We start from the raw sequence: 57,671 nt of genomic DNA on the forward strand, positions 1-57,671 counted from the left end.
GTGGATTCTAGTCTTGATGTGACCGTTAGGGTACAGCGCCTCGAAACCACACTCTGGGCAACGTGCCAGCTGATAGGTTAATACTGCTTGAATCACGAGAAACTTTTTGCGTCCTGTACCTTTGCCATGATTTTCATGGCGATAACCATTAATATGAACGTGAGTATCTGTAATTCCGAGAACTTCTAGTGTAATATTAATATTGGACATTTAATTTCCCTGCCTTTACTTTTGGTTTGGTCGCTGTAAAGTATAACGCCTGGGAGACTAGGTGTCCTTTTTTTGCAAAAAAACAGGCCTAAGTTTCTCAGTGTTGAACTTAATCAACACTAAAAAGCTTAGACCCGCTTTTCTTTACAGTTTAAATAGTTAATGCCCTATATCATAACTGCTATATAACTTTTAAACCGGACTTTCACGCTAAGAAAACGGTTGTAGTAGGTTTATGCTATACTGCTTTTAGAAACAGATAATGAAAATGCAGGTGTTGATAATGACAATTGGCTTATTGATATTAAGTTTAGTGGCTCAACCGGTTTGGTGGGCTGGCCTAATTCGTGAATGGTGGACGGCTGATAAACGAATTAAGCGGGAACGATTAACCTTTGGCAGTGCCGTTTATTCTGATAAGTATGAAGTTCGGCATTTTGTGCTGTACAGTGTCTTCCTGGGACTGATTTTTTCAATCGTCTCGCTGGTTTTAGGCATGACTGTGCCTATCGGTTGGTGGGTCTGTTACACCGTTTTAGCGTTGGTGGCGATGATTATCGGTCTGGGGGCGCGACTTCCAATCACCCTTTTTGTCGGATCCGTGGTATTGTATGACTGGCTCAATAAACTTGATGTGAACCAGCATCTCATGTCTGGAATACGGCAGTTGGATTTTTCCAATAAATCAGTTAATCTGGCTAATTCAGTGATTTTATTTGCAGGAGTTTTGTGCTTACTGGGCCTTTGGCTGCGCAAAATCGGCGGTCGCTTTGCTTCCCCCAAAATCTTTGCGCAGAAGCGCGGCAAGCTCATTGCAGGTTATCCCTTTAACGAACTGCTAGTTGTCCCAATGCTAGTCTTAGTGCCCGGGAATTTTATCAGCACGCATTTAGCCTTCTGGCCAGTGTTGTCATTTGGGTCGACCAGTGTCACGCCGTTATTTTTACCAGTACTGATTGGTCTGCACCTGACGATTTTCAAACAAGCGCCGAAAATGGCTCTCAAAAAACTATCCAAAATGATTCTAATACTGAGCGTTCTGGTACTGATTGGCGGTGGCTTATCACTATTGAGCAAGTCCGTAGCTGCAATCGTGCTGGGATTAGCGTATGTCTGCTATGTCGGCTGCTTAATCAAAGCGCGCTGGCAGGACCGGCGGCAGTCGTTTTGGTTTTCTAAAGTCGACCATGGCGTTCGGGTGTTAGGCATCAAACCGGAAACGCCGGCTGCCAAGATGGATATTCAAGTTGGCGACATTATTACGACTTGCAACCAGCAGCCAGTCTCCTCAGAAACTAATTTTTACGAAGCTTTATTGTTAGATCCAACGTATTGTCACCTTAAGATTCAGACGCCAGAGGGTGATCTGAAAGTTACCGAAACCGCCATTTTTGACGGTGCCCCGCATGAGATTGGAATTGTGATGTTCAAAGATTAGGAGGACCTTATGCAAAGAGTCTTGGTTGTTGATGACGAACCGGCGATTGTAACGCTGTTAACTTATAATTTGGAAAAGGCTAATTTTGAAGTGGACACGGCGGTTAATGGTCCTGATGCAGCTTCGTTAGCGGTCAAGAAGCACTATGACGCGATTTTGTTAGATTTGATGCTTCCTGGTATGGATGGTGTGGAAGTCACAAAAAAACTGCGACAGGAAAAAATTGATACACCGATTTTGATGATTACAGCTAAGACGGATGAATTTGATAAGGTATTTGGACTGGAACTAGGGGCGGATGATTACATCACCAAACCCTTCAGTCCCAGAGAAGTATTAGCACGACTAAAAGCAGTTTTACGGCGAACACAAAGTAATTCCGGTGGTGAAAACGGGTTTGATGAAAATCAGCAGCTACACATTGGCAATATTTTGATCGATCAATCCACCGTGAGTGTAACGGTGGACGGCCGCAAAGTTAAATTAACCCCCAAGGAATTTGAACTCTTAGTTTACCTTGTAAAACGGCCTAATCAGGTCCTCAAGCGCGATCAGATGCTTGAAGGCGTCTGGGGATTCGATTATGCCGGTCAGACGCGAATGGTTGATATTCATATCTCGCATTTGCGGGATAAAATTGAGGCTGACCCCAAGCACCCGGTTTATTTAAAGACGGTCCGGGGCTTTGGCTATCGCTTTGAGGCACCTCAGCATGATTAAACGAATAAGTTTAGAGTATCTGATAACGACTGTTACTAATTTGGTGGTTTTTATCCTAGTTGCCCGGCTACTGGTCGGCTCAGGGCAAGTTTCAAGTGTGATGATGCGACTGATTATTCTGGATCTAGTCGTGTCGGCCATTGAAGTGGGTATTTTTAACTGGGCGTTTCGAAAACGGCAGCAGCCTATTACCGCCATGCAGCACAAGGTTGAAGGCATGCTCAAGGATGAAGAACCAGCCCACATTTTACTGCATAAGGATAACGATTATTACGAACTAGCCATGGCCATTGATCGGCTGCAGACGCATCAGCAAAAGGCCTTACGCAACCATGCGCAACAGAGTGAGGAATTAAAGCTGCTTTTGTCGTATTTGCCGATCGGTGTCATGGTGATCGATAACTATCGCAAAGTTGAAATGGCTAATTCCGCTATGGCGGAGTTTTTACAAACGGAGATCAGCCCCAGACGGCATCCCTATACACAGGATATTCATCAGTTCGAACTGGTTTCCTTAATTGGCCAAGTTTTTAGTACCAAAAAATCCAAACGTCAGGTGATTACTTTACCTGGGGTGCCAGCTGAAAAGCGAGTCGAAGTTTCGGTCATCTACACGTCAACTTCTGAAGATTTTTTTCAAATCTTGGTTTTACTGTATGATGTGACGGAGATCTACGCGGTTGAAAAGATGCAAATGGACTTTTTGTCCAATGCCTCTCATGAACTCAAAACGCCCGTGACGGCCATTGCCGGTTTTGCTGAGACGCTGCAAGACGGCGCCAAGGATGATCCAGAAACGTTGAATCAGTTTTTAGATATCATTCAAAAGGAAAGCAAACGGCTAACGGAATTGATTACAGACGTGTTATCGATCTCACGGATCGAATCACAGTCGATCTCACAGCAAAAAATGACGGACTTGGATATTTCTGAGATTGTTGATGAACAGATCAGTACGTTACAGCAGATTGCAGCGATGAAGCACGTGACGTTGCATAATCAGGTGCCGGCAGGACAGGCTCAGCAATCCGATGAAAAGAAGCTCGTGGAAGTTATCAAGAATTTACTGTCGAATGCGATCAAGTATAATCGTGAAGGCGGTTCAGTTACGGTCAGTTATGGGGCGACAGCACATGACTGGACCTTGAAAGTGGCCGATACCGGAATCGGCATTGCGCAAAATGAACAGGCCAGAATTTTTGAACGGTTCTACCGGGTGGACAGCTCGCGAACTAATCAGGTGGTTAGCGGTACTGGTTTAGGCTTGGCTATTGTGTTGGAATTGGTCCAGTCACTGCAGGGCCAAATATCAGTTGAAAGTCAACGGGGTGTGGGCAGTATCTTTACCGTTACATTCCCCATTAAATCGTCATAATCAGATTATTTTGTAGGATCCTAGATATTCAGATCATTGAATATGTGGGATCCTTTTTGTCTAAATTAAGATTGGTATAGGTAAAAGTAACGAATATTTACATAACCTTTACAAAGATATGTATATTACATTTACAATGTCTCGATATACTGATTTTGAAAGATGAAATGGGGGCTTGAACATGCAAAAGAAGCGGTGGATCGAATGCCTGCTGCTGGTTGGCTTGATTATTTTAGGTGGCTGGGCCTATCAGACTAGGCAAGTTAACAAAGCTAATATGACCATTACAGCGGTGGGTTCCACCGCTTTGCAGCCACTGGTAGAAGCGGCTGGGGAAGATTATTCTAATCATCACTTGGGCACGTTTATCAATGTTCAGGGTGGCGGTTCTGGTACGGGGCTAAGCCAAGTTCAGGAAGGCGCGGTTGATATTGGTAATGCTGACGTTTTTGCTGAGGAGCAAAAGGGCATTGTCGCTTCTCGGCTGCAGGATCATCGAGTAGCGGTTGTGGGCATTACACCCATTGTTAATCGCTCAGCAGGAATCAACCAGTTGACAACGGCTCAGCTGATTGCGGTGTTTACCGGGAAAGTCCGCAATTGGTCTCAGGTGGGTGGCAAAGATCAAAAAATTGTCATCTTAAACCGGGCTCAAGGTAGCGGTACGCGCACGACATTTGAACGCTTTGGGTTGAAAGGTCAGCGCAGTATCGCCGCGCAGGAACAGGACTCTTCTGGGATGGTTCGGCAAATTGTCGCGACTACTCCAGGTGCGATTAGTTATGTTGGGTTCTCCTACGTTAATAAGACGATTCAAGCGGTTAGCTTAAATGGCATTCAGCCGACTAATCAAAACGTGGCTGATAACCAGTGGTCGATCTGGTCTTACGAGCATATGTATACGGGTCATAATCCGCAGCCACTAGCTAAAAAATTTATTCAGTATGTGCAATCGAATGCAATTCAAAATACGCTGGTTCGGCGGTTAGGTTATATCAGTATGGCGGATATGAAGGTTACCCGTGATGGACAAGGAAAAGTGCACCAAGTGGAGGCCAATCATGAATAATAACTTACAAAAACAGCTTCTTAAACGGTCTAAAGCAGCCAAGCTGGAACGGCTGGGGAAAACGGTCAGCTTTCTAGCTTTAATGCTGATTACGCTCACCGTTTTTGCAATTATCATTTTTGTGGCCTCTAAGGGGTTATCCACCTTTTTTACCAATCACGTTAATTTGATGGATTTTTTAACGGGTAAGAATTGGAATCCCAGTGTAACGAATTCAAAGGGTCAGCCTGAAGTGGGCGCCTTACCCATGATCAGCGGGTCGTTTGTGGTGACGATCTTGTCAGCACTGTTGGCAACACCATTTGCTATTGGAACAGCCATCTTTATGAATGAAATTTCACCGCATCGGGGCGCCAAATTGTTACAGCCAGTGATCGAACTGCTGGTGGGAATTCCTTCAGTGGTCTATGGCTTTATTGGACTGACAGTCGTTGTACCAGCCGTCCGCAGTGTCTTTGGCGGCAGCGGGTTTGGTATTTTAGCGGGGACGTTTGTACTGTTTGTCATGATCTTACCAACGGTCACGTCTATGAGCGTTGACGCCTTACGTTCCGTACCGCGCTACTACCGCGAAGCTGCTTTGGCGTTGGGCGCTACCCAGTGGCAAACGATTTACAAGGTGGTTTTAAGAGCTGCAACGCCAGGAATGCTGACCGCCATCGTGTTTGGAATGGCTCGAGCCTTCGGTGAAGCGTTAGCGGTACAGATGGTGATTGGTAACGCGGCACTGATGCCAACGAGCCTAGTTTCACCGGCATCAACGCTGACGTCAGTACTGACTACCGGTATTGGCAATACGGTGATGGGATCACTGCAAAATAATGCACTGTGGTCACTAGCGTTAGTCCTGCTGGTCATGTCATTGATCTTTAACTTAGTGATCCGCATGATTGGCCGGAAGGGGGCAATGTCGAAATGAATCCGAAATTAAGTAATCGCGTAGCAATCACGGTACTTTACGTCATTGCCAGTACCATCGTGGTGATCTTAGCCGCGTTATTAGGGTACATCATTATTAGTGGGCTGCCGGCATTGAGCTGGCATTTTCTGACTTCGCCAGCCAGAGCGTTTACCAGTGGCGGTGGTATCGGAATTCAACTGTTTAATTCCTTTTATCTGCTGATTTTAACCATGCTGATTTCCTTTCCAATCGCGTTAGGGGCCGGTATTTATTTAAATGAATATGCTAAACAAAATTGGGTGACCTCACTGGTCAGAACTTCTATTGAAATCTTAAGCTCATTGCCTTCAGTAGTGGTCGGACTCTTCGGTTTCTTGATCTTCGTGGTCCAGTTTGGGTTTGGTTTTTCAATCTTGTCCGGGGCGTTTGCGCTGACGTTCTTTAACTTACCGTTACTGACACGCAGTATTGAAGAAGCGCTGGCGGCCGTTCCCGATGAACAGCGTGAAGGCGGCCTGGCACTGGGTCTTTCAAAATGGGAAACGGTGCTCCACGTTATTGTACCGGCCGCGTTGCCCACTATTTTAACCGGGGTAATTTTGAGTGCCGGCCGGATTTTTGGGGAAGCCGCTGCCTTGATCTTCACCGCTGGTCAAAGTGCACCAGCCCTGAACTTTACCGACTGGAATCCGTTTAACATCTCCAGTCCACTAAATCCAATGCGGCCTGCAGAAACCTTAGCCGTTCACATTTGGAAGATTAACTCGGAAGGTATCATGCCCGACGCGAAAGCCATTTCTTCTGGTGCTTCGGCCGTGCTGGTCATCTCGGTTCTGGGCTTTAATTTATTGGCCCGGTTCGTTGGCCACCGACTATTTAAACGGCTGACAGCGGGTTAGAATACTAATGAAAGCTATTATCAGGAGGTCTAAAAAATGCTGATCAATCCTTCAAGCCCGCATTCAGATGACGGGTGGCTGGCACGCAATATTGTGGATCCCAGTCTAAAAGATTCAGCGCCAATCGTGCTGGAAACCAAGCAGCTGCACGTTTACTATGGTGACAATGAGGCCATTCATGAAGGTGATCTCAAGTTTCCTGAACATCGAATTTCGGCACTGATCGGGCCATCCGGTTCTGGGAAATCAACCTATTTAAGGTCATTGAACCGGATGAATGACGGCGTTGCCCGGGTAACGGGGGAAATTCTCTATCGTGGTGTTGACGTGAACCGCCCAGAAATTGACGTTTACGAGATGCGCCGGCGAATCGGGATGGTTTTTCAACGGCCCAACCCGTTTTCCAAATCAATTTATGACAACATTACTTTCGCGTTAAAGCGTCGTGGGGTTACCGATAAGCAGACATTAGATGAGGCCGTAGAGACTAGCTTAAAACAGGCCGCACTCTGGGATGAAGTTAAGGATCAACTGAAAAAGAGTGCTTTAGCGCTATCGGGCGGTCAGCAGCAGCGATTATGCATTGCCCGAGCACTGGCCGTTAAACCGGATATTTTACTGTTAGATGAGCCGGCCAGCGCGTTGGATCCAGTTTCTACCAGTAAATTAGAAGAAACACTGCTGCAGTTAAAAAATGACTACACCATTATTATTGTGACCCATAATATGCAGCAGGCTGCTCGAATCAGCGACTATACCGCATTCTTTAATATGGGCCGGGTGCTTGAATATGATGAAACGTCACAAATCTTTACGAGCCCTCAAGTGCAATTGACGAATAATTACGTTGCTGGGGACTTTGGCTAGGAGGCTGCCATGACTAAACTATTAGAAACCCATGATCTGCACGTTTACTACGGTCAAAAAGAAGCCCTCAAAGGCATCAATCTCTCGTTTGACGAGGGTGGAATCACCGCTTTGATTGGGCCTTCTGGTTCCAGTAAATCAACGTACCTGAGAACCCTTAACCGCATGAACGACTTAATTCCCGATGTGACCATTACGGGAACCATCAAATTTCGTGGTCAGGATATCTACGTCCCCCAAACTGATCTGGTGACCTTGCGTAAAGAGATCGGGATGGTTTTTCAGCAGCCCAACCCGTTCCCCTTTTCAATTTACGATAACGTGATTTTCGGGCTTAAATTAGCTGGCGAGAAGGATCATGAACGGTTAGATCAAGTCGTCGAGACCAGTTTGAAGCAGGCAGCTGTTTGGGACGAAGTGAAGGATCACCTGCATGAAAGTGCGCTGTCGCTGTCAGGCGGTCAGCAGCAACGGGTCTGCATTGCCCGGGTACTGGCCGTTTCACCGCAGATTATCTTACTGGATGAACCGACTAGTGCGCTGGATCCAATTTCTAGTAGCCAAATTGAAGCGACTTTGTTAAAATTAAGAACCGATTACACCATCATCACCGTGACGCATAATCTACAGCAGGCTTCCAGAATTGCGGATCGGACAGCTTTTTTCATGAATGGTGAAGTGATCGAAGTTGATGATACTAAGAAGATCTTTATGAATCCTGCGCATAAACAGACGGAAGATTATATTAGCGGCCGGTTTGGCTAAAACCTGAGGAGGGTTTCAATGAGACGTTTATTCGATGAAGAACTAGATGAACTGGACAATGGGTTTACCGAAATGGGCATCTTGGTCAGCAACGTGGTGCAGCAGTCGGTGGCCGCATTTATTGATCATGATCGCGAGGCAGCGCAAAATATTATTGACCATGATCATGATATCAATGACCGCGAGATTCAGCTGGAAACGAAATCCTTTGAGATCATTGCCCTGTATCAACCCGTAACTTCTGACCTCAGAGAAGTCGTAACCATTCTAAAGGCCGTTTCGGACCTTGAACGGGCTGGTGATCACGCCCGCAATATTGCGCACGCCACCATTGAAGTTAAGGGCAATACGCGGGTAGCAGAGATTGAGACCCAGCTTGCCGAAATGGGGCATCTCACCACCGATATGGTGAAACAGGCGATTCAGGCCTACGTTGATAAGGATGAAGAGGCGGCTAAGGCGTTGGTGACGGTAAACAATCAGCTGGTTGATTATCGGAATCAGATCATGCGGGATAGTTACCATGAGATTACCACGGATGCCGATGTCGTAGTGGCCGCGATGAATTACAACAACGTTGCGGCGGACCTCGTACGAATTGCCGATTATTTAACTAACGTTGGTGAATGGATCGTTTATCTAAAAACGGGTCAAATTGTTGAATTAAAGTTAATGAAGTGATATATGTTAAAGCCAGTAGCCATTATAATGATGACGACTGGCTTTTATGGTTTTTACGCTGCTCATTAGGGCTTAGACAGTTGAATTTAATGAAGTAAAAAAGCGTGTTAAAGTAATGTTGAATTGTTCATATCCCAAGGAGCAGGTATAATGATTCTAGTAGTGACTATCCAGTTACTCGTTTATCATGATTAAAGGTTGCAGAGCAGTTCACTTATTTGATAAGTGGTAACTAGAAATGAGGTGATTTTTTGATGAATAGCAAACGACGGCTTACACGTTCGCCAAACCGAATATTAACTGGTGTCCTGGGCGGCTTAGCCGAGTACTTTGGTGTTAATAAAACCCTGGTGCGGGTCATTTATGTGGTTTTATCGATTTTTCTAGGGCGAATTTTATTTGGCATACTCGTTTATCTACTGCTCACCGTATTGATCCCAGAAGATTCTGGTACCAGCCATCACACGACTTTTTGGGGTTCAGGACAGCAGTCACGTTCGCGAAAAGAACTTCATGATGTTACTGAAGAAGACACTGATAAAAAGTGAGTTGTAGACTATGAAAGCTTGGGCTCGGATTTTAATCAACGCCGTGTTATTTATGGCACTAGCTGGTTTTTTAAGTACCAGTTTTTACGTGGCCAGTCCGTGGATCGCGTTATTAGCCAGTGTGGTTTTATCGGTGTTAAACGCATTAGTGAAACCAGTGCTGCAAATTCTATCACTGCCAATCACCGTGGTGACGCTGGGCTTATTCAGCATCGTGATCAACGGGGCAATGCTGCAGCTGACCTCAATGTTAATTGGTAATGACTTTCATTTCAGTTCATTTGGAACGGCGCTGTTAGTGGCCGTTTTGATGTCGCTGTGTAACGCCGTCATTTCCAATTACGTCGGTCACGGCCATAAGCAGAGTAAAGAGTGATAATCACCTCCGTATTTCTCATGAGGACCAGATTTGGAAAGAAGGGCGAGCCACTACTGGCTGGTGTTAGCTAAAATGGTTTCTGATGAGAATGATGTTTAAACGGAGTATAAAATCCCCGGTGGCTAACCGGGAAACTAAAGTGACAGCGCTTTAGTTCATGCACATCGTGTACCAGTAGTGGTCAATAATTTGGCAGAAAGTGTAACAGTTGCAGAATTAGTCAAAAATATTCGCCTAGACGTGCTTTACGGCGATGATTTCTTAGCTGACCGGAAGATCTCGACCAGTGATATTTCACGGCCAGGGCTTGAATTAACGGGTTACTTTAACTACTACCCAGCTAAACGGATTCAGCTATTGGGGATCACTGAGACCTCCTTTGCGAAGGGCATGAGTCATGATGATCTCTTAAAAGTCATGCGGCAGATGTGCCAGCCTGAAACGCCCGCGTTTGTAATCTCAACGCAGCTTGAACCGCCGGAAGAATTACTGCAGGCGGCTAAGGAAACCAACATTCCAATTCTGGGCACTAAAATGACGACTTCCAGAGTTTTGAGTAACATGACCAACTATCTGGAAGGTAAATTGGCTGAACGCCAGTCACTGCACGGTGTTTTAGTTGATATCTACGGTGTCGGGGTCTTGATTACCGGTGATTCCGGTGTCGGTAAGAGTGAAACCGCGTTGGAACTGGTTAAGCGTGGTCACCGGCTGATTGCTGATGACCGGGTGGAAGTCTATCAACAAGATGAACAGACCTTAATTGGTGAAGCACCCGCGATTTTGTCACATCTATTGGAAATTCGTGGTATTGGGATCATCGATGTGATGAATCTATTTGGTGCCGGTGCGGTTCGCAGTGAAACCGATATTGAACTGATCGTCCACCTAGAAGCGTGGACTCGGGATAAGAAGTTTGATCGTCTAGGAAATAATTCCGAAACCCAAAAGATTTTTGACGTTGAGATCCCTAAGATTTCGATTCCCGTTAAAACGGGTCGGAATTTAGCCATCATCATTGAAGCCGCGGCCATGAACTTCCGGGCCCGTTCAATGGGTTATGACGCAACCAAAGTGTTTGATCAGAACCTCAACCGACTGATCAAGAAAAATTCCAACGAGAAATAAACATTAATAATAAGTGAAAGTTAAGAGGTGGCATCCTTGCAGGGAATTCTCGCAGCACTAAATCCCATTGCGTTTCATCTGGGACCGATTCAAGTTCATTGGTATGGCGTCATTATTGCCAGTGCCGTGATTATTGCGGTGACATTGGCCGTTCGTGAAGGCGGTCGGCGAAACGTGTTAGCCGATGATATCTACGACATGATTTTATGGGCACTACCAGCGGCCATTATTGCAGCCCGGATCTACTACGTGGCGTTTGAATGGCCCTATTATTCCCAGCATCCGGCAGAGATCATTCGAATCTGGGATGGCGGAATTGCCGTGTATGGTTCTTTGATTGGAGCCGGCATCGTGGTCTTCTTCTTTTGCCGGTCGCGCTTTATTCCGGTTTGGCTAATGCTCGATATTGCTGCGCCAACGGTGATCATGGGACAAGGCATTGGCCGCTGGGGTAATTTTATGAACCAGGAAGCGTTTGGCCAGATTACCAGTCTGAGCTTTCTTCAGGGGTTACATCTACCGCATTTTATTATCTCCCAGATGCTGATCAACGGGGCATACCGTCAGCCGACTTTCTTGTATGAGTCGACTTGGGATATTCTGGGTTTTATTGTCCTGATGAGCTTACGGCATCGACCGGGGCTGTTTAAACAGGGTGAAGTGTTCCTGAGCTATGTCATCTGGTATTCGTTTGGCCGTTTCTTTATTGAAGGAATGAGAACGGATAGCTTAATGCTGTTTAACACGATTCGAATATCACAGCTGTTATCCGTAATATTGTTTATTGGTGCAATTGGACTCATGATTTACCGTCGCCGGCTTGGTACGCAGGTTCCTATGTATCTGGACGGTAATCCGTTTTCAAAAAAGGCCCAGCAGGCTAAAAACTAAGGAGTAATTACTATGTCTGAAAAAATTGCTGTATTAGGTGCAGGTTCTTGGGGCAGTATCTTAGCTAATCTATTGGATGAAAATGGCAATGAAGTGTCACTCTGGTCATACAATCCAAAACAAGTCAAAGAGCTTAACGAAAAGCACACTAATACGCATTATATGAAAGATTTTACGTATTCTGAAACCCTGATAGCCTATTCAGATTTAAAGCAGGCGTTAACGGGGGCAACCACCGTGTTGTTCGTTGTGCCAACCAAGGCCGTTCGTTCTGTGGCGGGTGACGTTAAACAGGTACTGGAAGAATTACAGACCAAGCCTCAGTTGATTCACGCCAGCAAAGGGATTGAGCAGGGGACTTACAAGCGGGTCTCTGAGATCCTAGCAGAGGAGATTCCAGCTGAACTTAGAAAATCGATCACAGTGCTATCAGGACCAAGTCATGCTGAAGACGTTGCTAAACGCGACATTACACTGGTGACTGCAGCCAGCACGGACGCGGACGCTGCTAAACACGTTCAGCAGCTGTTTATGAACCGTTATTTCCGGGTCTACACCAACAGCGATGTGATCGGTGTGGAAATTGCGGCTGCCCTGAAAAACATCATTGCGCTGGGCACTGGTGCTTTAAACGGGTTAGGCTACGGCGATAACGCCAAGGCGGCTTTAATGACCCGTGGACTAGCTGAAATTTCACGGCTAGGCGCTTCATTTGGGGCCAACCCACAGACCTTTACTGGGTTAGCGGGTGTCGGTGACATTATCGTGACTGGGACCAGTGAAAATTCCCGTAACTACCGGGCCGGTGATGAACTGGGTAAGGGCCAGAGCCTGCAAGAAGTGATTGATACCATGGGCATGGTCATTGAAGGGGTTGCCACGACTAAGGCTGCTTATGAATTAGCTAAACAGCGCGGCGTTGAGATGCCAATTACCGGTGCTATTTACCAAGTACTCTATGAAGGCAAAGACATTCGCACGGCCATTTCTGACTTAATGATGCGTGAAGGCCGTTCCGAATTTTAACAGGCTATTTTGCTGGCAGTCGGATTACTCGACAAACTTACAAAAAGATAGTAAACTGAATTTTGTCAAAAATTACAGTAAGCAATTAAATTAATGAGTGTCGCACGTGTTGCGCTGAAAGGGGAAGTCGTATGGCTAAACAGTATGATGTGATTGTAATTGGTGCAGGTCCCGGTGGAATGACCGCCGCGCTCTATGCATCCCGTGCCAACTTATCCGTACTCATGTTAGACCGCGGAATTTATGGCGGTCAGATGAATAACACCGCAGCAATTGAAAATTATCCCGGTTTTTCATCAGTGCTGGGTCCTGATTTAGCAGAGGATATGTATAAGGGGTCCACTCAGTTTGGTGCTGAGTATGCTTATGGCAGTGTGGAATCCGTTGAGGATCACGGTGCCACTAAGGTTGTGACCACTGATACGGAAACTTATGAAACCAAAGCCGTCGTGATTGCGACTGGCTCTGAATACCGTAAATTAGGGGTTCCTGGTGAAGAAGCCTATGGTGGCCGTGGGGTTTCGTACTGCGCGGTTTGTGACGGGGCCTTCTTTAAAGGTCGCGAAGTCATCGTGGTCGGCGGTGGTGATTCTGCCGTTGAAGAGGGGCTTTACCTCACGCAATTAGCTTCTAAGGTCACGGTGATTCATCGTCGCGATCAATTACGGGCACAAAAGGTCATTCAAGACCGGGCGTTTGCTAACGAGAAGATGAACTTTGTCTGGAACAGCAATGTTGAGGAAATCCTTGGTGACGACCAAAAAGTGACTGGCGTGAAAGTTAAGAACAACCAGACTGGTGAAGAAACAACGATTGATGCCAGCGGGGTCTTCATTTACGTTGGCATCTTACCTAAGACTGAGCAGTTCATGAATCTTGGGATTACCGATAAAACGGGCTGGATCGAAGCCAACGACCACATGGAAACTAAGGTTCCCGGTATTTTTGCAATTGGTGATGTCCGGGTCAAAGACCTGCGTCAAATTACGACGGCGGTCGGTGACGGCGGTATCGCTAGTCAACAAGTGTTTAAGTATATTGAATCATTAGCTGACAGTGGAGCAACTGTTAAGTAAATGCAGTCGGTTATAAAATGATAAAAAGATGGAATGGTTATCGGCCATTCCATCTTTTTGTTGCGTTAAACGATATAATAAAGTCAAACTGTAAACTAAAAAGGGGATACCATTATGCAGACACTTGCTAAACAACTCGCTAACCAGCTTTCGTACGACGTTCGGGAGCTGACACATGACGATGAGGATCAGATCTATCGGTTGCAAAAACAGCAGCGCGACTACTTTGATTTATTTTTGGACCATCAGCTGACTAAACAGGAAGCCATTGCTGATCTAGATGAGGTTGCCAGTGAAGCTACCGCTGATCAGAAACATTATTTAGGGTTATTTAAGGCTGATAAGCTAGTCGCAACGATTGATTTAACCATTGATTATCCAGCACCCCAACTAGTTTGGTTAGGGCAATTCTTTGTTGATGACACCAGCATCTCGGCTAGTGAACGTCATCAGATCCTTAACCAAGTTTTAGCGACGTTGAAAAAATTGACCGCCGTGCAGGTGCAATTACTGGTGCTTAAAGCAGACCAGGATAGTCAGCAATTTTACACTCAGGCGCAATTTGAACCCGTCAGCGAAACGCGAACGAAGGCTGGCTCAGTGTTCATGGATGCGGTGATTTATCAAAAGGCGCTATAGGTAATTTGAACGTCAAAAGGCTGTTATATCAAGCTTTATATGACTACGAGCAATACCTAATACTTTTGTTGGCGAAAATATGTTCGCTATGTTAGAATAGACGAACGCATGTGGGAAGGCAGCTGCTTTCCTGCTTTTAACGTGTACTGAAATTAAGGGGGTATTCCATTTATGATTGAACGGCAGGAAGATCGTCAGTTTGACCTAGTTTCAAAGTATCAGCCAACAGGTGACCAGCCTGAAGCTATCAAGGAATTGACGGCAGGTATCGACCAAGGTAAGCGGGCTCAGGTACTGTTAGGCGCGACTGGAACTGGGAAAACTTTTACTATTTCCAACGTGATCAAAAACGTGAATAAGCCAACGCTGATCTTGTCTCATAACAAGACGCTGGCTGGCCAACTTTATGGTGAATTTAAGGAATTTTTCCCCAATAACGCGGTTGAGTATTTTGTCAGTTACTATGACTATTACCAACCGGAAGCGTACGTGCCATCTAGTGATACGTACATTGAAAAGGATTCTTCAATTAATGATGAAATTGATAAGCTGCGGCACTCCGCAACCAGTTCGTTGTTGGAACGCAACGATGTGATCGTGGTGGCGTCGGTGTCATCGATCTTTGGTTTAGGGGATCCCACCGAATATAAGAACCACACAGTGTCCCTTCGCGTCGGTCAGCAAATTGAACGCAATGACCTGATGCGCAAGCTGGTGGATATTCAATTCGAACGTAATGATATCGATTTTCAGCGTGGCCGATTCCGGGTTCACGGCGATGTGGTGGAAATCTTCCCGGCTTCCCATGATGAAAAAGCTCTGCGAATCGAATTCTTCGGTGACGAGATCGACCGAATCCGTGAAGTGGATGCCTTAACGGGTGAAATTGTCGGTGATCGCGATCACGTAGCGATTTTCCCGGCGACTCACTTTATGACTAACGATGATATCATGGACCGTGCGATTACTGGGATTGAAGCTGAATTAAAGGATCGTCTAGCCCACTTTGAAAAAGAAGGTAAGCTACTAGAGGCTCAGCGGCTTAAGCAACGAACTACTTATGATATTGAAATGCTGCGGGAAATGGGCTACACCAACGGGATCGAAAACTATTCACGCTTCATGGATGGTCGTAAACCTGGGGAGCCACCGTACACCTTGCTAGATTTCTTCCCGAAAGATTTCCTGTTGGTAGTGGACGAATCCCATGTTACCATGCCGCAAGTTCGCGGAATGTATAATGGTGACCGCTCTCGGAAGCAGCAGTTGATCGACTATGGGTTCCGGCTGCCAAGTGCACTGGATAACCGGCCGTTAAAACTAGATGAATTTGAAAAACACATTAACCAGGTGGTTTATATGTCGGCCACACCCGGTGATTATGAGATGGACCAGACGAATACAGTGGTTCAGCAAATCATTCGACCAACTGGATTACTGGATCCAACGGTTGAAGTGCGGCCAATCATGGGGCAGATGGATGACTTGGTTGGTGAAATCAATAAGCGCGTCGATGCCAACGAACGGGTCTTTGTCACCACGTTAACTAAAAAGATGGCTGAGGATCTCAGTGATTATCTCAAGGATCTGGGCATTAAAGTGGCTTATCTGCACAGTGATATTAAAACGCTGGAACGGACCCAGATCATCCGTGATCTACGGTTGGGCAAGTACGATGTGCTGGTCGGCATCAACCTGTTACGTGAAGGAATTGATGTTCCTGAAGTTTCCTTAGTCGCTATTTTGGATGCCGATAAGGAAGGCTTCCTGCGTAACGAACGGTCCCTGATTCAAACCATGGGCCGGGCTGCGCGGAACGTTCATGGTGCGGTTATTATGTACGCTGATACGGTGACGGATTCCATGAAAAAAGCGATGGATGAAACCGCTCGGCGGCGAAAGATTCAAACGGCTTATAACAAGAAACATCACATTACACCGAAGACAATCAAGAAGGATATTCGTGATTTGATCAGTGTGACTAAGCCGGATAAGAATGCCGGCAAGAAGGATGACTTTGTTGAAACTGACTTTGAATCCATGACACTGGAGCAGCAAAAAGACATGATCAAACGACTGGAAGATGAAATGCGCAGTGCGGCTAAGAAACTCGATTTCGAACACGCCGCAACGCTGCGTGATACTGTACTGGAATTAAAAGCTGAATTAGATGGGTAACGAGGGAGCGATTGTTTTTGGCAAATGATTATATTGATATTCACGGGGCAAGAGCCCATAACTTAAAGAACATTAACGTCAAGATCCCCAAAAATAAATTGGTCGTGGTGACCGGTTTATCGGGCTCTGGTAAGAGTTCACTGGCCTTTGATACGCTTTATGCTGAGGGGCAGCGGCGCTATGTCCAAAGTCTATCTTCTTACGCTCGCCAATTTTTAGGTCAAATGGATAAGCCGGATGTGGACTCGATCGATGGGCTTTCACCCGCAATTTCAATTGATCAAAAAACGACCTCTAAAAACCCCCGTTCAACGGTGGGAACCGTGACTGAGATCAACGATTATTTACGGCTGCTGTGGGCTCGGGTTGGGACACCAATCTGTCCTAACGACGGGACTGAGATTACTAGTCAATCAGTTGAACAGATGGTGGATAGGGTGCTGTCTTTGCCTGAACGCACTAAGCTGCAGATTCTCTCACCAATTGTGCGTGGCAAAAAAGGCCAGCATAAAAAGGTTTTCGATAAAATTAAACGAGAAGGTTTTGTGCGGGTTCGTGTTGATGGCGAGGTCCACGACGTTGATGAAACGATTGATCTCAATAAGAACCAGTCGCATTCCATTGATATCGTGGTCGATCGAATCGTCGTTAAGAAAGGCATTCGTTCGCGACTGTTTGATTCTTTTGAAGCAGCGCTACGTTTAAGTGGCGGTTATGCCGTTGCTGATTTGATCGATGGCGAACCAATTATGTTTTCTGAACACTATGCCTGTCCCATCTGCGGTTTTACGGTGGGTGAACTGGAACCACGGCTATTTTCGTTTAACGCGCCATATGGTGCCTGTCCCGACTGTGATGGTCTGGGGATGAAGCTGGAAGTGGATCCTGATTTGATCGTGCCTGATAGGACTAAAACGTTGAATGAAGGGGCATTGGCACCTTGGAATTCCAGTTCTAAATACTATCCGGAAATGCTGCGTCAGGCTTGCAAACAAGCTGGTATCGACATGGATACCCCTTGGGAGAAGCTATCTGCCAAAGACCAGCAATTTGTTTTGTACGGGTCGAAGGGCAAGAATTACCACTTTTTTTTAGACAGTGATTTTGGTGGGGTCCGAGAAACGGATGCCCCATTTGAAGGAGTCGTTAACAACGTGGAACGGCGGTATCACAATGGTTCGGACTTTACTCAGGGCCAGATGCAGCAGTACTTCCGTGAATTGACCTGCCAGACCTGTCATGGTTACCGGCTGAACCGTAAAGCGCTGGCCGTTAAAGTCGGTGGTCAGCACATCGGTGAAGTTTCTGATTTGGCGATCAGTAAGGAATTACCATTCTTTGAAAAATTACAGTTTAGCGAACAAAACGCAACCATTGCTAAACCAATCTTAAAGGAAATTCGGGATCGGTTGACCTTTTTGGAAAACGTTGGGTTAGATTATTTGACGCTGAGTCGTTCAGCGCGAACCTTATCCGGTGGGGAAGCTCAACGAATTCGGCTGGCGACTCAAATTGGCTCGAACTTATCAGGCGTTCTCTATATTCTGGATGAACCCTCAATTGGGTTGCACCAACGAGATAACGACCGGCTGATTGCTTCATTAAAAAAGATGCGTGATTTAGGGAACACCCTGATCGTGGTGGAACATGATGAAGACACTATGTTAGCTTCAGATTATCTGATCGATATTGGACCAGGGGCTGGTGAACATGGTGGTGAAGTCATGGCTGCCGGAACGCCGAAACAGGTAACTCGGGTCAAGAAGTCGTTGACTGGTCAATACCTGTCGGGGAAGAAGTTTGTACCAGTACCAACCGAACGTGGTAAAGGTAACGGCAAGAAGATTCGGATTACCGGGGCGGCTGAAAATAACCTGAAGAACATCACCGTTGATTTTCCCCTGGGTGAATTTGTGGTGGTGACTGGGGTCTCTGGTTCTGGTAAGTCGACGCTGGTCAACACGATCTTAAAGCGGGTGCTGGCGCAGAAGCTTAATCACAACTCAGAAAAGCCTGGGAAGTATAAGTCAGTTAGCGGTATCAAGAACATTGAGAAAGTTATCAATATTGATCAAAGTCCCATTGGTCGGACACCGCGAAGCAATCCAGCCACCTACACGGGTGTCTTTGGTGACATTCGTGGGCTGTTCGCTCAGACCACCGAAGCTAAATTGCGGGGTTATCAAATGGGCCGGTTCAGCTTTAACACTAAGGGTGGCCGTTGCGAAGCTTGTCACGGTGATGGGATCTTAAAGATCGAAATGAACTTTTTGCCAGACGTCTATGTGCCTTGTGAAGTTTGTCATGGTTCCCGCTACAACTCTGAAACCTTGGAAGTTGAGTATAAGGGTAAGAATATTTCTGATGTTCTGAACATGACGGCAGATCAAGCACTGGACTTCTTCAGTGCCATTCCGAAGATCACCCGCAAGCTGCAAACGATTCACGATGTTGGCCTAGGTTATGTGACGTTAGGTCAAGCAGCAACCACGTTATCTGGTGGTGAAGCCCAGCGGATGAAGCTGGCTTCAGAACTGCAGAAGAAGGCCGATGGTAAGAACTTTTACATTCTTGATGAACCAACGACCGGACTGCACACGGATGACATCAAACGCCTGTTAGTGGTTTTGCATCGTCTAGTGGATAAGGGCAATACGGTCTTGATCATTGAACATAACTTGGATGTGATCAAGACGGCGGATTACTTGATCGATTTAGGGCCTGAAGGTGGCGACGGTGGCGGCCAAGTAGTTGCGACTGGGACACCAGAAGACATTGCTAAGGTCAAGGAAAGCTATACCGGTCAGTATTTAGGACCAGTCTTGAAGCGTGATAAACAACGGATGGCGGATCAAACTGCTAAAACAGTCAAGAGTAAATAACATTCAATTTAAATCAACTAAAATTAGTTCCAGTAAGAACCGGTGAATTTCCGGTTCTTACTGGAACTTTTTTGACTACCTGTGATAATTATAAAAATAAGCCATTATGATATTTTTGTTCTAATTATTTAGCCAAATGAGTGTTCTTTTTTGCTTACTTTTAGTATAATCGAAGTTAGTTATACATTATTGGAATAAAGCCTTAATATTATTAATAGTTATATTTAAAAGCAATTTATTTCTGGAAAGATTGTTGAGCTATGTAGGGGGGGTACATAGTATGTATTTTTTTGTGAATGAACGGGTTGCCGAGCAAGGCTCAGGAATTGAACATGCGCAAGTGCAACGGGGATTACTATTTCGGAAGAATCAAGTCTCATTTAAGATCGTCACTCGAACCTATACCCAAACCGGGCATCGGGATATTTTAGCATGGGGCGTTAATGACGCTGAGCTGATCAACCTATTTGATTATTACGCCCAGACAGAATACGTGCCGGAACATCCAGTTCACGCTAAAGATGTGGACTGGGGCGGACGCACACCCGCTGTGCTTGAAGCGGATAAAAATAAGCCAGACACGACTTTAGTCTGGGAAGATACCGATAAGCAAAAGTTTATGGGCCGGATTCATACGGATCCCAAACATGATAACATTGTGACTTTCACCGAAGTGTTCGAACATTTTGGTAATTTGTATAAGGTGGATTTTTACGATACCCGCGGTTTTGTCTCTAAAACCCAGTACGTTGATCCTGATGGAACACCGAATACCAACGTTTATTTAGACTTAGATGGGCGTCCGGTGATCGAAGAATTCTTACGTAAAAAGCCATTGCGGCCAAGCGAGATCAACTTGCGGAAACGGAAATTCTTTGAAGCAGAGGGGCAACGCAAAGCGAATGCTAAGTTAAACGGTGAGGACTTCAAAGCAGGCAAATTTGAGACCCCCAAGGATGAAGCCATTATTACTGGCTACCGCTTAGTCAAACCAAACGGGTTCACGTACGTATTGGATTCCTTTGATGAATTGACTAAGGAATTTTTAAATGATTTAAACAATGATTTCTTTAGTGAAAAGACGCCTAACGTCTTCATCTCTGATCGGAGCAGTGGTGCTAGCGATGGCATGATCAACATGGAACAGCCAGCCTATAAGGTCTTACATCTGCATAACCTGCACGCTTCGGATACCCGGGATGTGATGACTACCGATGCCAACAATAACTATGAATATGATTTAATGAACATTAATCGCTTTAACGCCGTAGTTTCGGCCACCAATAAGCAGCGTAGAGATGTCAATAAACGGTATAAATCAGCTGCTAAGGGCTTTACGATTCCCGTTGGTGTTGTGCCACAGGCTATTCGTGATTTAGACCGCGTGCCAATGGCTGACCGTGATCCGCACTCCGTTTTGATGATCGTCCGGCGGGCACCCGATAAGCGGATCAACGCGGTAACCGAGGCGCTGATGATTGCTAACCGCGAACATCCTGGGTTGAACGCCCATCTAGACGTTTATGGTTACTTTGATGGCAGCAATAATAATCAGACTAATCGCGACTTGTTGAAGTTATTTGAAGAGTTTAAATTAGCCAAGCCGACCATGTTAGATGATCATGATCAGCCAACCGACGATATTACCAAGGTTCGCCGAATCGAGTCCGATGTGGTGACGTTACACAACTATGTTACAGATCGTGACGAACTCTACCGCATTCATCGGCGCCACCAAGTTTATGCCTTAGCTTCGATCATGGAAGGCTTCAATATTTCCATGATGGAAGCCATGGCGAACGGTGAACCAGCCATTTCGACGGACGTTAATTATGGTCCCAACGATCTGGTGGTTCACGGTAAGAACGGTTACTTGACTCGCTGGGCACCACAGGGTGAGGAAAGTTTGTTCGTTAAAGAAATGGCGGATCGCTTTTACGAAGTTTTTAGCAGTGATAAAAAATTGCAGGAGCTTTCTGATCAAGCCTATGATCTGAGTTCCCGTTACTATGAGGAAACGGTTTGGGATGCTTGGAAGCAGTTAATTGCTGATGCCAACAAGCAATGGCCGGAGCTGTATCAGCAGCATTTTGACCTACCACGGTATGGGGTTGCTTATAAGGGTGAGATGGATACCCAATTCCAGCTTGGCCAACGGGCTAACGAAATTACCTGGCGTGGGCCAAAGTCCGTGAAGTACTTTAAGCGGATGAAACAATTGGAGGGACAGTTATGAAATTATACGTTGATAAATCAAATAATCCTAACTTGGACCCGACAGTTGCGGCGACTGTAAAAAAAGAAAAGGATGCCGGCAATCCAGCTAAAATCGTGGTTCGGGGCTATTTTCCTAACCAGCATGCCCACCTCAAAGATTACGGGTTAGATAGTGGTGATTTGCTGAATATGTACGACGTATTTTTAGGAACTGTGGATATGCCTGAAAAAATCGTTCACTACCGTTATAATCCGGAAATCGACAAAACCAGGTACCATTTGGAAGGTACCGATTTTGCATTGGCACGTGCCAAGCGTGATGGTGTAGACTATGGCCGAACAATGATCGATATTGACCTTTACGGTGAACAGCCGTTAGGTCAAGTGTCCATGTTAAACTATCTCGACCGGCGTGAAGAAAACGTGGTGTCAGATATTTGGGACTGGCGCGGTTTTCGGTCAGCTACCCGCTATTACACCACGTTTGGCGGCCTCTCACACATCACCTTTTACAATGGTGAAGGTAAGGTTGGTGCCCAATCATCATTTATGTGGCAACACTTGGATGGTAAGGGGCCTAACGAATGGCCAATCGTGCAGACCAGTTTTGAAATCATGGATTACGATGGTCAGCACAGGTGGTTCGACAGTGAGCAGACCGCTTTCGACTATTTCTTAAGTAATGAAGTTAAAAAATATGATGCAGATCTCATCATGAGTTAAGTGCAGTTTTTCTAAGGGGGAGTTAGAGATGAGCAGTAGGTTCAGAAATTTAAAGGACCAAGATGACGTGACGGAAAAGCGTCATTACAAGATGTTTAAGGCTGGCAAGAGATGGATGTACTCTGCCATTCTGCTGTTTTTTACTACTATCAGTGCCTACGTGATCGATGATGGCAATACCGCGCAAGCTGATGCGGTTACAACGACTAAGAATAATTCACCGGATACAACGGCGAAGGCTGATAGTGCGGGCCAGTCGCTTCAAGCTAACACATACACGCTTCAGCAAAGTGCCACGGCAGCAACCACCAACAGTATGGCTGCTGATACCAGCGTTGCCTCACCAAGCAGCGTTTCTTCAAGCGCGGCTTCTGATGACGCCAGTATCGCCGTTAAAGTTGCGGATGATGTCACTGATAAAGCAACTAATGAACTCGCTTCAGATGATGCCCAAAAGACAGCTGTTAAAACTGCCGAATCTGCAGGGATAACTGTGGCCAGTTCGACTGAAAGTAAAAATGCAAATGTTAGCGCTAACAGTGGTACACCAACAGCGGTTCAACCTGTTAAGAGTGACAGTACGGGAGCATTTTCCGCAAGCGCTGGTAGTACGTCAGCTTCTGACAAACAGACCAGTGCTAGTGCTGGGGCAAATTCTAGTAATGGTTTGACTAGTGCAGGTTCTACGAGCGGTGCTGCTTCTGCTGGGAGAGATTCAGTTGTTTTGAGGACGCCACCGGTTAAGGCGGGATCGTTGACGCCTGAACAGCAGGAAATGTCGAATTCGATAACTTCAGCAACCAATAATTTAACTTTGCTTACTAATGCCATTACTAATATAAACGCAGACTATTCTTTGGGAATGGCAGCAACTTACGCTGGTTCAAACGGATTTGCCAGTTCGAGTGCCTCTTTAATGAATATTTTCATTGCAATGACTGCTATCTATAATGCCTTTTATGGTACAGCTACACCCCAGGCACTCACCTCTTATTCTAATGCGGTTTTAAGTATGACCAAAAGCTTAACAGGTGTTTTGAATAGTCTTAATGCTGCAACGAATTCGACATCTGTTCAGAATTTAATGAAGCAGTTTAATGATCTATCGAACAGTATTACGTCTTATGCGTCAAATGCAACTAAGCAGAACTTGGCAGCGGATAATCAACTTAATTCTTTTGCCAATATCATCATGCCATATGCTTCGAGCGCCGCATCTTCTTTTACTGCTGAGGCTAAAGAAGTTAGTGGGATAGTTGCGGGATTAACGCAATATCCGAACTTAGTGGGTGCTACTGCCGTTACTTCTATGACATCTGTTTATAATAGCTTGTCTGCAGCAAACGCTTCGGCTATCGCTGTTTCTGAGGCTCTTGCGTCGATGTTCAATAAAACAATTATTATTTCAAATACTGCAATACTCCAGAATCAACTTGACTCTTTGAATGCTGCAAGTATTGCTGGAAGTTCAGCTGTTAGTCACCTAAATACGCTAGAGACTGCTGCTTACGCAACAGCTTCTACGGCTATTACAGCGCAAGCAACAACGTATTCAAATGCATTAGCTGGATATGAAAAGTCTATGACGGTGTGGCCTGCGTTAAGTGCAGCGTTACCCGTGATATCTGCTAGTTTGGCGGCCACTGGCGGGGCTAGTTTAGCCACTGTATCTAGTGCTCTTACTAAATTAAATAGCATTATGGCTGCTGTTAACACCGACACCGTTTCGATGGGCAAAGCTTACACTGAGGCGTCAACGGCTGTAAATACAGCGAGAGACAGCAAAGATCTTGGGGCCGCACTAGTTGCACTAACTGATATGAGTGCAGCAACAAGTAAAATGATTCAATATTACGCTTCAGCAGGATCAGGGACCAATTATGGTATGGGCGTCACTGGATTCTCGTCTCCCAAAACTTCCATAAGTGGTGTAATAAACTTCCCGTCACTTTCTACAAGTATGAGTGGCGCTAATGCTAAGTTCACGACGCAAGCTAAACAGATTACCACTAATAATTACACTTCAAATGCTAATTTTAATGCCACCGGGTCAGCTTTATTAAGTGGATTGGTTAATTCTATGAATGCCGCAAGCAATGCTGCGGGTACTTTGGTAACTTCTGGACAAGCTGTAAGTAACGCGGTTAATACCCAAATAGCTGCAGGTCTTACTCAAAACTTAGGAAGTATGGCTAACTTAGGAAGTATGGCCTCAGCGTTTATCGGTGCTTTAACAAGTGCTGGTTCATTCGACTCTCTTGCTGGGACGATGAGTGATACCTACACCAAATATTCCACAGCTTCTGCATCTGCCGCAGTTGTCAATGCAGCACTTCAAGCTGATCTATCAGCTAAGACTGCAATCGCAAATGTTAATACTACGATTGCTAGTTTAAGTAACGCTATTCAGTCAGTAAGTGCCGGTTTGAATGGAATTAGTGGTGGCGTAACAAGTTATGGTGGGTCTGATGCCCAATTAAGCACGGCTAACGGAACCGTTACAGATACATTAGCTGCCTTAAATGCGTCATTGACAGCCGTTCAGGCACAAAGGACCAATCTAAATAACATTTATAATTCACTTGAAAATGATATTAACGCTGGTTCATACGGAGCTGCTGCAACATACAATGATGCACAGACTCCTATTAGTAATGCGTTAACAGCTGCTAATACAGCATCAACGGCTGCAGGTACAGCAACGACGACGGCAAATAATAACCTTACAAGTGCTTCCAACCGAATCACCATTGACAATGCAGTTTCCGTAGCTAACTCAACGCTAGCATCGGCAACTCCAACATCAACGGGCATTGATAACACTGCTAAGGCAGGTGCCGATTTACTCACAAGTGCTCAGACAACGGCCAGTGGTTATTTGACCAGTGGTACCAGTTTGGCCTCACTCATGGGTAGCTTAACAACAGCTGTTAATAGTTTACAGACTGCAAACACTGGCGCCAATACCGCTTACAAGGCTGTAACGTCACTTTCTGATGCAATCAAGACCGCTGATACAGCTAATAACGCATCAGGTATGTCAGACTTACTTACTAGTTTGGCAACCGCAGCTGCTAAATTGAAAGATATTTCAGGTGTTGCAGCAACGTTAAGCGGACAAGCTGCCATACTTGCCGATCAAGTAGGCGTAGCAACCTCCGTAGCATCCGCAACTTCAACGCTTAATCATTTATCAGCTGCTTCAACAGCCGTTTCAAATGATTACCAGAATGCATTAAACAACTATAATGCTTTATCGACATCAGCCGAGACTAATAAGTCGGATGCTTCAGTTGCAGCGCTACTTAATAACGCTAAGACTAGTCTAGATAGTATTGGTGCAGTTTCAACTGCGGCCAGTGCTGCTTATAACGGGATGTCTAATGCGGTCAACAGCATGAGTACTGCAATTACTAATGGTAGTTATTCAGCTGTGAGCGATTTAGTGCAGAACTTTAATACAGGTTCGTCAGCATTTAACGCTAATAGTAATGTGACCGCTGGTAGTTCCGCAATTACGAGTGATTCTAACGCATTCACTGGCTTAACTTACACGAATACCTTAAACAGTGCTCTTGCTTCAGCACAAACGGATGTTACAACGGCTACTAGAGCTAGCGATGCGATTAAGACAGCATCTCAAAGCGTTTCGAAAGCCATTAATGATTACGCATCAGTTGCTGCATCGACTGGTGTAACGGACAACAATACGAGTTTAGCTGCTAATCAAACGGTTGCTAGTGGTGCTGTTACAGCCGCTAATTCGGCTGTTACGGCTATTCAAGCTGCTTCAACGGCATTGAGTTCAGCACTTGCCAATGGTGATTTAGCCACAGCAAGCAGCATTGTTAATTCAGTGACTACGAGCACTTTAGCTTCAGCTGCGAATGCTGCAAAGACTGCCACTGATCAGTCCACTTTAGCTTCGGGTACTGAAAGTACGGTTAATAACTGGCACATGGGTCAAGATGCTAGTGTAGTCGCATCAACAGCTGCATCAGCTTCAACAGCGGCAAACCAAACGACTAATTCGACTGCTGCTAGCACTGCTGTATCTTCCGTTACTAACCTATTAAATGATTATTCAAATGATGCTGATCTTATTTCAGCATCAACAGCGATCAATAGTATTAGTGCAGCTATTCAAGCTGCTTCAACAGCTGCCGCATCCGCTGCTAAATCAGCCCAGTCATTTGCGGATAATGCGTCAACAGCAGCAACTAATAATAATAGTGCAGCAGTTAGCTCTGCGTTAACTTCTGCATCAGTTCAATTAAACAGTGCAAACAATCAATCAAGCATTGCTTCCACAGAAGCAGGAAAACTTGCTAATGAGATTGCCAATGCTAACAGTGCACATGCAAGAAATGATGCTTCAGCGGCTGCGGTGAATGCCAGCGTTGCAAATAAAGCGTCTGGAGCAGTAGCTGGGGAATCCAATGCTGTTTCTACAGCTGCCGGTTCAATTGGTAGTATGATAGCGAACTATCCAAGTGATGGTTCATTAATCAGTGCAAAGAACGCAATCGACAGTGTCAATGTGGCAATCAACACCGCCACAACGTCAGCTGCCTCGGCCTCATCAGTCGCATCTAGCGCGGCCAAGGAAGCCAGTGAATTTGCACAGGCGGGCAATAGTGCGTCGGCAAGCTCTGCTTCAGCTGTTGCCTCCACGGCAGCTAGTGATGCCAAGACAGCTTCCACGACCGCTGCGAGTGAAGGTGCCAAGATCAATGATATTTTAAGTGGTGCCACAACAGCGCACATTAATGCTGATGCTTCGGCTGCCACTATAAATGCTGGGGTCGCAAATACAGCGTCTGGAGCAGTGGCTGGGGTATCCAATACTGCTTCTACAGCTGCTGATTCGATTGCCAGCATGGCAGCAAACTATCCAAGTGATGGTTCATTAGCCGGTGCGAAGACCGCAATCAACAGTGTCAGCGCGGCAATCAGCACCGCAGCAACGTCAGCTGCATCGGCCTCATCAGCCGCATCCAGTGCGGCCAGCGCAGCCAGTGAGTTTGCTAAAGCGGGTGAGAGTGCCTCCGCAAGTTCTGCTTCAGCTGTTGCCTCAACGGAAGCGACCAAAGCCAAGGTGGCCTCCGCAACCGCTGCGAACGAGGGCGCTAAGATCAATAACATTTTAAGTGGTGCCGCAACGGCGCACGTCAATGATGATGCCTCGGCTGCCACCGTGAATGCTGGAGTAGCTAGCGATGCCTCCGCGTCAGTAGCAATTCAGTCAGGGACTGCAAGTACCGCTGTAACGTCAATTGCCAGCATGGCTACAAACTATCCAAGCGATGGTTCATTAGTCAATGCGAAATCCGCAATTGATAGTGTCAGTGCGGCAATTAATACTGCGACAACATCAGTTGCATCAGCCTCAATCGCTGCTTCGAATGCGGCCAGCATGGCGAGTGATTTTGCAAAATCGGGCAATAGCGCGTCAGCAAGTTCTGCCTTAGTTGCCGCTTCCACGGCAGCTAGTGCAGCCAAGGATGCTTCCACAATTGCTGCTACCGAGGTTGCTAAGATCAATGACATTTTGAGTGATGCCACCAAGGCGCACGTCAATGATGATGCTTCAGGTGCTGCTGTGAATGCTGGGGTAACCAGTAATGCTTCTGCATCAGTAGCGATTCAATCAGGTGCTGCAAATACCGCAGCAACGTCAATCGCCAGCATGGCCGCGAACTATCCAAGCGATGGTTCATTAGTCAATGCGAAATCCGCAATTGATAGTGTCAGCGCGGCAATTAACACTGCTACAACAACGGCGACATCAGCCTCAACTGCTGCATCCAGTGCAGCCAGCGCGGCAAATGAATTTGCACAATCGGGCAACAGCGCATCCGCAAGCTCCGCATCAGTAGCTGCTTCCATGGCAGCTAGTGCAGCTAAATCGGCTTCCACAATTGCTGCGGATGAGGGTGCCAAGATCAATGGTATTTTAAGTAGTGCCACTACAACGCACATCAATGATGATGCTTCCGCTGCCGTTGTAAATGCTGGGACAGCTAACAATGCCTCCGCATCAGTAGCAATCCAGTCAGGTGCTGCAAATACTGCGACAACGTCAATCGCCAGCATGGCTGCAAATTATCCAAGTGATGGTTCGTTAACCAATGCGAAGACTGCAATTGACAGCGTTAGCGCAGCAATTAACACTGCCACAACAACGGCAACATCAGCCTCAACCGCCGCTTCGAATGCGGCCAGTGCAGCCAGTTACTTTGCACAATCGGGCAATAGCGCTTCAGCAAGTTCTGCCTTGGTTGCTGCTTCCACGGCAGCCAGTGCAGCTAAGTCGGCTTCCGCAATTGCTTCAACCGAGGGAGCTAAGATCAATGATATTTTAAGTGGTGCCACAACGGCGCACATCAATGATGATGCTTCAACTGCCACAACGAATGCTGGGACAGCTAGTGATGCCTCTGCGTCAGTAGCAATCCAGTCAGGTGCTGCAAGTACTGCCGCGACAACGATATCCAACATGTTATCAAATTATCCAAGTGGTGTTTTATTATCTGTTGCCAAGACCGCAATCGATAGTGTCAGTGCAGCAGTTAATACTGCAACAACGTCAGCTGCTTCAGCCTCAACCGCTGCATCCAGTGCGGCCAGCGCAGCCAATGAATTTGCAAAATTAGGTGAAAGTGCGTCTGCAAGCTCTGCATCAGTAGTTGCTTCCACGGCAGCTAGTGCAGCCAAGTCGGCCTCCACAACTGCTGCAAATGAGGGTGCCAAGATCAGTGGCATTTTGAGTGGTGCCACAACGGCGCACATTAATAACGATGCCTCGGCTGCTGCCTCAAATGCTAGGACAGCCAGTGAAGCCTCCGCATCGGTAGCAACTCAGTTAGGTGATGCAAGCACCGCTGTAACGTCAATTGCCAGCATGGCCGCAAACTATCCAAGCGATGGTTCATTAGCCAGTGCCAAGACTGCAATTGATAGTGTCAGTGCGGCAATTAATACTGCGACAACATCAGCTGCCTCAGCTTCAACCGCTGCATCCAGTGCGGCCAGCGCAGCCAGTGACTTTGCAAAATCGGGTGAAAGTGCATCCGCAAGCTCTGCTTCAACTGCCGCTTACACGGCAGCTAGTGCAGCCAAAGTGGCTTCTGAAACTGCGGCGAACGAGGGAGCCAAGATCAATAGCATTTTGAGTGATGCCACTAAGGCGCACATTAATGATGATGCAAGCAACGCAGCCAAAGATGCTTCCACAGCCGCTGATAGTGCTGCGGCAATTGATAAAATTGCTTCCAATGCTAGTTTAGTTGCCTCCAGTATTGCAAGTATGGCTAGCCAGTATCCGAGTGATACTGCGTTGAACAGTGCTAATTCAACCGCTAAAGATATAGCTTCGAATGCCTCAAGTGCTGCGCATACAGCCAGTGGTGCCGCAAGTAACGCTTCCAGCGCAGCGACAGTCGCTAGTTCCGCTGCCAGTGCTGGTGAGAGTAGTGCCACTAGTTCTGCTAGCGTGGTTGCTAGTGATGCTTCCACGGTTGCCAGCAATGCCACCCAATCGTTCAATGACATGAGTACTGCCGCCAGCACGGCCAACAGCTTGGCTAGTGATGCTAGTTCTGCAGCGAATATTGCCAATACTGCTTCAAGTGTTGCTTCCAGTGCTGCTTCAACTGCCAATTCTGCTGCCAGTGCCGGTAACTACAGTGCTGCTGGCGCTGCATCCAGCATGGCTAGTGCGGCTTCAAGTACAGCTGCTAGTGCTGCAGCTACTGTTACCAATATCTTAAATAGTCTGGTTAGCATCGCTACGAGTGCGCACATTAAGAATGATTTGAGTGTGATTGCGAGTGACTCAGTGGTTACGAATAGTTTGGCTGCGGGTTACCCAGACGATGGCACATTAAGCAAGCAAAATACCGATTTAGCAAATGTTAGCGGATCAGCTGCGTTACAATCGGCAGCTGCTTCTAACGCAACTGCTGCCGCTTCAGCTGCCTCAACAGCTTACAGTAATGCCATTGCCAAAGGTGATGATACTGCGGCAGCGACTGCTTCAACAGCGCTTAGTACTGCCAACACGAATTTAACTGCTGCATCTACTGCAATTATGAATTTGAAGAATTCAGCAGACAGTTTAAAGAACGCAGCTATGATTCAGTACGCAGGTGATGATGCCACTAGTGCTGCCACCAGTGCTGGAGTGGCCGCAAATCAGGTCAAGGGTGCCAGTTCCACGGTAGAAAATGTTGCTAGCTTAGCTAAGAACTATAGCAGTGATACGGCTTTAAGCAGTCTGACCATTGCCGCTGGTAGTTTTGCAACAATAGCTTCGAACCAAGCAAGTATGGCTAATGATCAAGCTAAAACGGCTTCAAGTGAAAACGCAAAAATGAGCGATCTGCTGTCCAACAAGGATTCAGCCGGATTCAGCGCCGTCTCCACGGCTGTATCCAGAGCTTCGTTAGCTGCTTCGACAGCTTCAGTAGCTGCCTCAACAGCCATGAATAGTCTAACCAGTGTGGTCAATGCTGCTAATACGCAGCATATGATTGATGACGCAAGTAACGCTGCTAGCGCTGCTTCGACAGCTGCCGGTAGTGCTGCCTTAACCAGCCAAGCCGTTTCTGGTACCAGCTCAACCGCCAACAGTATTGCAAGTATGGCCAGTCAGTATTCAGGTGATTCTGCTTTAAGCACTATCGCTTCAAACGCTAAAGATTTAGCCTCGACTGCATCCAGCGCTGCACAAGTAGCCAGTGATGCTGCAATTAGCGCTTCTAATGCGGCTTCAGTTGCTAGTTCCGCTGCCAATGCCGGTGATAGTGGCGCTGCTAGTGTCGCTAGCTTGGTCGCTAAGGACGCTTCAACGGCTGCCAACTCTGCTTCGATTGTTGCTGGTAATGCCATTAAATCGTTGAATGATTTGAGTACCTCAGCTGCCAACACCAACATGAACGACAATAGCAGTGCCGCCGCAAGCAATTCAGCAGCTGCCAGCTCAGCTGCTAGTTCGGCAACGACTGACTCGACTAATGCTGCAAGTGTTGCTAACTCGATTAAGAGTGCGGCTAGTGATTATCCAAGCGATGCCAATTTGAGTAGCACTGCCAGCACGGCTGGTAGTTTAGCTAGTGCTGCCGGTTCTGCAGTGAGCGTTGCTAATTCGGCTGCTAGTGCTGCTTCAACGGCTGCCAATACTGCCAGTTCTGCAGCCAATGTCGGTAACTCTAGTGCCGCCAGTACCGCCGCTTCAACCGCTAGCTCGGCTGCAACCATCGCTGCCAGTGCAGCATCCGCAGCCTCGACTGCTTTGAGTGCTTTAAACAGTTTAGGTAACATTGCTACAAGTGCCCACATCAAGAATGATATGAGTGTAATTGCGAGTGACTCAGCGGTTACGAATAGTTTGGCCAAGGATTATCCAAGTGATGCCACATTAAGTGGGCAAAACACTAGTTTAGCAACTATTAACAATTCGGCTATAGGCCAATCAGCCGCTGCCTCAACCGCGGCATCGGTCGCTTCATCTGCTTCAACGGCTTACAGTAATGCTGTTACCAAAGGCGATAGTGTTGCGGCATCATCTGCTTCAACAGCATTCAGTAATGCCAATACGGACTTAACCGCCGCAGCCAGTGCAATTACTAATTTGAAGAACTCAGCAGACAATTTAAAGAACGCAGCCATGATCCAGCACGCAAGCGATGATGCTAGTGGTGCTGCCGCTAGTGCATCAGCGGCCACTACCCAAGTTACAAGTGCTAGTGTCATGGCACAGGGAGCTTCTGACTTGGCTAATGACTATAGCAGTGATAAGGGATTAGGTAGTCTGGCCAGTGCCGCTGGTAGTTTTGCAACGGTAGCTATTAATCAGGCAAGTACAGCTAGTGACCAAGCCTCGACTGCTTCAAGCCTGAAGAACAGTTTAGCAGGGACAGATCCAGCTGATCTCAGTGCTGCTTCCACGGCTGTTTCTAGCGCATCAGTAGCTGCTTTGTCAGCATCAGTAGCCGCCTCAACAGCTATGAATAGTCTGACCAGTGTGATCAATGCCGCTAACACGCAGCATATGACCGATGATGCAAGTAACGCTTCTAACACAGCTTCCACAGCTGCTGGTAGTGCTGTGTCAACTAGCCAAGCCGTTTCTAATACTGGTTCAACTGCCAATAGCATTGCAAGTATGGCTAGTCAGTATCCTAATGATCCAGCTTTAAGCACTGCCACTTTAACCGCCTCAGGTTTAGCCTCGACTGCATCCAGTGCTGCGAAAGACGCCGGTGCCGCTGCAATTAAAGCTTCAACAGCAGCTTCAGTCGCTAGTTCCGCTGCCACTGCTGGTAAGAGTAATGTTGCTAGTTCTGCTAGTGTGGCTGCTAACGCTGCTTCAACGGTTGCTAACGCTGCTTCAATTGTCGCCAGCTCGGCTGTCAAATCGTTGAATGATTTGAGTGCCGTAGCCACCGGCATCAATATGAGCGATAACGCCAGTGCCGCTGCCAACGTTTCAACGACTGTCGGCTCGGCTGCTAAATCGGTAGCGACTGACTCGACCAGTGCTGAAAGTGTTGCTAACTCAATTAAGAGTGCGGCTAGTGATTACCCAAGCGATGTTGATTTGAGTATCGCCGCCAGCACGGCCGGCAGTTTGGCTAGTGATGCCAGTGCTGCAGTGGGTGTTGCCAATTCCGCTTCCAGTGTTGCTTCAGCTGCTGCGTCAACTGCCAGTTCTGCGGCCAGTGTCGGTAACTCTAGTGCTGCCAGCACCGCCGCTTCAACCGCCAGCTCGGCTGCAATCCAAGCTTCCAGCGCTGCGTCTACAGCCTCAAGTGCTTCGAGTGCCTTAAACAGTTTGGCTAGTGTTGCTATGAGTGCCCACGTCAAGAATGATTTAAGTATCATTGCCAGCGGTTCGAGTGCTATTTCCAGCATGGCAGCCAGTTATCCAAATGATGGCAGCTTGGCCTCTGACAATAACTCAACCGCAAGCCTTGCCGGTGTTGCGACAACTGAGTCATCTGCAGCTAGTTCCGCTTTGACTAACAGTGAAACTTCTGCCTTCAACAGTGCTTCAAGTGCCATTGCTAGTTTGAAGACATCAATGAACAATCTGGCTTCTGCAGCAACAGCGACGCACGAGAAGGATGATGCCAGTGCAGCATCGAGTTCCGCTAATGTTGCCAGTTCGGCAGCATCGGTAGGCTCAACAGGGGCTTCAACCGCCACGAATGATGGATCAGCGGCTGCTAGTCAAGCGGCTAGTCACCCATCAGATGCTAGTCTTCAGTCAGCTGCTTCTACTGCTTCTTCAGCAGCTAGTGTAGCCAGTTCCGCGGCATCGGTTGCTTCCAGCGCAGCTAGTGTAGCAAGTTCTGCTGCCTCGGTTGCCTCCAGTGCGGCCAGTGCTAATAGTTCCAGTGCTGTAAGTCTTGCTTCCAGCATCGCTTCCAGTGCCGCTAGTGTGGCAATTGAAAATGCCAGCTTAGCAAGCTCAGCTGCCTCAGTAGCTGCTAGTGCATCTAGCGCAGCCAGTTCGTTAGGCGCCATCGACAGTGCATATGAGTCTTCGGTTGTTGTAAGTGAAAGCGGAGTTAACACATCTAATAGCAGCAGTGCCAACCTTAGTGAGAGCGCTGCAAGTCCTCTCTCAGTATCCAATAGTGCTTCAAATGAGAGTAGTTCAGCCGGTGGACCACAAAGCATAGGAATCTCAGCACCAACTCAGTCTTCAAATGGTGCTTCAAATAAAAATAGTTCAGCGGGCAACAAGGGTTCAACTACTGGACCGAATAGTACAGGGATTCCAACGCCAACTCTGCCTTCAAACGGTGGTACCCAAAACGGTAGTCAGCATTTCGAGGGCAATGGACCAGCCGAGGGTAATGGACCAGCTAACCTGGCTAGCAAAGAAGCAATAATTATTGGTCACAAAGATTCAGTAGATCAGAATCAATCAGTAGATCAGAATCAAAATGGTGTAACACCTTCTGGTCAAGCAAATATCGCAGGCAACAAATTGCCACAAACTAATGACGAGAATAACAAGACCGGTGCTGTAATTGGCCTAGGTCTTGCAGGTTTGTTGATGTTGTTTGGATTGGCAGGTCGTAAGAAACGTAAACAAGACGATAAGTAATCGTTGTCGTTAACAAAAAGCGCGCAGAATTCGTAAATTCTGCGCGCTTTTGTAGTGTAAAAATTAAAGTAACACGGTAATTAAAATTAGAGCACTAGCAACCTGGATAATCATCAGGCCACCGCCGTATAAAACCAGTTTCTTACCCGCTTTAACGAAGGCTGCAAAGTTTAGTCGCAGCCCAATGGCAGCTAAGACGGTGACTTCACACCAGCTGGACAGGCCGTGAGCAAAGTCAGAAATAGTTGTGTCAAAATGGAGCCAAGAATTAAGCGCACATAACACCACAAAGCCAATCACGTACCAGGGTAAAGCCCGCCGCCAACTATTTTGTACTGTGGTTTCGACCCCCTTAGCCGACTGATTATGCTGGTGGATTCGGCTAAAAATGACGACCACCGCAACCAGCATGATGATTCGTAAAATTTTAAACAGCGTGGCGTAGGTCGTGGTGGGGTCGTTGACCATGGTGGCACTGGCAATGACTTGTCCCACTGACTGGACGGTGCCGCCAATGAGCGCACCCCGTAAAAAATTATTATGGTGAAAGGCCAATAAACTAATCACCGGCAGCGTCAGCATGAGGATCGTCCCCGAAAGGTTCACCAAGGTGACCGCCAACCGTTTATCTTCGTCCTTGGCTTCAATGGCGGGGGTGATTGCAGCAATTGCCGAAGAACCGCAGACGGCATTGCCACCAGCCATCAGTAACGTCATGCCCTCTGAAAAGTGCAGCCGTTTTCCTAATAGCAGGGCACCGCAAATAGTAATGGTCATCTGCAATAAGATGAAGATGATGCCGGTTAAATGTAAGTCACGAATCGTCTGGAAGGTGATAGTGGCGCCCAGCAAAAGCACGGAGTATTCCAACAGCCGTTTTTCTGACCAAGCGGTTCCGCTCTGCCACATGGGCTGGCGGATGATGGTATTGCCAAGCAAAATTCCGATCAATAAGGCAACGGTAGGTGCACCGATTCCCTTAATTAAATAGGAATTGATCAATTGACTAATAATGGCAATAATGAAGCTAAGAATAAGTCCTGGCAAAACTGCCCGTTCTGGTTTCACTAATATCGCGTCCTCTCTATGTACTTGTTGAAGTATACAGAAATTGGTATCATTAATAAAATATTAAAAATTAATAGATTCTATTAATAATCCTAATGAATGGGGGAAAAACAGTGAATAAGCTTTTGATCACCTTTATGGCCGTCTATGAAACCCGTAATTTTTCGTTAGCGGCTAAACAGCTCTTTATTTCTCAACCCAGTGTTTCGGTGCAGATCAATCAGTTGGAAAAACAGCTTGGCATCAGTTTATTTGACCGTAGCGGCCACCGCCAAGTGCAGCCCACACCCGCTGCAGTTCGACTGTATAGCACTGCTGAACAGCTGCGGCGGACCTGGGAGCAGGGCGTTGAGCAGCTTAAACAATCCGTTGAACAGCCTAAGATCAAAGTGACGTTGGGCTTTTCGCAAACTACTTCGGTTGAATTACTGCCGCGGGTGATTCAATCACTGTTGGCGGATGTTCGTTTTCAATTTGAAATTCAAACGATGAACTCTGAAAGCATTTTGCAGGCTGTAGTTGATCGGCGAGTCGCGTATGGCATCATTGAAAAACCAATTGTGGCCGATTACGTGTTGCAAACGGAGCTTCCAGGAGATCAGCTGGTTCTAGCTGGCCGTCCAGATGAAAAATTGTGGCTGTTACGTGAGCCCGGTTCCGGTGTACGCCACTATACGGAAGCCTACTTGCATGAGCAAGGCATCGTACCACAGCGGACACTAGTTGTGGACAGCAACCAGAGTATTATTGGCTTGCTGACTCACGGCATTGGAAAAACACTGATGTCTGAAGGGATACTGCCAAATAACGTTACCCATCAGTCGATTGGGGAACAGTATCATCGACATTTTTACCTGATTGGTCTGGATCAACAGCCCAACGCTCAGTTAGCTAGTTCAAGGGCGGTACTGAGTCGGGCCATGAAGCAATAACTGGCATCTAATGGGTTGCCCTTAGTCGCCACAATCGCTATGATTAACTTATATTATTGAATATACAGGATAAGGAGTGAGGGATATGTTTAGTATGCGACCGAAATGGGGATTTGACTGGCACGAATTAATTACGGGTGTTTTAAGCTTGATTGCGGCTTACGTCGTCGTTGGGATACCGCGAGTCAGTCTGACAGCGATGGCAGTCATTTTTGGCTTTTTAGCGATTCTCAGTGGGCTGACGACGTTATCTGGTGTTAGCAAGCTGCGGGAATTTGTTGGTAACTGGGCCAATGCGGCCTTGGTGTTTGCCTTGATTGACTTATTGATCGGCGTTTTCTTTATCATTAGACCCAGCAGCGGCATCGTGGTGCTGGGGTACCTAGTGGCCTTCTGGTTCTTGATCGACGCGGTTGAGCGCTTAATGGTGGTGGGACACCTGCGTGACTTTGGTTCTGGCTATTTTATTGCCTCGCTGATTTTAGATATTTTGTCATTGCTCATTGGCATCATGCTGCTGATCAACCCAATCATTGCCATTATGTCGATGACGTGGCTAATTGGGTTTTACCTGATCGTTTTTGGCATTAATGCGATTATGCTAGCGTTTGCCCGGCGATAATTAACGGTTAAAATAGTAATCATAAAGGACTGCCAGTGAGGTTTAACTGATTGGCAGTTATTTTTTTGCAAAACACCCGGTTAAAATTAGTAATGAAACGCCTGGTGTGTTAGAATGTTTAAATGATTGTATTGATTGGAGATAGAACGAATGAACGATGATGTACAATTAGTCATTATTTCTGGAATGAGCGGGGCTGGTAAAACAGTTGCCATGCAGGCCTTTGAAGACCTTGGCTATTTTTGTATCGATAATATGCCGTCGTCATTAATGAGCAAGTTCTGGGAGCTGGTTCAAGAAACCGGCAAAATCAAAAAAGTTGCCGTTGTGATTGATTTACGAACAAAAGCTTTCTACGACGAAACGTTTCAAATGACGGATGATATTTCAAATCTAAATCGGTCTGACTCAGCTCAAATCGTCTTCTTAGACGCGGATGATGAGACGCTGGTTTCACGCTACAAGGAAACCCGCCGTTCCCATCCGCTGGCCCGAAATGGCCGAGTAGTGGACGGCATTAAAGCGGAACGTAAACTATTGGCACCCCTTAAACAAGCGGCCCAGCTGGTCATTAATACGACACAATTGTCACCGCGTAAGCTGCGGGAAGAAATTTTCCATAACTTTGAAGCGGGCGACATTGAGAAGTTTCACATTGAACTGATGTCGTTTGGGTTTAAATATGGCTTGCCAATTGATGCTGACATTGTGATGGATGTGCGGTTCTTACCTAATCCGTACTATCTGCCGGAGCTTAAGAATTTAACCGGCGTCGATCAGCCAGTTTATGATTATGTAATGAAACAGCCGGAAACGGAATCTTTTTATCAGCAATTTTTAGGGTTATTAAAATCCACCTTGCCCGGGTATAAACGGGAAGGTAAGAATAATTTAACCATCGCCATTGGCTGCACCGGTGGACAGCACCGGTCAGTAGCCTTGGCTGAACGGATCGGTAATGCGCTGGGAGAAGATTATCCCGTGCACATTACTCACCGTGATATTTCAAAGCGAAAGGAATCAAATTAACTATGATGGAAGAACGACATCAGCCTAAGATCGTGGTGATTGGTGGGGGAACCGGCTTACCAGTCATTCTTCGCAATCTTAAGGAACAAGATGTAGACATCACTGCCGTAGTAACCGTGGCAGACGATGGTGGCTCATCTGGAATTATTCGCAACTATGTAAACGTGGTGCCACCTGGAGATATTCGTAACGTCGTGGTGTCACTGTCGCAATTGTCACCATTGATACTGCAGCTGTTTCAGTACCGGTTTGACAGTAAGGATCAATTCTTTGCCGGCCATGCATTAGGTAACCTCGTGATCGCCGCTTTGTCTGAAATGAAGCACGGTATTTTTGACGCGGTTCAGGAACTCTCAGATATTATGCAGGTCGATGGTCACATTTACCCGGCTGCTAACGAACCGTTGGAGCTCAACGCCGAATTTTCTGATGGGTCAACGTTAACCGGCGAATCAGAAATCACGGCTGCTCACAAACTGATCAAACACGTGTGGGTGACTTCCAGCGCCCATAAAGATGTCGCGCCCAAGGCCGTGGATGAAGTGATCGACGCCATTATGGATGCGGATCAAATCGTGCTGGGACCGGGGAGTCTATTTACCAGCATTCTGCCTAACTTAATGATCGGTAACGTGGGCGATGCGCTGCGTAAGACGCAGGCTGAAGTGGTTTATATTTGCAATATCATGACTCAAAAAGGTGAAACCGAAAAGTTCACGGATGCCGACCACGTGCGCGTCTTGAACCAGCACTTAAAACAGCAAGTCATCAATACGGTATTGGTCAACACCCAAAAGGTACCAGATGAATACATTGATTACCAACGCTGGAACGAGATGTCCCGCCAAGTGGTCCATGATTTCCACGGGCTACGGGAACAGGGCTGCCGGGTGATCTCTGCCGATTTCCTGGAACTGCGGGATAACGGGGCCTTTCATAACGGCGAGCTGGTGGTTAACGAACTGATGAACCTGTTGGGGCAGGTCACATCGCGGTCTGCTGAAGGGAGGTAGTGCCAATGTCATATGCCAGTGAAGTCAAAAAAGAGCTGACGACACTTGTTGTTCATCGTGACAATGCCAAGGCTGAATTGATTGCTTTGATTCGGATGAATGGGTCGATTGCGATTTCTAATCACCACTTTGTCCTCAACATTCAAACCGAGAATCCGGCTATTTCACGGCGAATTTACCAACTTTTGAAGCAGTTTTACGATGTGGAAAGTGAGTTAATGGTCCGGCGTAAGATGAAGCTCAAGAAGAACAACCTGTACATTGTCCGGGTGAACGAAGGTACCGATAAAGTTTTGGCTGACCTCGGTATTTTTAAGGATGGTCAGCTGACTGAAAAAGTGTCGCCTGAACTGTTAAAAAGCGACGGTCAGGTTCGGTCGTATTTAAGAGGCGCTTTTTTGGCTGGTGGATCAGTTAATAATCCAGAAACGTCGCGTTATCATTTGGAAATCTATTCCGTATATGAAGACCATAATCAGATGATTGCGGACATGATCAATCACTATGATTTAAATGCCCGGACGACAGCTCGGCGCGGCGGTTTTATTACCTACATTAAAGAGGGCGAGCGGATTGCTGACTTTCTTTCCTTAATTGGAGCTTCTAGTGCCATGCTTAAATTTGAAGACGTGCGTATCATGCGTGATATGCGCAATTCAGTGAACCGGCTGGTCAACTGCGAAAATGCCAATATGGATAAAGTGGCTAACGCATCGACCAAACAGATTGAAAACATTAAGTTTATTCAATCAACGGTGGGCTTAGACCAACTGCCACCTAAATTACGGGAAGTGGCTGAGATTCGGATGGCCAATAGCGAAGTCAGTTTGAAAGAACTGGGGGCCATGCTGCCCAGCGGCGCTATTTCAAAATCTGGCATCAATCATCGACTCCGTAAGATTAGCGACTACGCAGATAGTTTAAGAACAGCTAAAGTAGTATAGAAAAAAGGCGAATTCCTAGGAATTCGCCTTTTTTGGTACGTCTTTAAAAATTATTTACGATCCTTTGTGCTGGTCATAATTGAATCAATCAGACCATAATCAACCGCTTCTTGAGCCGTTAAGTAATGGTCACGTTCAGTATCAGCGTTAACTCGCTCAATTGGTTGACCAGAATTATCGGCTAAGATCTTGCTGATCATCTTACGAGCCTTCAAGATTTCTTCAGCCGCAATTTCGATTTCAGTTTGTTGACCTTGAGCACCACCAGATGGTTGGTGAATCAAGACTTGTGAGTGTGGCAATGCAAACCGCTTGCCCTTGGCACCAGAAGATGCCAGAACACTAGCCATTGATGCCGCCATACCAGTAACGATGGTTTGAACATCAGACTGGATGAAGTTCATGGTATCGTAAATCGCCATACCAGAAGTGATGACACCACCTGGAGAGTTGATGTATAAGTAAATATCTTTCGTAGAATCTTGCGCATCCAAGAACAAGAGTTGGGCAATAATGGCGTTTGCCATATCGTCTTCAATTGGACCGGAGAGCATGATAATTCTATCCTTTAATAGGCGAGAGTAAATATCATAAGCACGTTCGCCACGGGAAGATTGTTCAATAACCGTTGGGACTAAGTTCATAGTCTTGCAGCCTCCTTATGATCTATATTGGATTAGTCATTTGACTAACTATTTTGTAGTTTAACCTAAAGGTCAAGAAAGGTCAAACAAAATCACTTCGTTTATAAAAGTCAGCTTGTTTGGCGCAATGCCCACGTTTAGGATAACATATTTTGAACAAATCTAGCGAACGGACGCTCTTATCAATCGGTTTTTCATGACATGACTTGATTTGACACGGTCTGAATAGGTTCGCATACTAGAAAATAAATTAACTGTTTAGCAGGGGGAAAGTGTATGACGTGGTTACTGATTGTATTGCCAGCATTACTAGCTGGTTTAATTCAAGGGATGACGGGTTTTGGCGCCGTGATTATTATGATGATCTTCTTTCCATCGATTTTGCCAATGGCGCAGGCTGCCGGAATTGGCGGAATCATCATGTTGCCTAGTGAAATTGCGTTAGCCTTTCATTACCGGCACGCTTTCAAAGTTAAACGAGTGCTGCCGGCGCTTATCGTGTATGCGGTAGTGGCAACCTGGTCTGTGCAGTTAGGTAAAGTATTAGATACACATGTTTTACGGTTGATGTTAGGGGTGTTATTAATCGCGCTTTGTATCTACTTCTTGGCCTCTAAAAATGCGGATAGCCGCCATTATCCTTGGTATGTTGCCATTTTATTTATGATTATTTCAGGGTTCTTCAGTGGGTTGTTTGGCATCGGCGGGCCGTTAATGGCGCTCTATTTTCTGTCACTGTCCAAATCAATGCCGGAATATCTTGCTAACATTCAAGGCTTCTTCTTATTAGATGGCCTTTATATTACCAGTGTTCGGGTAATCAGTGGTATTTTAGTCGCTCGGCTGGTGCCCTATATCTTAGCCGGCATGTTGGCTGGGGTAATTGGCACAATGGTGGCTTCCCGCTTATCCAACCGGTGGAATCTGGCGACAATCAAGCCCTGGATCTACCGCTTTATCGGGTTAGCAGGACTTTATTATTTGTTCTTTTAGTGAGTGCAAAAAACAGACTACCGATTTCGGTAGTCTGTTTTTTCATAACGTTAATTCTTCTGATGCGCCCGGGGGGAATCGAACCCTCATTTCAAGAACCGGAATCTTACGTGCGATCCATTACACTACGGGCGCATATATCTGCTTTACAACACTAGAATACTATACCTGAATTTGTATATAAATTCAAGGGGAAATCCAATAATTGCTATAGCATTGATGTGATATTAGAAACTTGGTAAGTTGTTTGCATTTAACTAGGCCCCCTGCTATAATCTTGTTTGTGGGTAATGATAAGTGCCCATTAAATTTTGACCTGCATGGGTCACATTACGTCACTATGGGACATATACTGTCCCATCTGATGGTGGAGAGTTGGTTAAAACTATGGATCTTGAGTGGAAATGGGTGAATGCGGTTGTTCCGAAAATGACCCAGAAACTGCTCAGACGCTATTCGCTGCTGTTGATGATTCGACAGACACAGCCGGTTGGCCGCCGCTCTTTGGCTGAACGATTGGCGCTTACCGAACGAACGGTGAGGACTGACCTCGACAGTTTACTGGACACTGGATTAGTCTCAATGCAGACTAACGGTGTGTGGCTGACTGATGATGGCCAGACGGCGATTCTGAATTTGCAGCCACTGGTAGCAGATCTAACGGGTCTTCGTAAGAAGGAGACACAGCTCAAAACCCGGCTTGGCTTAAAGGATTGTCTGATCGTTTCTGGTGATTCAGATGATCGCCCAGACGTTAAACGAACGATGGGTGAAGCTGCTAACGATTTACTGCGGCAGCAGCTGCCAACTGGTGAAAGCGTTGTTGCCGTCATGGGTGGGACCACAATGGCCGCTGTCGCCGAAACGCTATCAGCCACGTTAGCTGATAACCGGCAATTAACCTTTGTGCCGGCTCGGGGCGGCATGGGTGAGTCCCCTAAGATTCAGGCCAATACGGTCTGTGCGCGAATGGCTGAAGCAACCAATGGTCATTTTCAAGCACTGTATTTACCCGAGTTAAGTTCCAAATTAGCATCAACCTCATTACGTCAGGAACCAGCTATTGCACAGACCCTTGATTTGATCGACCATGCCAACGTGGCGATTCATTGTGTGGGCGACGCAATGGCAATGGCCAAACGGCGTCAAATGTCCGCTGAGGTAACGGCAACGTTAGTTAACCGGCACGCGGTTGGGGAAGCTTTTGGTGATTTCTTTGATCGAAATGGTCAAATCGTTTACCGGGTTCCCAAACTAGGCTTGTCGATCTCGGATCTGGATCGCATGGATCTGGTCGTTGCAGTTGCTGGTGGCCACAGTAAGGCTGCCGCAGTTGAGGCATATTTCAAAATTCCTCCGGCTAAAACATTTTTAATCACGGACGAAGGATTAGCTGACATGATTTTAAAGAAGTGATACTATATACTAGTGTCGCTGTTTAAAATAATTATTTTTTAACTTCCTAAGGAGGAAAACACAGTTATGACTGTAAAAATTGGTATTAACGGTTTTGGCCGTATTGGACGTTTAGCATTCAAGCGGATCCACGAACTTCATTCTAACGACATCGAAGTAACAGCAATCAATGATTTGACTACTCCTTCAATGCTGGCATACCTTCTCAAGTATGATTCAACACATGGTCGTTTCCCTGGCGAAGTTTCAGCAACTGATAAAGGTATCGTTGTTGACGGCAAGGAAATCCCTGTATATGCAGAACCAAAGGCACAAAACATTCCTTGGGTTAAAAACGACGGGGTTGACTTTGTTCTCGAATGTACTGGTTTTTACACTTCAGCAGAAAAGTCACAAGCTCACTTGGACGCCGGTGCAAAGCGTGTCTTAGTTTCAGCTCCTGCAGGTGACATTCGTACTGTTGTTCCAGGTGTTAACTTGGATACCTTAAAGGCTGATGACAAGATTGTTTCAGCTGGTTCATGCACAACCAACTGCTTGGCACCATTAGCTTACTTCATGAACGAAGAATTCGGCATCAAAGTAGGTACTATGACTACTATCCATGCCTTTACTTCAACTCAACAAATTCTTGATGGCCCTCGCGGTAAAAAGATGCGTAACAACCGTACTGCAAGCATCAACACGATTCCTCATTCAACTGGTGCAGCTAAGGCTATTGGCTTAGTTATCCCAGAATTGAATGGTAAATTACAAGGCCACGCACAACGTGTTGCCGTTGTTGATGGTTCATTGACTGAATTAGTTGCTATCTTGAACAAGAAGGTTACAGCTGACGAAGTTAACGCAGCAATCAAGAAGCACACTGTTGACAACGATGCCTTTGGTTACAACGATGACGAAATCGTTTCAACCGACATCATTGACGACCCTCATGGTTCAGTATTTGACCCAACTCAAACTGAAGTTACCTCTGCTGGCGACGCTCAATTAGTTAAGACTGTTGCTTGGTACGATAACGAATGGGGCTTCACTTGCAACATGGTTCGTACCTTGTTGAAGTTTGCTTCACTTTAATATTAATTAGAAAAAACTAAAAGGCGGAGGAGGGAGACTTTCTCCGCCTTTTACAACAATTGACTTGTACCATAGGTCACAATGATCAACTTGATATAAATCAGGAGGACTTAAAATTGGCTAAATTAACTGTTTCAGATTTAGATTTAAAGGACAAAAAAGTTTTAATGCGCGTGGACTTTAACGTGCCGATCAAAAACGGTGTCATTGGTAACGATAACCGGATCGTTGCTGCATTACCAACCATCAAATACGTTATCGAACATGATGGTAAGGCCATCTTGCTTTCTCACCTTGGCCGGGTTAAGTCAGAAGACGACAAGCCAGGTTTGTCAATGCGTCCAGTTGCAGAACGGCTTTCTAACTTGCTGAACAAGCCCGTTACCTTCGTTCCCGTAACTGAAGGCAAACAGCTTGAAGATGCCATCAACAACATGAATGACGGTGATGTTTTAGTTATGGAAAACACCCGTTACGAAGATGTTAAGAACGGCGAACAAGTTAAGCGCGAATCAAAGAACGATCCAGCCTTAGGTAAGTACTGGGCATCACTTGGCGACGTCTTTATCAACGACGCCTTCGGTACTGCTCACCGTCAACATGCTTCTAACGTTGGTATCGCTTCTAACATGCCACAAACCGCTGCTGGTTTCTTGATGGAAAAGGAAATCAAGTTTATCGGTGGTGCCGTTTCTCACCCAGCTCACCCATTCGTTGCTATCTTAGGTGGTGCTAAGGTTTCTGATAAGATCGGTGTTATTGACAACTTATTAGACAAAGCTGACAAGGTTATCATCGGTGGTGGTATGACTTACACCTTCTACGCTGCAAAGGGTATGAAGATTGGTAACTCATTAGTTGAAAAAGACAAGATTGATTTAGCTAAAGAGATCATGGACAAGGCTGGCGACAAGTTAGTATTGCCTGTTGATTCCGTTGTTGCTGAGAAGTTCGATAACGATGCTGCTCACAAGACTGTCGACGGCGACATTCCTGATGGCTACATGGCATTGGATATCGGACCTAAGTCAGTAAAGGCTTTCGAAGACGTTTTGAAGTCAGCTAAGTTAGTTGTTTGGAACGGGCCTATGGGTGTGTTCGAAATGAGCAACTACGCTGAAGGAACCCTTGAAATCGGTAAGTACTTGGGTACTTTGACTGATGCCACAACCATTGTCGGTGGCGGTGACTCAACTGCTGCTGTTCAACAACTTGGCGTTGGCGACAAGCTGACCCATATCTCTACCGGTGGTGGTGCTTCATTGGAATACCTTGAAGGTAAGACTTTACCTGGTATTGCTGCTATCAGCGAAAAGTAAATCAACTAAAGAAGCTGGGATGATCGTCCCGGCTTCTTTGCTAGTTTTTAGTTGTTAAGCTGATTTCTAAAAATGGCGATTAACTTCACTAGCTAAAACGGTTTCATTTCGATAGAATGGTGTTGTGTTTAAATGACTGAACAAAGGAGCGTTAACTGTGCGGATACCACTGATTGCGGGTAATTGGAAGATGAATAAGTCTGTCGATGACGCCCGCTCGTTTATGCAAATTGTGTCAGATCAGCTGCCTGAACCGGATCAAGTTGAAACGGCGATCGCAGCACCGGCTATTTTATTAGAAACGATGATTGAAGCTAATGGGGCAAAACGATTAAGAATTAGTGCTGAAAATTGCTACTATGAGGATGCTGGTGCGTTTACCGGTGAAACCTCACCGCAGGCACTGGCTAAGATGGGCATTCCATACGTCATTGTCGGCCATTCTGAGCGGCGGAGTTATTTTAACGAAACCGATGATATTATTAACCGAAAAGTCCACGCGGTTTATCGCAATCACATGACACCGATCTTGTGCTGTGATGAAACGATGGGACGTTTGGAAGCCGGCGAAAAGATCCACTGGGTGGTCAGTCAAGTGACCGGTGCCTTAAAGGACATCACCGATGCTCAGGCGCGTCAGTTAGTGATTGCCTATGAACCTAGCTGGGCCATTGGCAGCGGTAAATCTGCTTCGGCTGATCAGGCTGAAGAGGGCTGCTACCTTATTCGCCAGACGGTTGCTGATTTATATGGTGACGATGTTGCTAACCAGATGCGGGTTTTATATGGCGGCAGTGTTAATCCAGAAAATATTTCTCAGATTATGGCGAAGCAAAATATCGATGGTGTTTTGGCTGGTGGTGCGAGTCTGGACCCGGAAACATTTTTACAATTGGTCCACTACCAAAAATAAACTCAAATAGTAATTGCAAGTTCAAAGGTAAACTAATAGAATAGACTGCGGGGAATTGTTTCCCGCTAGGATAAACTTTCATAAGGAGAGAATATAATGTCAATTATTTCTGATATTTACGCCCGCGAAGTCTTAGACTCACGTGGTAACCCAACTGTTGAAGTTGAAGTCTACACAGAAGCCGGTGCTGTTGGCCGTGGAATCGTACCTTCAGGTGCATCTACTGGTGAACATGAAGCCGTTGAATTACGTGATGGTGACAAGTCTCGTTACGGTGGCAAGGGTGTTACTAAAGCCGTTGACAACGTTAACAACATTATCGCTAAGGAAATCGTTGGTTACGATGTAACTGACCAAATCTCAATTGATAAGGCTATGATCAAGTTAGATGGTACGCCTAACAAGGGCAAGCTTGGTGCTAACGCTATCTTAGGCGTTTCATTAGCTGCTGCTCGTGCTGCTGCTGACGAACTTGAAGTTCCGCTATACAACTACTTAGGCGGCTTCAATGGTCACGTCCTTCCTACTCCAATGATGAACGTTATCAATGGTGGGAAGCATGCTAACAACAAGGTTGATTTCCAAGAATTCATGATCATGCCTGTTGGTGCACCTTCGATTAAGGAAGCTGTTCGGATGGGTTCAGAAACTTTCCATGCTTTGAAAGCTATCTTAAACGACCGTGGCTACTCAACTGCCGTTGGTGACGAAGGTGGATTTGCTCCTGACTTGAAGAACAACGAAGAACCATTCGAAATCTTAGTTGAAGCGATCAAGAAGGCTGGTTACAAGCCAGGCAAGGATGTTGCAATTGCCTTTGACTGTGCCTCATCAGAATTCTACAACACTGAAACTAAGACTTACGACCTTAAGGGTGACGGCAAGTCATACACTGCTGAAGAATTTGTCAGCTTACTTGAAAGCATCGTTGACAAGTACCCAGTTGTTTCAATCGAAGACCCATTGGACGAAAACGAATGGGAAGACTGGCAGATGGCTACTTCTCGCTTAGGCAAGAAGGTTCAAATCGTCGGTGATGACTTGTTCGTTACGAACACTGATTACCTTGCAAAGGGTATCAAGATGGGCGTTGCTAACTCGATCTTAATCAAGCTTAACCAAATCGGTACTTTGACTGAAACTGTTGAAGCCGTTGAAATGGCCAAAGAAGCAGGTTACACTGCTATCATTTCACACCGTTCAGGTGAAACTGAAGATACCACCATTGCTGACTTAGTTGTTGCATTGAACGCTGGTCAAATCAAGACTGGTTCAATGAGCCGTGGCGAACGGATCGCTAAGTACAACCAATTGATGCGTATCGAAGATCAACTTGGCGAAGTTTCAGACTACAAAGGCATTCACTCATTCTACAACTTGAGCGAACAAGCTCGCGAAGCTATCCAAAACAAGTAATAAATGAATTGAGGCAGCTTGTCTCGATTCCATAAATTAAGGGTTCTCAAATGATGACTAACATCGTTTGAGAACCCTTTTTTTATTTCTAATTTAAATCGGCTGATTTTGCGTAGTTAATGGCATCACTAGAAAGGAGAACAATACGCAATGAAGTATAGTCGATTATTACTCGGAATAGCAGTGGCCATGGGGGTGGGGCTGACCGGCACTAGGGCCAGTGCTGATCAGAGTGCATTTAAAACCTATGATCTAACGTATGTAGTGACGAAGAGTGTTAAAGATGCAGGATCACAAAGTTGGCGGGATTTGCCTAAGGAAAATAATATCATTTCGGTAACCTTACCTAAAGGATCGAAGACTTATAATCTGAGAGCTATTTTTCCAAATTATTATAATTCTCCGGTTGATACTTCAGATACTACTATGATTGTTAAGGTTCCAGAAGATGAAAAAGACTCGCTTTCGGTCAATATGAAGCTGTTTGCCGAGAAGGAAACGCCTAAATTAAGGTATGTGCTTGAAAACCCCGATGCAACCAAGAGTACCAAGCAATTTACTGATTATCAGTATGTTACGGGTACCATTGATGGTAATTGTCGACCAATCTTGGCTGAACCACTAAAAGCTGACTATTCTTTAGCAGCTGATAAAGAGACCGTGATTACTCGGAATATGGCGCCACTTGAGACTACTATCCATCGTCAAAAAATTAATTATCAGATTACTTATGAGACTGTTGATGGGGAAAAGGTGGCTCATGAAGGCCTGGATACGGATAGTACAGCTACCTATAATCAGGTGACTGAAAAATTAAATCAACTTTCTGATCAGGTCAAGACTGCAGGCTATCAAATTCAATCGCGTAAAGTCAGCTATGATGAAGCAGGGAATGGCAGTATCCAATTTGAAGTTAAAAAGAATCCGGATAAGCAACCGGAAAAGCCGAATCCACAGCCAGGACAATCGGATCTAGGGTCAAAGCCAAAACCACAGCCGGAACCAGAGACAAAGCCAGAACCAGAACCTAATCCAAAACCAATACCTACACCGACTCCTCAACCTTTACCAATGGGAAATTCTAATAATGGTTCTAATCCCATACCGAATCCTGACACAAACGGGAACACCAATCAGCTAGATAACAATGCAGCCTTGACCCAATCACCAGAATTTAAGAAGTTGCTAGACCGGTTTAACCAACTGTTGCAACGGTATACTAGATTATTGGAGAAACAACCAACGAGTCAGCATAAAAAGACTAAGCATAAACACGCTCACACAAAACATAAAAAGCGTCAGATCAAACAACGGAAACAACATTCTAAAATCAGTAAAATCAAAAAACAGGGTCAACGATTAAAGCACCGTCAAGCAAAACGTCATCAGTCAAAACACCATTCCAAAAATAATCACCATTTACACCACAAAAAGCACGCTTAAAGCGACACGAATTCAACCAAAAGTCCGATTTTACATCGGGATTTCGCTTACATATGCTAAAATAATAGCCGAACGAAAATGTTAGGAGTACGTTATGAACGATAAACAACGTAAAAAAATTGATTTCTCGCGAATCAATGCGGTAGCGCAGGGAATCTTGATTGGCCTGATTGCCGGCGTGGTCGTGAGCGTTTTTCGCTTATTGATCAGCCACGGGCTGCTATTGATACAATGGTTCTTTCGTCAGGCTAATCAGCATTATTGGCTACTTGGCGTTTGGCTCGTTATTAGTGTTTTACTGACGCTACTGATTGGCCATTGGCTAAAGCAAACGCCAGAGATCAAAGGTTCCGGGATCCCCCAAGTTGAAGGTCAATTGATGGGAGAAGTAGAGTATCATTGGTGGCCGGTACTCTGGAAAAAGTTTGTTGGCGGTGTGCTGGCTATCGGCAGCGGCTTGTTTCTGGGACGTGAAGGACCTTCCATTCAGTTGGGTGCCACGGTGGGACAAGGTTTTGCTGCTGGCCGGAAGATTTCGGGCAATAAGCGCCGAATCTTGATTGCCAGTGGGGCTTCAGCCGGATTGTCGGCGGCGTTTAATGCGCCCATTGCCAGCTCCCTGTTTATTTTAGAGGAAGTTTATCATAATTTTTCAACGATGGTGTGGATCACAGCACTGGCCAGTGCGATCGCCGCTGACTTTGTGTCAACATTCTTCTTTGGTTTAACACCGGTATTGCACATTAGCTATGTGCACGCCTTACCACTAGGACAATATGGCTGGTTGATTTTGCTGGGGCTATTATTAGGGCTATTTGGCCGGCTTTATCAACTGGTCGTGTTAAGAGTTGGTTCTTGGTATCACAAGTTAAAATGGCTGCCGGATGAATATAATAGTTTAATTGCCTTTATTCTCCTGATTCCGGTGGGCCTATTTCTGCCACAGATCTTAGGTGGTGGGAATCAGCTGATTGTTTCCATTGGTGGCCGAGCTCCCGGCATTATGATCTTGCTGGTCGTGTTTGTCGTCCGGTTCATTTATTCCATGATGGCGTATGGGACGGGCTTACCCGGTGGTATTTTCCTGCCAATTTTAACCTTAGGTGCTGTTTTAGGTGCTTTGTTTGGGCAGGTATTAGTAGCTTGGCATTTAGCTAGTCCAGCACTGGTGCCGATCTTTACGATCACGGCCATGGCCGGTTATTTTGCGGGCATTAGTAAGGCACCGTTTACGGCAATCTTACTGATCACTGAGATGGTGGGGACGCTGCAGCATCTCATGCCATTAGCGGTGGTTTCATTAATTGCCTATTTGACCGTTGACGTACTGGGTGGGACGCCCGTATACGCAGCCATGCTGGAACAGTCGCTTCACAAGGCCCATCACGGTCAATCGCAGCCAGTGACCCAGTTAGAGTTTCCGGTGTTTGAGAACGCCATTATAGACGGTCAGCAGACCCGGGATGTGAACTGGCCAGAAGGGACGTTGCTGACCGAAATCAAACGTGGTGAACGCGTGATCGTGCCCCATGGTGATACGGTGATTCGTCTGGGTGATACGCTATTATTAAACGTACCGCAAAAAAGGCTGTCACATGTTCGCCGGAAAATGAAACAGTTAACCGGAGAATAGCCAGTTATGAGGTTGTTAACAACCGGAATTTGAGTCACAGGGTAGCAATCTATCGCGTTTTATGATAAATTGTATAGAGGTATTGTCGGAGACAAAAGGTGTAATAGGAGGCAATTTCTTGTACAATTTACTGTTAACATTACTGATGATCGATAGTGTACTTATTATAATTGCAGTGTTAATGCAACCCGCTAAGCAAGACGATGCAATGTCTGCCTTAAGTGGTGGCGGTACAGACTTATTTTCCCATCAAAAGGCTCGGGGCTTTGAAGCATTCATGCAAAAGGCAACAGTTGTTCTGGGAGTAATTTTCTTTGTGCTGGCGTTAGCATTAGCCTATCTATCTTCACACTAGCAATAGATCCTCCTGTGATGACCACAGGGGGATTTTTAACTTTTTACCACCACTGACCGGAGGTGAATAAAGATGATTCAGCTGCCAAGATCCTTCTTTTTTGAAGGTGGGCCCCAAGCAGTCATTTTAATGCATGCTTATGCTAGTAATTCGAACGATGTGCGGATGCTTGGCCGGTACCTGCAACGGTTGGACTATACGGTCTATGCCCCAATGTTTACCGGTCACGGGACAGCTGAGCCAGCTGACATTTTAACGCTGGGATCGCCCGATGCATGGTGGCGCGATACAAAAAAAGCCATTCAATTTTTGCGCGATCGACAATTTACGCGCATTAGTATTTTTGGCCTGTCGTTGGGTGGCGTTTTTGCGATGCGGGCGTTAGAAGGAGATACGCAGTTACTGGGTGGCGGATCGTTTAGCTCACCCGTCATTGCGTCCGAGAAAAATAACCTCGTACCGGAATTTATCAAACTGGCCAAAGCAACGTATCAGTATCTGAAAATTGGCGATGAGGAACAGCAGCGGCGTTTAGACTGGATAACAGCACACCTGCCAGACCAATTAGCCCAGATCAGGCAGTTTTCTGGTCGGGTAGCTGATAATCTAGGCAGTATTCAGCAACCGACGTTTGTTGCTCAGGGCGGTCAAGATGAGTTGATCGACGCGCAAAAGGCGTATGCGTTGCGGAATGCCTTGACCCATAGTGAGGTCAGCTTTCACTACTATCAAGATGCCGGTCACGTCATTACGGTCAATAATGCGCATCAGCAACTTGAACAAGATTTAACAGTTTATTTAAAACGGATATTTAACTAAGTAACACAAAACCAAATACTAAATTAATGAGGAATAAATCGTGGAAGATAACAATTTAAAGCAACAGATAACGGATCTGCTTCGAGCAAATCCCACAAAACGCTTCCGGGTTGAGGATGTATCCGATGCCCTTGGCTATCACGGCTCAGCAGCGTTTAAACTGATTGTGCAAGAGTTTGCGCGATTGGAACGCGAAGAAATCGCCGTGGTCACTAGTGAAGGCGAATTTCAACTAAATGAAAAGGCCCGCACCCTGACTGGTGTATTTCACGCCAATGATAAGGGGTTCGGGTTCGTCGCTTACGATGATGAATTACCGGATGCTTATATTGCACCTGATAACACCATGTTGGCGTTAAACGGTGATACGGTCAACATGGAGATCGTCCGTGCTGCTGACCCGCATTCAGACCGTGGTCCAGAAGGTAAAGTCACTGGTATCGAAGAACACCACTATACACACGTGGTAGGTGCTTTTACGCAAACCGATGACGATGCCGGCTATTTCGGTCAAGTTCGTTTAACCGATAAGAAGTTGAACCGTTACAAGTTCTACGTCGTGGACACTGGTCTGAAACCAACGCCCGGTGAAGTTGTGACCGCAGAGATCACGGAATATCCAAACTCTGATCACCCATTAGCCATGATTGGGATTGCCAAGAAGGTCATTGGTAGTGTCGATGATCCCGGAATCGATATTCTGCAGATCGTGTACGCACATGATATTCCAGCTGAATTTCCTGAGGACGTTTTACAGGAAGCCGATGCTATTCCAGATCACGTCACGGAAGCCGAAATGGCTGGTAGAGAAGATATCACTGATCAAGACTTAGTTACAATTGATGGGGAATCATCAAAAGACTTAGATGATGCGGTTACTGTCTGGAAATTGGACAATGGTAACTATCATTTAGGGGTGCATATTGCCGATGTTTCACACTACGTTAAGGAAGGTTCACTGATCGATCAGGAAGCTTACAAGCGTGGGACCAGTGTTTATCTGACTGACCGGGTTATTCCAATGCTGCCACGGCGGTTATCAAACGGGATCTGTTCTCTAAATGAGGGCGTTTTGCGGCTATGTATGAGTTGTGAAATGGAAATCGATCCGCAAGGTAACGTTGTTAAGCACCGGATTCATCCAAGTGTCATGAAGTCAGCAGCACGGATGACCTATACCGATGTGAACAAGATCTTGGAAGCACACGATGATGCCACCCGTGAAAAGTATGCCAAGTTAGTGCCAATGTTTGAAGCCATGGGCGAACTGCATAAAGTTTTATACAAGCAACGTAAGCGTCGCGGTGCCATCGACTTTGATGATCAAGAAGCAGAAATCATTGTGGACGAAACCGGCCATGCCATTGATATTAAGTTACGGGTTCGTGGCTTAGCTGAAAAAATGATTGAATCATTTATGCTGGCTGCTAACGAAACGGTTGCTGAACACTATAATAAAGCAAAAGTACCATTTATTTACCGGGTTCATGAAACGCCAGATGGCGAACGGGTCAAGAGTTTCTTCGAATTTCTGACCGCCTTTGGAATCAACGTTAAGGGTGATCCTGATCATTTGCGGCCAAAGACGCTGCAAAGCGTGCTGAAGTCCGTTGCTGGCAAGCCTGAAGAAGCAGTTGTTTCAGTGATGATGCTGAGAAGTCTGAAACAGGCTCGATACACCGATCAATCCTTGGGTCACTTTGGGTTAGCTGCGCAATACTACACCCACTTTACGTCACCAATTCGGCGTTACCCTGACACCATGGTTCACCGTTTGATTCATTTCTATGAGGATAACGGGATCAATGCTAAGAGTAAAGAACGGTATGCTAATCTGCTAGAAGAGATTGGAACCCATTCATCAGAAATGGAACGTCGGGCAGTGGACGCCGAACGGGATACTGATTCCATGAAGAAAGCCGAATACATGGCTGACCATCTTGGTGAAGAATTTGACGCTACTGTCAGTTCGGTCATGAAGTTTGGGATGTTTATTGAATTGCCGAACACGGTTGAAGGTTTGATTCACATCAGCCGCTTAACGGATGATTACTATGAATACGTTGAGAAGTATCTGGCACTGGTTGGGCGTAAGACCCACCGGACCTACCGGATTGGCCAACCAGTTAAGGTCAAGGTCGTCAACGTGGACAAGGAACAATCACAAATTGACTTTGCTTTAGTTGATCCGAAAGCAGCGCCAGTTTCTGACCTGCTGCCAAAGCGGGAACACCACAGTTATTCTGGCAACCGCAATCGTAATGGTCGGCCAAACGATCATCGCCATTCTCAAAATAACGGTAACCGTAACAACAATAAAAACGGTAATCGCAATGGCGGCCGCAATAACAACGTCCACCGTACGAGAAACCAGACCCAATCTGGTAATCGTTCAAACCACAAACCAAGTCATTAATCTTTAGAAATGAGGTGAGGACTGTTGGCCAAGAGAAAAAATAAACCAACTAGCAAGAATGTCATGGCTCAAAATAAAAAGGCGCGGCATGATTATGCGATCCTCAATACCTATGAAGCAGGTCTGGTACTCACCGGGACCGAAATCAAGTCGATTCGCGCTAAACGGGTCAATCTGACTGATGGATTTGCTCAGATTCGCAATGGCGAAGCTTGGCTTATGAACATTCATATTAGCGAGTATACCCAGGGGAATCGCTTTAACCATGATCCGCTGCGTAACCGCAAGCTGCTCCTGCATAAGAAAGAAATTGCTCGACTGGCTGGCGCAACGCAGGATAAGGGGATCACAATCGTTCCCTTACGCATCTACCTTAAAAACGGTTTTGCCAAAGTGTTACTTGGTGTTGCTAAAGGGAAACACGAATATGATAAACGTGAGACCATCAAGCGTCGTGATCAGGATCGTCAAATCGCACGTGTGATGAAACACTATTAGTCAAAAGGAGCATTTGTTGATCAGTTTACAAACTGATTAACAAATGCTCCTTTTAATTAATGTAACATTCGGTGCCAAACTTGATGATTAGCATAATGCCAAGCGTTGCTGCCATGCAGGCCCAATTGGCGATTAAGAGTCGCGTGCCAAGCCTGAGCCGGTGTCTTCAACTGGCTGTGGCCACTTGCCCAGTGATCGAGGGTCGCTGCGATACAGATACAGATCGGTTCCAGCTCTTCGGTCGCAATTTTCATTTCACGCAGGTCGCCATCACCACGGGAATTCATGATCGTGGTGGTGCCATGATAAATTTTATAATTACCGCTGACCAAATTACCAACGATGATCCAGTGCAGATTGCTGATGTAGATCATTTGGTTAAAGAAACCCAATCGTTTTGAAATTGCTCCTACTTTTTCACCCTGATAGTAAATATCAAAGTGGGGGAGCAGGCCCAGTGACGTTTGGCGCAGTTCTGCGAGTAGGTCACCACTAATTTGGTACAGCGAAAGGGCGTCTTGATGACGTCCCCATTTACCGACCAACAGGTAAATTGAGCGTCGATCTTCGTCGCGGACGACGCTGGCCCCCTTAGCGGCTAAACTGTCTTGTCGAATATACAGTGTGCGCATGGAAGCCCCTCCAATCATTTTTGTCGTTAGTTCAGTTAATTTGCATTATTTAACATTCATTCTAACATGGATAGTCATTAAATTGAGCTTAATCAACTGGCTATTTTAGAGTTAATCAAATTATTAACGGCCAACTAAATTTCGAACTGGCAGTCGACCGCTGATTGGGATAAATTGGCATCAGCAAAGTGCAGCGGTTTGCAGTTCAAGCTATTTTCCGGCGTTATCACTAATAATTTGTGAAAATCTATGATAGAATGAACGTTGAGGTGTTGGGAATGAAACCGTTTATTCATAATGATTGGTGGCCCGTTTTGGAGCCTGAGTTCAAAAAGGCATATTATCAAAACTTACGCGTTTTTCTAGTTCATGAGTATCAGACACAAAACATCCATCCTGATATGTTTCATATTTTTGAAGCATTTGAATGGACGCCCTTTTCAAAGGTTAAAGTTGTGATCTTAGGGCAGGATCCTTATCATGAGCCTAATCAAGCTCATGGGTTGAGTTTCTCGGTTTTACCTGGGGTTCAGATCCCACCGAGCCTGAGAAATATTTATAAGGAATTGCAGTCTGATCTAGGCATTAAGCCGGTTAATCATGGTTATCTGGAGAAGTGGGCAAAGCAGGGCGTCCTGTTATTAAACTCAGTCTTGACCGTCCGTAATGGCCAGGCCTTTTCCCACAAAGGAAAGGGCTGGGAACAATTAACGGATGCTGCTATTCATAAATTATCAGAGCGACCAACTCCCGTAATTTTCATTTTATGGGGACGGGCGGCGCAAAATAAGATCAGTCTGATCGACACGAAAGCTAATATCGTGATTCAGTCAGCTCATCCAAGTCCGCTGTCAGCTAACCGCGGTTTCTTTGGTTCTAAGCCGTTTTCTAAAACCAACATCGCACTTAAATCACTAGGAGAAACACCCATTGACTGGCAGTTACCTGAGCACGTTACTGCTGAGGAACCAACACCACAGCAAGAGGCGTCAAAAGAGAATTGACTAGTCGGAATCTCAAAATCTGGAGGTCTATATTGTGGAACTTTTTGATAGTTTGAAGCAAAAGATTAGTGGTTTGAACAAGACAGTTGTCTTGCCTGAAGGTGAGGACATCAGAATTATTGGTGCCGCCAGCCGATTAGCATCGGAAAAATTACTGCAGCCTATTTTACTTGGTGACGTTGATAAGATCAAAGCCACTGCCAAGGAAAAGGGCTTTGATCTGACTGGTGTTAAGCTGGCAGACCCAACCAAGGCATCTGACGATGAGAAGAAGAAGATGCTGGATGCTTTAGTTGCACGTCGTAAGGGTAAGAATACCCCAGAACAGGCAGCTAAAATGCTGGAAGATCCGAACTACTGGGGCACCATGCTGGTTTATCTTGGCCAAGCGGATGCCATGGTTTCGGGCGCTATTCACCCAACTGGTGATACGGTTCGGCCAGCATTGCAGATCATTAAGACCAAGCCAGGTGTTAAGCGGATCAGCGGTTACTTCATCTTGCTGAAGGGTGACGAACGCTTGATCTTTGCTGATTGTGCCATCAACATTGACTTGGATGCTGCCGGCATGGCTGAAGTGGCTGTAGAAAGTGCCAAGACGGCTGAGAAGTATGACATTGACCCGAAAGTTGCTATGTTAAGCTTTTCGACTAAGGATTCGGCTAAGGCTGACCAAGTCACTAAGGTTCAGGACGCGACTAAGTTGGCTCAAGAACAGGCACCGGACATTGCCATCGACGGTGAATTGCAAT

43 protein-coding genes, 1 tRNA gene and 1 pseudogene (1 of these 45 running past the window's edge) are annotated in these 57,671 nt (G+C 46.1%); 40 read left to right on the forward strand and 5 right to left on the reverse strand.

Features of this window, described 5'->3' with window-relative positions:
- Nucleotides 1-210 (reverse strand): annotated as a pseudogene (locus FFM73_RS12920) (ISL3 family transposase); the annotation flags it as partial.
- Nucleotides 211-493: 283 nt separating this feature from the next.
- On the opposite strand from FFM73_RS12920, the gene FFM73_RS00690 reads away from it, so the two are divergent.
- The 21 genes from FFM73_RS00690 (at nucleotide 494) to FFM73_RS00790 (ending at nucleotide 34,733) form a co-directional block, all read left to right on the forward strand.
- A complete protein-coding gene (locus FFM73_RS00690; protein WP_171001139.1) occupies nucleotides 494-1,648 on the forward strand; it encodes a PDZ domain-containing protein in 1,155 nt (384 codons plus the stop codon).
- Nucleotides 1,649-1,657: 9 nt separating this feature from the next.
- Nucleotides 1,658-2,368: a response regulator transcription factor gene (locus FFM73_RS00695; RefSeq protein ID WP_137629880.1), complete on the forward strand. Its 711-nt coding sequence runs from the start codon at nucleotides 1,658-1,660 to the stop codon at nucleotides 2,366-2,368.
- Entirely contained in the window at nucleotides 2,361-3,743 is a 1,383-nt protein-coding gene (gene pnpS / locus FFM73_RS00700; protein ID WP_137629881.1) for a two-component system histidine kinase PnpS, read from the forward strand. The genes FFM73_RS00695 and pnpS overlap by 8 nt, the downstream gene beginning before the upstream one ends.
- Before the next feature lie 181 nt (nucleotides 3,744-3,924).
- Nucleotides 3,925-4,812 (forward strand): phosphate ABC transporter substrate-binding protein PstS family protein, encoded by an 888-nt coding sequence (locus FFM73_RS00705; RefSeq protein ID WP_137629882.1) that lies wholly within the window; start codon nucleotides 3,925-3,927, stop codon nucleotides 4,810-4,812.
- A complete protein-coding gene (gene pstC / locus FFM73_RS00710; protein WP_171001140.1) occupies nucleotides 4,805-5,731 on the forward strand; it encodes a phosphate ABC transporter permease subunit PstC in 927 nt (308 codons plus the stop codon). The genes FFM73_RS00705 and pstC overlap by 8 nt, the downstream gene beginning before the upstream one ends.
- Nucleotides 5,728-6,612 (forward strand): phosphate ABC transporter permease PstA, encoded by an 885-nt coding sequence (pstA, locus tag FFM73_RS00715; protein WP_137629883.1) that lies wholly within the window; start codon nucleotides 5,728-5,730, stop codon nucleotides 6,610-6,612. Before pstC ends, pstA begins: the two co-directional genes overlap by 4 nt.
- A gap of 78 nt (nucleotides 6,613-6,690) precedes the next feature.
- Entirely contained in the window at nucleotides 6,691-7,479 is a 789-nt protein-coding gene (gene pstB, locus FFM73_RS00720; protein WP_373278612.1) for a phosphate ABC transporter ATP-binding protein PstB, read from the forward strand.
- 9 nt (nucleotides 7,480-7,488) lie between these two features.
- On the forward strand, nucleotides 7,489-8,244 hold the full coding sequence (gene pstB / locus FFM73_RS00725) for a phosphate ABC transporter ATP-binding protein PstB (RefSeq protein WP_137629885.1): 756 nt from the start codon (nucleotides 7,489-7,491) through the stop codon (nucleotides 8,242-8,244).
- An 18-nt stretch (nucleotides 8,245-8,262) separates the two neighbouring features.
- Nucleotides 8,263-8,925: a phosphate signaling complex protein PhoU gene (gene phoU, locus FFM73_RS00730; protein ID WP_137629886.1), complete on the forward strand. Its 663-nt coding sequence runs from the start codon at nucleotides 8,263-8,265 to the stop codon at nucleotides 8,923-8,925.
- A gap of 254 nt (nucleotides 8,926-9,179) precedes the next feature.
- On the forward strand, nucleotides 9,180-9,473 hold the full coding sequence (locus tag FFM73_RS00735; protein WP_137629887.1) for a PspC domain-containing protein: 294 nt from the start codon (nucleotides 9,180-9,182) through the stop codon (nucleotides 9,471-9,473).
- Nucleotides 9,474-9,483: 10 nt separating this feature from the next.
- Nucleotides 9,484-9,849: a phage holin family protein gene (locus tag FFM73_RS00740; RefSeq protein ID WP_137629888.1), complete on the forward strand. Its 366-nt coding sequence runs from the start codon at nucleotides 9,484-9,486 to the stop codon at nucleotides 9,847-9,849.
- Between the two features lie 192 nt (nucleotides 9,850-10,041).
- The gene (gene hprK, locus FFM73_RS00745; RefSeq protein WP_137629889.1) at nucleotides 10,042-10,980 is read left to right on the forward strand and encodes an HPr(Ser) kinase/phosphatase; all 939 of its coding nucleotides are present in this window, start codon (nucleotides 10,042-10,044) and stop codon (nucleotides 10,978-10,980) included.
- Nucleotides 10,981-11,016: 36 nt separating this feature from the next.
- Nucleotides 11,017-11,871, forward strand: a complete 855-nt coding sequence (gene lgt / locus FFM73_RS00750; protein WP_137629890.1) for a prolipoprotein diacylglyceryl transferase — start codon at nucleotides 11,017-11,019, stop codon at nucleotides 11,869-11,871.
- Nucleotides 11,872-11,883: 12 nt separating this feature from the next.
- Nucleotides 11,884-12,897, forward strand: a complete 1,014-nt coding sequence (locus FFM73_RS00755; protein ID WP_137629891.1) for an NAD(P)H-dependent glycerol-3-phosphate dehydrogenase — start codon at nucleotides 11,884-11,886, stop codon at nucleotides 12,895-12,897.
- A 131-nt stretch (nucleotides 12,898-13,028) separates the two neighbouring features.
- Complete coding sequence (gene trxB / locus FFM73_RS00760; RefSeq protein ID WP_137629892.1) at nucleotides 13,029-13,973, forward strand: thioredoxin-disulfide reductase; 945 nt, start codon at nucleotides 13,029-13,031, stop codon at nucleotides 13,971-13,973.
- A 114-nt stretch (nucleotides 13,974-14,087) separates the two neighbouring features.
- On the forward strand, nucleotides 14,088-14,612 hold the full coding sequence (locus tag FFM73_RS00765; protein ID WP_137629893.1) for an acetyltransferase: 525 nt from the start codon (nucleotides 14,088-14,090) through the stop codon (nucleotides 14,610-14,612).
- A 171-nt stretch (nucleotides 14,613-14,783) separates the two neighbouring features.
- Nucleotides 14,784-16,790: an excinuclease ABC subunit UvrB gene (gene uvrB, locus FFM73_RS00770; RefSeq protein ID WP_137629894.1), complete on the forward strand. Its 2,007-nt coding sequence runs from the start codon at nucleotides 14,784-14,786 to the stop codon at nucleotides 16,788-16,790.
- 17 nt (nucleotides 16,791-16,807) lie between these two features.
- The gene (gene uvrA / locus FFM73_RS00775; protein WP_137629895.1) at nucleotides 16,808-19,672 is read left to right on the forward strand and encodes an excinuclease ABC subunit UvrA; all 2,865 of its coding nucleotides are present in this window, start codon (nucleotides 16,808-16,810) and stop codon (nucleotides 19,670-19,672) included.
- Nucleotides 19,673-19,952: 280 nt separating this feature from the next.
- Complete coding sequence (locus FFM73_RS00780; protein ID WP_137629896.1) at nucleotides 19,953-21,908, forward strand: glycosyltransferase; 1,956 nt, start codon at nucleotides 19,953-19,955, stop codon at nucleotides 21,906-21,908.
- Nucleotides 21,905-22,612 carry a glycosyl transferase gene (locus FFM73_RS00785; protein WP_137629897.1) on the forward strand — a complete coding sequence of 236 codons (708 nt, stop codon included), beginning with the start codon at nucleotides 21,905-21,907 and terminating at the stop codon, nucleotides 22,610-22,612. The genes FFM73_RS00780 and FFM73_RS00785 overlap by 4 nt, the downstream gene beginning before the upstream one ends.
- Nucleotides 22,613-22,640: 28 nt before the next feature.
- Nucleotides 22,641-34,733 (forward strand): LPXTG cell wall anchor domain-containing protein, encoded by a 12,093-nt coding sequence (locus FFM73_RS00790; RefSeq protein ID WP_137629898.1) that lies wholly within the window; start codon nucleotides 22,641-22,643, stop codon nucleotides 34,731-34,733.
- Between the two features lie 63 nt (nucleotides 34,734-34,796).
- On the opposite strand, the gene FFM73_RS00795 is transcribed toward FFM73_RS00790, so the two are convergent.
- The gene (locus FFM73_RS00795; protein WP_235874417.1) at nucleotides 34,797-35,801 is read right to left on the reverse strand and encodes a YeiH family protein; all 1,005 of its coding nucleotides are present in this window, start codon (nucleotides 35,799-35,801) and stop codon (nucleotides 34,797-34,799) included.
- Nucleotides 35,802-35,914: 113 nt separating this feature from the next.
- Here FFM73_RS00795 and FFM73_RS00800 point away from each other — a divergent pair, with 113 nt between their 5' ends.
- From FFM73_RS00800 to whiA, 5 genes are all read left to right on the forward strand, one after another.
- Entirely contained in the window at nucleotides 35,915-36,733 is an 819-nt protein-coding gene (locus FFM73_RS00800) for a LysR family transcriptional regulator (RefSeq protein ID WP_171001141.1), read from the forward strand.
- An 85-nt stretch (nucleotides 36,734-36,818) separates the two neighbouring features.
- Nucleotides 36,819-37,355, forward strand: a complete 537-nt coding sequence (locus FFM73_RS00805; RefSeq protein ID WP_137629900.1) for an HdeD family acid-resistance protein — start codon at nucleotides 36,819-36,821, stop codon at nucleotides 37,353-37,355.
- A 150-nt stretch (nucleotides 37,356-37,505) separates the two neighbouring features.
- On the forward strand, nucleotides 37,506-38,384 hold the full coding sequence (rapZ, locus tag FFM73_RS00810; RefSeq protein WP_089136487.1) for an RNase adapter RapZ: 879 nt from the start codon (nucleotides 37,506-37,508) through the stop codon (nucleotides 38,382-38,384).
- Between the two features lie 2 nt (nucleotides 38,385-38,386).
- On the forward strand, nucleotides 38,387-39,397 hold the full coding sequence (gene mgfK / locus FFM73_RS00815) for a gluconeogenesis morphogenetic factor MgfK (RefSeq protein WP_137629901.1): 1,011 nt from the start codon (nucleotides 38,387-38,389) through the stop codon (nucleotides 39,395-39,397).
- Nucleotides 39,398-39,402: 5 nt separating this feature from the next.
- The gene (gene whiA, locus FFM73_RS00820) at nucleotides 39,403-40,341 is read left to right on the forward strand and encodes a DNA-binding protein WhiA (RefSeq protein ID WP_137629902.1); all 939 of its coding nucleotides are present in this window, start codon (nucleotides 39,403-39,405) and stop codon (nucleotides 40,339-40,341) included.
- A gap of 50 nt (nucleotides 40,342-40,391) precedes the next feature.
- On the opposite strand, the gene FFM73_RS00825 is transcribed toward whiA, so the two are convergent.
- Nucleotides 40,392-40,985 carry an ATP-dependent Clp protease proteolytic subunit gene (locus tag FFM73_RS00825; RefSeq protein ID WP_137629903.1) on the reverse strand — a complete coding sequence of 198 codons (594 nt, stop codon included), beginning with the start codon at nucleotides 40,983-40,985 and terminating at the stop codon, nucleotides 40,392-40,394.
- 276 nt (nucleotides 40,986-41,261) lie between these two features.
- On the opposite strand from FFM73_RS00825, the gene FFM73_RS00830 reads away from it, so the two are divergent.
- Entirely contained in the window at nucleotides 41,262-41,978 is a 717-nt protein-coding gene (locus FFM73_RS00830; RefSeq protein WP_137629904.1) for a sulfite exporter TauE/SafE family protein, read from the forward strand.
- Nucleotides 41,979-42,041: 63 nt separating this feature from the next.
- Here FFM73_RS00830 and FFM73_RS00835 read toward each other — a convergent pair.
- A tRNA-Arg gene (locus FFM73_RS00835) sits at nucleotides 42,042-42,113 on the reverse strand.
- A 252-nt stretch (nucleotides 42,114-42,365) separates the two neighbouring features.
- Between FFM73_RS00835 and FFM73_RS00840 the strand changes: the two genes are divergently transcribed.
- The 11 genes from FFM73_RS00840 to smpB all read left to right on the forward strand — a co-directional run bounded on the left by FFM73_RS00840 (nucleotide 42,366) and on the right by smpB (nucleotide 55,283).
- The gene (locus tag FFM73_RS00840) at nucleotides 42,366-43,394 is read left to right on the forward strand and encodes a sugar-binding transcriptional regulator (protein WP_137629905.1); all 1,029 of its coding nucleotides are present in this window, start codon (nucleotides 42,366-42,368) and stop codon (nucleotides 43,392-43,394) included.
- 66 nt (nucleotides 43,395-43,460) lie between these two features.
- Nucleotides 43,461-44,471 carry a type I glyceraldehyde-3-phosphate dehydrogenase gene (gene gap, locus FFM73_RS00845; RefSeq protein ID WP_054654137.1) on the forward strand — a complete coding sequence of 337 codons (1,011 nt, stop codon included), beginning with the start codon at nucleotides 43,461-43,463 and terminating at the stop codon, nucleotides 44,469-44,471.
- A gap of 116 nt (nucleotides 44,472-44,587) precedes the next feature.
- Nucleotides 44,588-45,790: a phosphoglycerate kinase gene (locus tag FFM73_RS00850; protein ID WP_137629906.1), complete on the forward strand. Its 1,203-nt coding sequence runs from the start codon at nucleotides 44,588-44,590 to the stop codon at nucleotides 45,788-45,790.
- Between the two features lie 157 nt (nucleotides 45,791-45,947).
- Nucleotides 45,948-46,703 carry a triose-phosphate isomerase gene (gene tpiA, locus FFM73_RS00855; protein ID WP_137629907.1) on the forward strand — a complete coding sequence of 252 codons (756 nt, stop codon included), beginning with the start codon at nucleotides 45,948-45,950 and terminating at the stop codon, nucleotides 46,701-46,703.
- A gap of 96 nt (nucleotides 46,704-46,799) precedes the next feature.
- Nucleotides 46,800-48,119 carry a phosphopyruvate hydratase gene (eno, locus tag FFM73_RS00860; protein ID WP_137629908.1) on the forward strand — a complete coding sequence of 440 codons (1,320 nt, stop codon included), beginning with the start codon at nucleotides 46,800-46,802 and terminating at the stop codon, nucleotides 48,117-48,119.
- A gap of 150 nt (nucleotides 48,120-48,269) precedes the next feature.
- Nucleotides 48,270-49,562 (forward strand): hypothetical protein, encoded by a 1,293-nt coding sequence (locus FFM73_RS12670; protein WP_171001142.1) that lies wholly within the window; start codon nucleotides 48,270-48,272, stop codon nucleotides 49,560-49,562.
- 94 nt (nucleotides 49,563-49,656) lie between these two features.
- Entirely contained in the window at nucleotides 49,657-51,195 is a 1,539-nt protein-coding gene (locus FFM73_RS00865; protein WP_137629909.1) for a ClC family H(+)/Cl(-) exchange transporter, read from the forward strand.
- 118 nt (nucleotides 51,196-51,313) lie between these two features.
- Nucleotides 51,314-51,550 carry a preprotein translocase subunit SecG gene (gene secG, locus FFM73_RS00870; RefSeq protein ID WP_137629910.1) on the forward strand — a complete coding sequence of 79 codons (237 nt, stop codon included), beginning with the start codon at nucleotides 51,314-51,316 and terminating at the stop codon, nucleotides 51,548-51,550.
- Between the two features lie 72 nt (nucleotides 51,551-51,622).
- Nucleotides 51,623-52,369, forward strand: coding sequence for an alpha/beta hydrolase (locus FFM73_RS00875; protein WP_137629911.1), 747 nt, complete (start codon nucleotides 51,623-51,625; stop codon nucleotides 52,367-52,369).
- A gap of 40 nt (nucleotides 52,370-52,409) precedes the next feature.
- Complete coding sequence (gene rnr, locus FFM73_RS00880) at nucleotides 52,410-54,785, forward strand: ribonuclease R (protein WP_137629912.1); 2,376 nt, start codon at nucleotides 52,410-52,412, stop codon at nucleotides 54,783-54,785.
- Nucleotides 54,786-54,809: 24 nt separating this feature from the next.
- Nucleotides 54,810-55,283 carry an SsrA-binding protein SmpB gene (gene smpB, locus FFM73_RS00885; RefSeq protein ID WP_137629913.1) on the forward strand — a complete coding sequence of 158 codons (474 nt, stop codon included), beginning with the start codon at nucleotides 54,810-54,812 and terminating at the stop codon, nucleotides 55,281-55,283.
- Between the two features lie 56 nt (nucleotides 55,284-55,339).
- Here the strand turns inward: smpB and FFM73_RS00890 are convergent, their stop codons facing one another.
- A complete protein-coding gene (locus FFM73_RS00890) occupies nucleotides 55,340-55,915 on the reverse strand; it encodes an LURP-one-related/scramblase family protein (protein ID WP_137629914.1) in 576 nt (191 codons plus the stop codon).
- Between the two features lie 278 nt (nucleotides 55,916-56,193).
- Between FFM73_RS00890 and FFM73_RS00895 the strand changes: the two genes are divergently transcribed.
- Together FFM73_RS00895 and pta are read left to right on the forward strand one after the other, a co-directional pair.
- On the forward strand, nucleotides 56,194-56,919 hold the full coding sequence (locus tag FFM73_RS00895; RefSeq protein WP_137629915.1) for a uracil-DNA glycosylase: 726 nt from the start codon (nucleotides 56,194-56,196) through the stop codon (nucleotides 56,917-56,919).
- 34 nt (nucleotides 56,920-56,953) lie between these two features.
- Nucleotides 56,954-57,671 carry the 5' portion of a phosphate acetyltransferase gene (gene pta / locus FFM73_RS00900; protein ID WP_137629916.1) on the forward strand. It continues 257 nt past the right edge of the window, so only the first 718 of its 975 coding nucleotides appear in the window; its start codon is at nucleotides 56,954-56,956; the stop codon falls past the right edge of the window.

The organism is Secundilactobacillus hailunensis, from assembly GCF_005405185.1.
GTDB classification, from domain to species: Bacteria; Bacillota; Bacilli; order Lactobacillales; family Lactobacillaceae; genus Secundilactobacillus; species Secundilactobacillus hailunensis.

Excerpts from the sequence above, each read along its gene's own strand:
- phoU (WP_137629886.1), top strand. The coding sequence starts at position 8,263 with ATGAGACGTTTATTCGATGAAGAACTAGATGAACTGGACAATGGGTTT.
- gap (WP_054654137.1), top strand. The coding sequence starts at position 43,461 with ATGACTGTAAAAATTGGTATTAACGGTTTTGGCCGTATTGGACGTTTA.
- uvrB (WP_137629894.1), top strand. The coding sequence starts at position 14,784 with ATGATTGAACGGCAGGAAGATCGTCAGTTTGACCTAGTTTCAAAGTAT.
- FFM73_RS00785 (WP_137629897.1), top strand. The coding sequence starts at position 21,905 with ATGAAATTATACGTTGATAAATCAAATAATCCTAACTTGGACCCGACA.
- pstC (WP_171001140.1), top strand. The coding sequence starts at position 4,805 with ATGAATAATAACTTACAAAAACAGCTTCTTAAACGGTCTAAAGCAGCC.
- pstA (WP_137629883.1), top strand. The coding sequence starts at position 5,728 with ATGAATCCGAAATTAAGTAATCGCGTAGCAATCACGGTACTTTACGTC.
- FFM73_RS00830 (WP_137629904.1), top strand. The coding sequence starts at position 41,262 with ATGACGTGGTTACTGATTGTATTGCCAGCATTACTAGCTGGTTTAATT.
- pstB (WP_137629885.1), top strand. The coding sequence starts at position 7,489 with ATGACTAAACTATTAGAAACCCATGATCTGCACGTTTACTACGGTCAA.
- FFM73_RS00805 (WP_137629900.1), top strand. The coding sequence starts at position 36,819 with ATGTTTAGTATGCGACCGAAATGGGGATTTGACTGGCACGAATTAATT.
- mgfK (WP_137629901.1), top strand. The coding sequence starts at position 38,387 with ATGATGGAAGAACGACATCAGCCTAAGATCGTGGTGATTGGTGGGGGA.
- FFM73_RS00865 (WP_137629909.1), top strand. The coding sequence starts at position 49,657 with ATGAACGATAAACAACGTAAAAAAATTGATTTCTCGCGAATCAATGCG.
- FFM73_RS00825 (WP_137629903.1), bottom strand. The coding sequence starts at position 40,985 with ATGAACTTAGTCCCAACGGTTATTGAACAATCTTCCCGTGGCGAACGT.
- FFM73_RS12670 (WP_171001142.1), top strand. The coding sequence starts at position 48,270 with ATGAAGTATAGTCGATTATTACTCGGAATAGCAGTGGCCATGGGGGTG.
- trxB (WP_137629892.1), top strand. The coding sequence starts at position 13,029 with ATGGCTAAACAGTATGATGTGATTGTAATTGGTGCAGGTCCCGGTGGA.
- whiA (WP_137629902.1), top strand. The coding sequence starts at position 39,403 with ATGTCATATGCCAGTGAAGTCAAAAAAGAGCTGACGACACTTGTTGTT.
- FFM73_RS00895 (WP_137629915.1), top strand. The coding sequence starts at position 56,194 with ATGAAACCGTTTATTCATAATGATTGGTGGCCCGTTTTGGAGCCTGAG.
- FFM73_RS00735 (WP_137629887.1), top strand. The coding sequence starts at position 9,180 with ATGAATAGCAAACGACGGCTTACACGTTCGCCAAACCGAATATTAACT.
- FFM73_RS00765 (WP_137629893.1), top strand. The coding sequence starts at position 14,088 with ATGCAGACACTTGCTAAACAACTCGCTAACCAGCTTTCGTACGACGTT.
- FFM73_RS00840 (WP_137629905.1), top strand. The coding sequence starts at position 42,366 with ATGGATCTTGAGTGGAAATGGGTGAATGCGGTTGTTCCGAAAATGACC.
- FFM73_RS00695 (WP_137629880.1), top strand. The coding sequence starts at position 1,658 with ATGCAAAGAGTCTTGGTTGTTGATGACGAACCGGCGATTGTAACGCTG.
- pnpS (WP_137629881.1), top strand. The coding sequence starts at position 2,361 with ATGATTAAACGAATAAGTTTAGAGTATCTGATAACGACTGTTACTAAT.
- FFM73_RS00740 (WP_137629888.1), top strand. The coding sequence starts at position 9,484 with ATGAAAGCTTGGGCTCGGATTTTAATCAACGCCGTGTTATTTATGGCA.
- FFM73_RS00890 (WP_137629914.1), bottom strand. The coding sequence starts at position 55,915 with ATGCGCACACTGTATATTCGACAAGACAGTTTAGCCGCTAAGGGGGCC.
- FFM73_RS00755 (WP_137629891.1), top strand. The coding sequence starts at position 11,884 with ATGTCTGAAAAAATTGCTGTATTAGGTGCAGGTTCTTGGGGCAGTATC.
- FFM73_RS00780 (WP_137629896.1), top strand. The coding sequence starts at position 19,953 with ATGTATTTTTTTGTGAATGAACGGGTTGCCGAGCAAGGCTCAGGAATT.
- eno (WP_137629908.1), top strand. The coding sequence starts at position 46,800 with ATGTCAATTATTTCTGATATTTACGCCCGCGAAGTCTTAGACTCACGT.
- FFM73_RS00705 (WP_137629882.1), top strand. The coding sequence starts at position 3,925 with ATGCAAAAGAAGCGGTGGATCGAATGCCTGCTGCTGGTTGGCTTGATT.
- FFM73_RS00790 (WP_137629898.1), top strand. The coding sequence starts at position 22,641 with ATGAGCAGTAGGTTCAGAAATTTAAAGGACCAAGATGACGTGACGGAA.
- FFM73_RS00875 (WP_137629911.1), top strand. The coding sequence starts at position 51,623 with ATGATTCAGCTGCCAAGATCCTTCTTTTTTGAAGGTGGGCCCCAAGCA.
- rapZ (WP_089136487.1), top strand. The coding sequence starts at position 37,506 with ATGAACGATGATGTACAATTAGTCATTATTTCTGGAATGAGCGGGGCT.
- FFM73_RS00690 (WP_171001139.1), top strand. The coding sequence starts at position 494 with ATGACAATTGGCTTATTGATATTAAGTTTAGTGGCTCAACCGGTTTGG.